We start from the raw sequence: 57,671 nt of genomic DNA on the forward strand, positions 1-57,671 counted from the left end.
TTGGAAAACGAAAAGACGCAAGGTTATTTTTAATTATAACTTTTTAAGGCGCAAAGATTTTATCTACGATAAAATTGGATACGGTATATTCTAAACAAAAAAATATCTCAATTCTCTTGCTGAAATCCTTCGATTTTCTTGCGTCTTAAAATATAAAAATTGTATAAAAACCTTTGCGTCTTTGCGTTTACCCAACAACACACCTAAATAAAATATTTTAAGGTATAATATCCTTTCATTAACAATTCATATATTTAAACTTAACAAAACACCACAAATGACAGAAAATGAAATTTCAAAAATTGTTTTTGAAGCAGGCTTAAAGATTCATAAAAAGCTTGGAGCAGGACTTTTTGAACATGTATATGAAGAATGTATGTTCTATGAATTAACAAAGTCAGGATTTCTTGTAGAAAAACAAAAATTACTTCCTATTATTTATGAAGATTTGAGAATAGAAAACGCTTTCAGACTTGATATGATAATTGAAAACAAAGTGATTCTGGAAATAAAAGCAGTTGACTACATAAATCCTACTCATAAAGCTCAATTACTAACCTATTTAAAAATGTCAAATTGCAAATTGGGTATGCTGCTCAACTTTCAATCTGATGTCTTCAAAAACGGAGTAACAAGAATTGTAAACAATTTGTAGAATAAAAGTTAGGCAAAGACAAATTCCTTGCACCTTAAAACATTATTTTTGTAAAACAATTTTGCGCCTTCGCGTATAACCAATAAAAACATGCACCTACAGATCAAACAGGCTAATATCGGCTACAATACAACATTAATCTCCAATGCTAATGCAGATTTAAAGCTTGGCGATGTATGCCTCCTGATTGGTAATAACGGTGTAGGGAAAACAACATTGATCAAATCTATTCTGCATCAAATGCCTTTACTGCATGGAGAGATTGCTATTAACGGAAAAAATGTGAAAAATCTTTCCGTAAAAGAAATTGCGGAAAATATTGCTATTGTCTTTTCAAAGTCGGTTATTCCACAGCATTATACGGTTGAAGATCTTATTTCTCTGGGAAAATACATCTACTACCCTTTTTATTTTGAACTAAAAAAAGAAGACCGTGAAGAAGTGGCTCATATTATTGAAGAACTGGACCTGAATCAGTACAGATATACTCTTTTGAAAAACCTGTCAGATGGAAATCTTCAGAAGGCATTTATCGGGCGTGCTATTACTCAAAATTCATCTATCATTATTCTGGATGAACCGACTACCCATCTGGATGAAAAAAACAAAATTATTATTCTAAAAACCCTAAGAAAGCTGGCCAAGGAACAAAACAAACTTATCCTGTTTTCGTCCCACGACTGGAGACTCGCCAAAGAGTTTGCAGACAAAATATGGTATATAAAGGAAAATCACCTGTATTCAGGGATTGTGGAGGATATTTTGCTTCAGCACGATGAACTTACTAATGCTTCGTTATTTCAAATCAACGAGACCTTTATTCCACCTTTTATCTCGGCACCGCAATTTCACAAGGAAATGCTGTATTCTTTACTTCAAAAAAACTTCCAAAAAGACCTGTCTGAGCTAAATTTTGAATTTCAGAACAGTTTTTGGGTAATTAATAAAGATTCCCACACTTACCAATGTGAATCTTTTGAAGAAATCGTTAATTTGATTCAAAACATTCATTAATACTGAATTTTCTTTAATTTATTCACATATTATGCATGCATAGTATTATGCAAGTCATACAATTTAATCCGTTTATTTACAGCCTATTAACAAAATTTAACGTTAATAAATATTATGCATGCATAATATTTATTAAATTTGGGTAAAACCATTGGCGCAAAAATGATGGATAATAATAAGGAAAAAATAGAAAACGTAGATTTAATTTTAAAACAGACCTGGTTGGCTGTTTCTAAAATGTACACAGAACTGGCTCAGGAACATGATTCCACTGCAGTACAGGCACTCACTCTTCTTAAAATAGATCCCAAAGAAGGAACCAGAAGTACGAATCTTGGTCCGAAGATGGCTATTGAACCCACTTCATTAACAAGAATCATCAAACTTCTTGAAGATAACGGATACATCTATAAAGAAAAGACCACCACTGATAAAAGAGAGGTGATCATTAAACTTACAGACAAAGGATTAAATTCCAGAAACATGTCTAAGGAAGTCGTTGTCAACTTCAACAAGAAGGTGATGGAGAAAATAGCTCCGGAGAAACTGGATGCTTTTAAAGACGTGATGACTGAGATCATGAAAATCGCAAACGAATTATTGAATAACAGAAAATAAATTATGATGCAACCTTAGGGCTCATATAATCTTATACAAATAAAAATTTACATATGAAAAGAAGAATCAAACATGTAACGGTTCTTGGTTCAGGAATTATGGGAAGCGGAATCGCTGCTCACTTCGCCAATATCGGCGTTGAAGTATCACTTTTGGATATTGTTCCTTTTGAACTTACTGAAGCTGAACAAAAAAAAGGTTTGACCAAAGATGACAAGGTAGTAAGAAACAGAATTGCTTCCGAAAACTTTGAAAAACTTAAAAAAGCAAGTCCTGCACTTCTTTATTCACCAAAGTTTGCAGACAGAATCAAAATCGGAAATTTCGATGACGATTTGCCGAAAATAAAAAACACTGACTGGATCATTGAAGTAGTAGTAGAAAGACTTGATATCAAGAAGTCTGTATACGAAAAAATTGAACAGTTCAGAAAACCGGGAACATTGATTTCTTCTAATACATCCGGTATTCCTATTCATTTCCTTACAGAAGGAAGAAGCGAGGATTTCAAAAAATACTTCGCGGGAACACACTTCTTTAACCCTGTAAGATATCTTCCTCTATTAGAGATTATCCCAACTAACGATACAGATCCTGAGATCATCGATTTCTATATGAATTATGGGGCAAAATTCTTGGGTAAAACAACCGTTTTAGCTAAAGATACCCCAGCTTTCATCGCCAACAGAATCGGTGTATTCTCTATGATGGATCTTCTTCACAATGTACAGAAATTAGGACTTACCGTTTCTGATGTTGATAAATTAACCGGTCCTGTCATCGGGCGTCCAAAATCGGCTACGTTCAGAACAGCTGACGTTGTAGGTCTTGATACTCTGGTAATGGTAGCCAACGGAGTTCGTCAAAGCGGTGCAGAAGCGAATGACTTCAATGATGTATTTGCTCTTCCTCCTTATATCCAGAAAATGATGGATAATAAATGGTTAGGTTCAAAAACAGAACAAGGTTTCTATAAAAAAGTGAAAAACGCAGAAGGAAAATCTGAAATTCACGGATTAAACCTTGATACTTTAGAGTATGAACTTCAAGGAAAATCATCATTCCCTACTTTAGAATTAACAAAAGCTATTGATAAACCGATTGACAGATTCAAAGTATTAATCGGTGGTAAAGATAAAGCTGGTGAATTGTACAGAAAGTCTTTAGGAGCATTATTCGCTTATGTTTCTCACAAAGTTCCTGAAATCTCTGACGAAGTTTATAAAATAGATGACGCTATGAGAGCTGGTTTCGGATGGGAAAACGGACCATTTGAAATCTGGGATGCTGTAGGTGTTCAGAAAGGTATTGAACTGGCAAAAGATGCCGGATACGAGGTTTCTGATTGGGTAAAAAATGTGGAAACGTTCTATAAAGTTAACGACGAAGGACAAAGCATTTACGTTGATAAAAACTCAGGAGAATACAACAAAATTCCTGGCCAGGATGCATTCATCATCTTAGATAATATCAGAAAAAATAAAACACTTTGGAGCAATTCAGGTGCTGCGATTGAAGATTTAGGAGATGGTATCATCAACTTCGAGATCCGTTCAAAAATGAACTCTCTTGGAGGCGAAGTTCTTGACGGATTAAACAGAGCCATTGATTTAGCTGAAAAAGAATATGACGGATTAGTGGTTGGAAACCAGGGAGCTAATTTCTCTGTAGGAGCTAACCTTGCCATGATCCTTATGATGGCTATTGAGCAGGATTGGGATGATTTGAACATGGCAATTGCTTACTTCCAGAAATCAATGATGAGAGTACGCTACTCTTCTATTCCTGTAGTAGTTGCTCCTCACGGAATGACTTTAGGTGGAGGATGCGAAATGACCATGCATGCAGACCGAGTGGTTGCAGCGGCAGAAACGTATATCGGACTTGTAGAAACCGGAGTTGGAGTAATTCCTGGTGGTGGTGGTACTAAAGAGCTTACTTTAAGAACTTCCAGAGAATTCCACAACGATGATGTTAAAAATAACAGACTTCGTGATGCTTTCATGAACATCGCCATGGGTAAAGTAGCTACTTCTGCTTATGAAGCTTACGATATGGGAATCCTTGAAAAAGGGAAAGACATCGTTTCTGTAAGCAAAAACAGACAGATTGCTGAAGCTAAAAAAGTAGCGAAACTATTAGCAGAACAAGGATATACTCAGCCTATCGAGCAAAAAGTAAAAGTTCTTGGTAAAGATGCATTAGGAATGTTCTACGTAGGAACAGACCAGATGTTAACCGGAAACTTCATTTCAGCACACGATAAGAAAATTGCTGATAAACTGGCCAACGTAATGGTAGGTGGAAACTTATCTGAACCAACAGTGGTAACAGAACAGTATCTATTGAACCTTGAAAGAGAAACGTTCCTTCAGCTTTGTGGAGAAAGAAAAACTTTAGAGAGAATTCAGTACATGTTGCAAAATGGGAAACCTTTGAGAAACTAACGGAAGCTCCGTAGGAGCGACCTGTTAATAGCATGAATAATTTAAAATTGGAAAGCCTCGTAGAGGCGACCTGTTAATGTATGGCAAATACCTACACTAAGATTTATATTCAAATTGTTTTCGCTGTAAAAGGAAGACAAAATCTGATTTCAAAAGAAAACAGAGAAGAATTACATCAGTTTATAACAGGTATTATTTCCAATAGAAACCAAAAATTATTCGCAGTTTTTGCAATGCCTGACCATGTACATATTCTTGTAAGTATGAATCCAACACTTGCGGTTTCAGACTTAGTAAGAGATATTAAAGCGGGTTCTTCAAAATTCATCAATGAAAAAGGATGGGTAAATGGAAAATTCAATTGGCAGGAAGGATACGGAGCTTTTTCTTATTCTAAAAGCAGTGTTGATTCTGTTGTAAAATATATTTTAAATCAGGAAGAACATCATAAAAAGAAAACTTTTAGAGAAGAATACCTGGATTTTATGTCAAAATTTGAGATAGAATATGATCCAAAATATTTATTCGAATGGATTAATGATTAACAGATCGCTCCTACGGAGCTCCTCAAAAAGCAAAAACAAAAATCTATGAACAGTTTACCTCTACGAGGCAAAAAATTCTTAAAACAATTTAATTAAACAAAAAAAATGAAAACAGCATACATAGTAAAAGGTTTCAGAACTGCCGTTGGAAAAGCTCCAAAAGGAAGTTTAAGATTTACAAGACCTGATGTAATGGCGGCTACCGTTATTGAAAAATTAATGGCTGAGCTACCACAATTAGATAAAAACAGAATTGATGACCTTATCGTAGGAAATGCAATGCCGGAAGCTGAACAAGGGCTGAACGTTGCACGTCTGATCTCTTTGATGGGGTTAAATACCGATAAAGTTCCGGGAGTAACCGTGAACAGATACTGTGCATCAGGAAGTGAGGCAATTGCTATTGCTTCTGCAAAAATCCAGGCTGGTATGGCAGATTGTATTATCGCTGGAGGTACAGAATCTATGTCATACATTCCAATGGGAGGTTATAAGCCGGTTCCAGAAACGGATATCGCAAAAACAAACCCTGATTACTACTGGGGAATGGGCTACACAGCAGAAGAAGTTGCTAAACAATATAATATTACGAGAGAAGAACAGGACCAGTTTGCTTTTGAATCTCACATGAAGGCTTTAAAAGCTAATCAGGAAGGAAAATTTGCCAACCAGATTGTTTCGATTCCTGTAGAATATAATTTCCTTGACGAAAATCAGAAGCTTCAGTCTAAAAAGTTTGATTTCTCAGTAGACGAAGGGCCTAGAGCTGATACTTCATTAGCTGGATTAGCCAAACTAAGACCTGTATTTGCCAACGGAGGAAGCGTAACTGCCGGAAACTCTTCTCAGATGAGTGACGGAGCGGCTTTCGTAATGGTAATGAGTGAGGAAATGGTAAAAGAATTAGGACTGGAGCCTGAAGCTAGATTAGTGGCTTATGCTGCAGCCGGATTAGAACCAAGAATCATGGGAATGGGGCCTATTTATGCTATTCCAAAAGCATTGAAACAGGCTGGTTTAGAATTAAAAGACATCGATTTGATCGAGCTTAACGAAGCTTTCGCCTCTCAATCTGTTGCTATTAAAAAAGAATTAGGTTTAAATCCTGATATTTTAAACGTCAACGGAGGAGCTATCGCCCTTGGACACCCGCTTGGATGTACAGGAACAAAACTAACGGTACAACTTCTTGATGAAATGAGAAGACGCGGTAATAAATACGGAATGGTTTCTATGTGCGTGGGAACAGGACAAGGAGCAGCTTCTATTTTTGAACTGCTTTAGATAGACAAATAGATGATAGACGGATAGATAATAGAAGGTAAAAATATAAGGAATGCATGAATGATTTTAAAAGGCACAATTTTAAGAAGCTTAAAATTTGGCAAATGGGTATGGAATTATCAAAGTTGACTTTAGATATTACAGATACTTTTCCAACTTATGAAAAATATGGGTTGAAAAGTCAAATGGACAGATGTTCAATTTCAATTCCATCAAACATAGCCGAAGGTTCAAGCAGAACAAATAAGTCTTTTAGTCATTTTTTAGATATTTCTTTAGGTTCTTCCTTTGAATTGCAAACACAGATATTATTGGCAAATCATAGAAAATATTTATCTGATGAAAAAACCGAAATCTTTGAAATTAAGATTGAAGAATTTCAAAAAGCGACAATGGTATTTCAGAATACTTTAAATAGAGATTAATAAAAAAGACAGAGAGATAATAGACAAAAAGATAATAGACAGAGAGATAATAGACAGATAGAAAATAGACCACGCTAAATCATCTATCATCTATCCGTCTATTATCTCAATATCTCAAAAAAATTTAAAAAACAAAATAATATATGGCTACATTAAAAGGCGGGGAATTCCTGATCAAACAAATTCCTGCAAACGAAATTTTCAGTATTGAAGAACTGAATGAAGAACAAAAGATGCTTCGTGATTCTGCGAAGGAATTTATAGATAGAGAAGTAGTTCCTCAAAGAGAACGTTTTGAGAAGAAAGATTATGCATTTACTGAGGAGACAATGCGTAAACTGGGCGAAATGGGAATGTTGGGAATCGCTGTTCCTGAAGAATACGGAGGTCTTGGAATGGGCTTTGTGACTACAATGCTTGCTTGTGATTATCTATCAGGAACTACAGGTTCATTAGCTACAGCGTATGGAGCACACACCGGAATTGGAACGTTGCCAATCGTTCTTTACGGAACTGAAGAACAAAAGAAAAAATACCTTCCGGATTTAGCAACGGGAACAAAATTCGGAGCTTACTGTTTGACAGAGCCAGATGCCGGTTCTGATGCCAATTCAGGAAAAACAAAAGCAAAACTTTCCGAAGACGGAAAACATTATATCATCAACGGACAGAAAATGTGGATCTCTAATGCAGGATTTGCAGATACATTTACACTATTCGCTAAAATTGATGATGATAAAAATATCACAGGATTTGTAATCAACAGATCTGAACTTGAAAACCCTGGAAGCTTAACTTTCGGAGAGGAAGAGCACAAATTAGGTATCCGTGCTTCTTCTACCCGTCAGGTTTTCTTCAATGATATGAAGATCCCTGTGGAAAATCTTTTAGGAGAGAGAAACAATGGTTTCAAAATCGCTTTGAATGCATTGAACGTAGGCCGTATCAAATTGGCTGCAGCATGTCTTGATGCACAGAGAAGAATCTTAAACCACTCTATCCAATATTCTAACGAAAGAAAACAGTTTGGTGTTTCTATCGCTACTTTCGGAGCGATCAGAAAGAAAATTGCTGAAATGGCAACCGGAGTTTTCGTAAGTGAAGCAGGTTCTTACAGAGCAGCTAAAAACGTTCAGGATAAAATTGACGAATTGGTAGCAGGTGGATTAAGCCATCAGGAAGCCGAACTGAAAGGTGTGGAAGAATTTGCAGTAGAATGTTCAATCCTTAAAGTATTCGTTTCTGATCTTGCTCAACACACAGCAGACGAAGGAATCCAGGTATACGGAGGGATGGGATTCTCTGAAGATACTCCTATGGAAGCTGCATGGAGAGATTCAAGAATTTCAAGAATCTATGAGGGAACCAACGAAATCAACAGATTGCTTGCAGTAGGAATGCTTATTAAGAGAGCAATGAAAGGTGAATTAGATCTTTTATCTCCTGCTATGGCAATCAGCAAAGAATTGATGGGTATTCCTTCATTTGAAGTTCCTGACTATTCAGAATTCATGAGCGAAGAAAAAGCAATTATCGCCAACCTTAAGAAAGTATTCTTAATGGTTTCCGGTGCTGCCCTTCAGAAATATATGATGGATATTGAAAAACAACAGCATTTATTATTGAATGCTTCTGAAATCCTTAACCAGATTTATATGGCAGAATCTGCAGTATTAAGAGCAGAGAAACACTTCTCTCCTGAATCTGTAGAAGCAGCTATGGCTCAATTAAACCTTTACAAAGCGGTTGAGAAAATCATCACTGCCGCTAAAGAAGGAATCGTTTCTTTCGCTGAAGGAGATGAGCAGAGAATGATGCTTTCAGGATTAAGAAGATTCACTAAATATACCAACCATCCGAATGTAGTAGCGCTTACTGAAAAAGTAGCAGCACACTATATCGAGAAAGGAGCTTATTAGTCTTTAATAACATAAATTTGATTCAGCGTCTCAATTTTTGAGGCGCTTTTTTTATATGTGCTGATAATAACAACCACCGAATTTACTGGCATTCAGTGTTTTTATTCAAAAAAAATCATTATTTTTATTTTAAAAAAATAACACATGAAAATTTTATTATTTCCAATACTCCTTATTTCCGTTACTTTTTCAGCACAAAAAAAAGACAATTTACTTCCTGTTCCCAAGATGGATACCACAAAAATGGTTACTAAAGGGAAATTCCCGGGATATTTTGCTCTGAAACCAGATCAACCTCAAAAAGAACTTTACAAAATATTAACGGTTAAGCCCAATGATACCACTCTATATCTGGCTTTAAAAGAACCTTCAAAGGATTATTCACAATATAAAATTTTAAATACGATTACTCCTGATAAGCTTCAGACCAATCGGAAAAAAATACTATCATCCAAATAAATACAACACAAACTCAAAAACTATTACCATGGGAAAATTTATCATCTCTAAAAAAACAAACGGAGACTTTCAGTTCAACCTCAAAGCGGGAAACGGACAGGTTATTTTGACCAGTCAGGGATACAGCACCAAACCATCCTGCGAAAGCGGAATCGGATCTGTAAAGACCAATGCACAGGAAGATGCAAAATTTGAAAGAAATACGGCCAATGACGGCAGATGCTATTTTAATCTAAAGGCAGGAAACGGACAAATCATAGGAACCAGCCAGATGTATGAATCTGACAATGGCATGGAAAACGGAATAGAATCCGTAAAAAACAATGCTCCACATGCTCATATAGAGGATGAAACAAACTTTTAAAATCATATAAAATATTCTTCATAAAATGCCTTATTTTTTTAAGGCATTTTTTATTTTTGTACTCTATTTTTCATTAGAAATGACAAAAGAAGAATTACTTAATAAAGCAATCAAAATCGCCGATAAGGCTCATAAAGGACAAACCGATAAATACCATGCTCCATACATTGCCCATGTAATGCGTGTAATGAATTATGGTAAAACACTGGACGAAAAGATTGTAGGGGTTCTGCACGATGTTGTGGAGGATCACCCACTGGAATTCAGCCTGGATTATTTAAGATCGGAAGGATTCCCTGAATATATTATTTTTGCCATCAGCTGCCTTACAAAGCTTGATCCGGAAGAAGACTATGATGAATTCATCAAAAGAACAGAACGCTCTCTCCTTTCTGTTGCAGTGAAGCTGAATGATCTTCGTGATAATATGGACCTCAGAAGAGTAAACAGAGAGCTTACTCCTAAGGATATTAAAAGATTCAATAAATATCTGAAAGCCTATCGTTATCTGATAGAGAAATATTAATCCGCACCCGGGAAATCGTAAGTTTTCGTGTGATGATCTGTTCCATCGATATTGATGTTTAACGCAAGGTAAACGAAATGTAAATTTTTGTTTCCTTTTGCTTCAAATTCACGCTGCCACAGATATCCGCTCACAATACCGAAATAATCATCAATCTGATAGCCGAAACCGCCATAGACTCTGTTTCTGGCGAAAGTAGGCTTCATCGGAGAGACAAAGAACACCTCGTCATAAGCATTGGCGAAAACAGTTCCTTTCTTAATGGTTTTTGCATTTAAAGGGACACTTACGTTCAGACGGTATCTGTAACGCATTCTCTGGGAAGTCTGATCTGTTTTTGGCTCATAGAACCAGCTCTTTTCAGCACGGAAACGGTTTTCAAACTTTACGATACCTTTCTTGATATCGATAACGTCCTGAAGCCATACCCTGAACTCTTCTCTGCTCAGACTATGTTCTTTATAGTTAACATATCTTCCAAGCCCCACGAAAGGTTTGTGGTTTTTGGTAAGATTATACCCTAATCCTCCTTTTATTTCATAATAATCGGGGTAGGTATAATCTTCGTTACCACGCATCTGCCCTTCAGCATAAAGGAAAAATTTCGGATGAAACTTATAGGTCAGAGTCACTGCATTGAAGCTGGAAATGTGTTCCTGTGCTTTAAAAAAAGATATTCCAAGTAATAAACCTAAGCCTATAAGACGTTTCATAAAAAATTTTTGCAAATGTATATTTTTTAACAATTTGTTAATATTAACTTTTATTCATGTTCAAATTAACAATTAATTAATATTGATTGTATAAGAAAAACCAATATGGAACCATCTTTGCGGCATTCCCACTCCAAATGCTTCGGTATATTTTGTGTTGGTCAAATTGTTAATCAACACATATACTGAGTAATCTTTTTTAGCAAAGCTCAGCTTCTCATCTACAAGGTTATACGTTCCCAGATTTACTCTTTCATTGTAGCGGTAAACAAGCTCATTGGTAAAGTTTTTCAGGAATTTCACCTCTAACTTGGAAACAAACTGATGTTTCAGATTGTCCAGAATATATCTTGAAACCACACCAGCTTTTTCCTCATATTTGCTGTCAATATATGTGTAGCCAACTGTATATTTTAACCATTCTGTCGGTCTATGACTCCACTCTGCTTCAATTCCTTTGGTTTTGATATCTCCTACATTCTGAGCATACCATACTTTATCACTCAGGTCTTTTTTTATCCAGTCAATAGAGTTGCTGGAATTTCTTAAAAACCCGCTGATTTTTGCCAAAATTCTGTTATTCTGATATTGATATCCTACTTCTGATGACAGAGCATTTTCAGGCTGTAAATCAGGATTTCCCTGTTCCGTTTTACTTACATAATAAAGCTCGGTAAAAGTGGGTACACGGTGTACTTTTGCGATGTTTCCGTAGATTTTAGAATTAGCATTAAAGTTATAGCCTACATCAAGCCCCGGATAGAAGAAATTTCCTTCCTTAGAATAATTAGCCCATGAAATTCCCGGACTGATGTTTAATTTCTTATCCAGTAATGAAAAATGATGTTCAAAGAAAACCTGAGACACAAAACGGTTTCGGTCACCCAAATTACTGCTTACTAAAAATTCTTTTCTCAGTTCAACCCCAATTCCGGTTGTTCCCAATCCCCACTGATAGCTGGAATTCACTTCTCCACCCACATTATTTCCGATGTGCATATTTCGGTAAAAATCCGGATTCCATCGGTCATAAAGGTACATATCCTGTCCTCTTCTCCAGTATACATTAGAGCTAAGCTTTAGCTTTCCAAAAGTCTGCTGATGAGCCACACTTACAATAGAAGCCTGTGTTTCCTCATACTGCTTTGTAGCAGCGCTGGAAGCATAAAAGCCATTGGCCCCGAATTTCTTTTCTGAAAACCCGGCCTGTACTCTCACATCTCCGTTTTTAATATTCAGCTTTCCCTGATAAAATACATTTCTGATTTCATAATCTGTATTGAACATATACCCTTCTGAAGAAGCAGAATTCGCCTGAAGGGAGTTCGTGAACTTTTCATTTCCAATCTGAGCGTTAAATCCAAGACCATAAGAACCATAATCACCTCCTTCCGCACTGATTTTCACTTTCTTCCCTGGAGTAGTTTTGGTAACAATATTGATAACACCGGCATAAGCATTCTGTCCGAAACGTCTTGCTGCAGGGCCTTTTATAATTTCAATCTTTTCTACTTCATCCAGATCTACCGGAATATTCATATTGTTGTGTCCGGTCTGGGAATCATTCATCCTGATTCCGTTCAGAAGCAGCAAAACCTGCTCAAAAGAACTTCCACGAAAACCGATATCACTCTGCACTGCATTAGCTCCTCTCCTTCTGATATCCATTCCCGGTACCTGTTGAAGGATTTCGTCTATACTTTTAGCCGGAGAATTTACAATGTCTTCTCTGGTGATAACACTGATGTTTTGATTGGCACTTTTATAAGGTGTAGAGATAAATTTTCCCTGAAATTCGATGCTTTCAATATCTGTTGTCTTTTCCTGTGCATTTACCCAAAGTAAAGATCCCAGAAAAAAAGCACTTCCTATCTTTTTGATCATAATCGTTTTCGTAGTTTTTTTAACAGAGTCCAAAAGTAAGGGAGTTCACCAAGACAGGCAAATGATAGTTGTCATAAAAAAAGATGCAACGTAATGCTGCATCTGTGTGAGGGAGTAATTCTATCTTTTTCTCATTAAATGTATAACTAGATCTCTGAATAATTTTCTCATTTCTATATTACATATTTACGGCTACAATTTTAAATAATTTTACAACATAAAACAATAGTTAAATAAAAAAACACAATATATTTTTAAAAATTATATAAAACACTGTAAAATAAACCGTAAAACAACATTAAGTCCACAAAAAATATTCATTTTTATCATTCATCAACAGATCTATTTCCTTTTTTGTCTTCTTATTTCATGCAGATAATAACAATTTTTAACAATAAGATAAGCGTAAATTTTTCGCTAAAATTTCGTAATTTTGTGGGTCTTAATTTTACGATGAAATTATTCTTTTTTCAATGGTATTTCTGTCAGCAATCTAAAAAAATATAGCTGCGAATATCAGATGAATCTGGGAATACAGGTAAGAGTTCAATTGATGACAGCCTAGGAAAATTCCAAGGCAAAACACCATTACTGGCAGCCTTAATGCTGTACAGTCTTTTTATGAATAAACAAAATATGGCTAACACAACAGAAATAGACATAAAAAAACAGATTTTCGTTAAGAATGCACATCTTAACAATCTGAAACATATAGACGTCCTGATTCCGAAAAATAAACTTATTGTTATTACAGGAGTTTCAGGAAGTGGAAAATCCTCTTTGGCCTTTGATACTATTTATGCAGAAGGACAGAGAAGATATGTAGAAAGTTTAAGTTCTTATGCCCGTCAGTTTTTGGGAAAATTAGAAAAACCAAAAGTGGATGATATCAAAGGACTTGCGCCTTCTATTGCCATTCAGCAGAAAGTAATTTCTTCCAATCCGCGTTCTACGGTGGGAACTTCTACGGAGATCTACGATTATATGAAGCTTTTATTTGCAAGGATCGGGAAAACCTTTTCACCGGTTTCCGGAGAAGAAGTGAAAAAAGATTCGGTGTCTGATGTGGTAGACTTCATTAAAGCTTCTAAAAAGGATACTTCTTTTCTATTGACCGCTCCTTTGGAATATGATGTTGATAATTTTAAAGAAACCTTAAATATTTTAAAACTGGCAGGTTTCACAAGGCTTGAAATCAATGGAAATGTTGCCGGAATTGAAGACCTGGAAAGCTTTGGATTCGCTCCTGAGAAAGGAATGACCATCAATCTTGTAATCGACCGTTTCTCGTACGAAGAAGACGAAAGTTTTTTACAGAGACTTGCGGACTCTATTCAAATGGCATTCTATGAAGGACGCGGCTATTGTTCACTAAAGAACACAGAAACGGAAAAAGTAAAGGAATTCTCTAATAAATTTGAGCTGGACGGCATGGAGTTCCTTGAACCCAATGTTCATTTTTTCAGTTTTAATAACCCATACGGAGCATGTCCGGCATGTGAAGGATACGGAAAAGTAATCGGAATTGATGAGGATCTTGTAGTTCCTAACAAAACATTATCCATCTACGAAGATGCTGTTGTCTGCTGGAGAGGAGAAACGATGAGCGAATGGAAAAAAGATTTCATCAAAAAAGCAGGTGACTTCCCTATCCACAAACCTTACCATCAATTAACAAAAGAACAGAAAAACTTCCTTTGGAAAGGTGACGGAAAGAGTAATTTCCCATGCATCAATAATTTCTTCAAAATGCTTGAAGAAAATCTATACAAAATCCAGTACAGAGTAATGCTTTCCCGTTACAGAGGAAAAACCCTTTGTCCTACGTGTGAAGGCTTGAGACTTCGTGAAGAAACGAGCTGGGTAAAAGTAGACGGACACAATATTCAATCAATGATTGAACTGCCTTTGGATGAGCTGGCTCCGGTCATTAATGGATTAAAGCTTTCAGATCACGACAAAGAAGTAGCTAAAAGACTGATCTACGAAATCACCACCCGTCTTGAGTTTTTATTAAAGGTAGGTTTAGGCTATTTAACATTAAACAGAACGTCCAATACCCTTTCAGGAGGAGAAAGTCAGAGAATTAACCTGGCAACCAGTTTAGGAAGTTCTTTGGTAGGTTCTATTTATATTCTGGATGAGCCTTCTATCGGACTTCATTCTAAAGACACCGAAAACCTGATCGAAGTATTGAAAAACCTTCGTGATCTTGGAAATACCGTCATTGTAGTAGAACATGACGAGGATGTGATGAGAGCTGCAGACTATATTATTGATATCGGTCCGGAAGCAGGTTATCTTGGTGGTGAACTGGTATTTGCCGGGGATTATAAAGACCTGAAAAAAGCCAATACTCTTACTTCAGAATATCTTACCGGAAGGCTTGAAATTGAAGTTCCGAAGAAAAGAAGAAAAGGAAAAGAATGGATTCATATTAAAGGAGCCCGCCAGAATAACCTTAAAAATATAGATGTAGATGTTCCTTTGGAAAGTCTGGTCGTGATTTCCGGAGTTTCAGGAAGCGGAAAGTCTACTTTGATGAAAGAGATCCTTACCAATGACATCCAGATCCAGCTTGGAATGGGTGGTAAAAAAGGAGATTATGATTCTGTAGAATTCCCTAAGAAACTGATCAAAAATATTGAATTGATTGACCAAAACCCAATTGGAAAATCATCCCGTTCAAACCCTGTAACGTACTTAAAAGCTTACGATGATATCCGTGATCTTTTTGCCAAGCAGAAAGTGGCCAAAATGATGGGCTATAAACCTAAACATTTCTCTTTCAACGTGGATGGCGGAAGATGTGATGAATGTAAAGGAGAAGGGGTGATCAATGTTTCCATGCAGTTTATGGCAGACATTGAGCTTGAATGTGAGGTTTGTAAAGGAACACGATTCAAGAATGAGATTCTTGAAGTAAGATTTGATGAGAAAAACATCTCTGATATCCTTCATATGACAGTAGATGAAGCATTGGCGTTCTTTAAAGATAATAATGAAGAAAAGATTGTAACGAAGCTGAGACCTTTGCAGGAAGTAGGTTTAGGTTACCTCCAGCTGGGACAAAGCTCTTCTACCCTTTCCGGTGGTGAGGCACAGCGTGTAAAACTGGCTTCATTCCTTGTAAAAGGCGTAACCACGGATAAAACATTATTCATCTTTGATGAACCTTCCACAGGGCTTCACTTCCATGATATTCAGAAATTACTGAAATCATTGCAGGCATTGATTGATCTGGGACATTCGGTGATTGTTATTGAACACCAGCCTGATATTATCAAATGTGCCGATTATATTATCGATATCGGTCCGGAAGCCGGAAAACATGGTGGCGAAGTTGTATTTGCAGGAACACCTGAAGATCTGACTAAAAATAAAAAGTCCTATACGGCAAAATACATCAAAGAAAAATTGGAACAATAAATACAATCGGCTGTTTTAAAACAGCCGATTTTTATGGAGGTTTAGAAGAGTCTGAGAGTCATATAAATGTCTTGAATCAACCTTAGATCTGACACTTTATATAAAAAAACATTCTTGCTCGATAAAATTTAAATAGAATTAACAGGTCGCTCCTCCGGAGCTCTAATTTAAAAACAAATACGTTCTATTAACAGTCAGCTCCCATAGGAGCTAAATTTGATCCCGTCGGGATCTACTGTTAGTAGAAAAAATGAAATCCCCATAAATTAGAGCTCCGGAGGAGCGACCTGTTAATTCATAGCGTAAATATTAGTATTTTTATATTATTAATCTGTAACGATTAGTTAGGACTAGTCAATTATTTATCTTTATTCAACTTATTAACCCATTACAAAATTATTTTTTATGCCTTGGAATCCCGAATTATACGATCAATACAAAGATGTACGTTACAAACCCTTTTATGATTTAGCAGCATTAATTAAGCCCGAAAATAATATAAAAGCCATTGATTTAGGTTGTGGAACCGGAGAACAAACCTCTATTCTTACGGAAAAACTCACAGGTTCTACATTCTTAGGAATAGATTCATCAGCAGAAATGCTTGAAAAATCTAAGAAATTTGAAAATAATAATCTTCATTTTAAGCTTCAGACTATTGAAGAGGTAGCACAATCTGACCAGAAATGGGATCTTGTCTTCAGTAATGCCGCTTTACAGTGGGCTGATGATCATGAAACTTTATTTCCTAAAATCATTGGACTGCTTTCGCAAAATGGACAATTAGCCATACAAATGCCCGTTCAGAAAGAAAATATTCTGAACCAGATTCTAGCGGAAATGGCAGATGAGGAGCCTTATTCATCCCAATTAAATCATTTTAACCGTGATTCTCCGGTGCTTTCAATGGATGATTATGCCCAGATATTATTTGATAACGGAATTCAGGATATTGAAATATTTCAGAAGGTCTATCCTATCATTGCAGATGATCACGAAGCCTTATATGAGTTTATTTCAGGAACTGCATTATTGCCTTATTTAGAGCGTCTTGAAGGAGAACAGAAAAAAAAATTCATCTCTGAATTTAAATCGCGTATTGCAAAAAGGTTTACAAAATATCCTGCTATCTATGCATTTAAACGCATTTTGATGTATGGCCGCAAAAAATAGAAAATCTTAATACTCAATTAAAAAACTGCCACAATTGTCATTCTGACGAAGGAATAATCCCATTAATAACCAATGATATGAGATTCTTCATTACACTCGTTTCATTCAGAATGACAAAATTGTAGCAGCTTCTTCTTTATAGGTTCTTTACTCTTTCAGATTATACAGGAACGGACTTTCCCTGATATACTCTGAGTCTTCAATCTGAGACACCAAAAACTCAGCCAGATCAGCAGCACTGATTCCTTCTCCTTTACAGTCTGTAAGGTTTGCTTCCGTTAGAAAATTGTCCTGTGTAAGATGAATCAGAGGTAGTCTTACCAATGTCCAATCCAGGTTGCTATCCAGAAGAACTTCATATTCTTTCTGTTTATCTGCTGTAGTCTCAGGATAGTTCTGGTACATCCAGTCTGTCGCCATTTTTACGTTTTCATTTTTATGATCGAACGGTGTATTTACACTTAGACCAGTGGTTACAATATACCGCCTTATTCCATGATGATTCATTGCAGAGATGATATTTTTTGCAGCATCACTGAATATAGCCTTCTCTCCTTTTGGCTGTCCTAAAGTACTTATGACAAGATCAGTTCCTTCAATCAAAGTATGAATAGCTACTTCATCCCTTGCATCTCCTTTTACCACTTCAATTAATGGATTTTGGAGAGTAAAATTCTCGGGATATCTTAATAAAAGTTTAAGAGAATATCCTTTTTCAAGAAGGTTTTGTACCAGATATTGTCCGGATTTTCCGGTTCCGCCAATGATGGCAATTTTATAGGTTTTCATAATGATTTTTTTTAATATTAAATATCAATAATCAACAGCTGATTCATCGCTAATGACCATTAATATTACAAAAGACGAATTGTCTTTACTTTAGATAAGATATAACAGATGTATTGGGTTCAGAAAATTGAACCTAAGATGTTCAGGTCAAAACCTGACTCACAGTAATATGTATTACGAGATTTTAATGAATTAAAGTTACCTATTTTCCTTATTAAAAAAATTTAAAATTTATGATTTTGACAACATTTATTAAAAGAGAAAGTTTTTAACTTTGATAACAAGCTTACTATCAATATATTCCACTAAATCCACTTTACACCAATAAAATATAATAATATGGAACCCTTTACAGTAAACATTCCCGAATCAGTGATAACCGATCTTAAAAACCGTTTACAAAATACCCGCTGGCCGGGAGAACCCGAAGGCTCAGGATGGAACTACGGAACCAGCGAAGCTTACCTGAAAGAACTTACCCACTATTGGATCAACACCTATAACTGGAGAATGCACGAACAGCAATTGAATCAACATCCTCAGTATATCGCCCTGATAGACGGAATTCTTATCCATTTTCAATATATAAGAGGAAAAGGTCCCAACCCTAAGCCATTAATCCTGACCCATGGCTGGCCGGACAGCTATTACCGTTTTCATAAAATTATTCCGTTACTTACAGAAGGTGAAAAGAGCTTTGATCTTGTTATTCCTTCCATTCCGGGATTTGGCTTTTCTGATAAAACAGCAGTCAGCAGCGAAAAAGTGGCAGATCTTTGGAAAAAACTGATGACTGAAGTACTTGGCTATGAAAAATTCTGTGCTGCCGGAGGAGATATAGGAATGGGCGTCGTAAAAGCATTGACTTCAAAATATCCTGAAGTACTGGAAGCTGTTCACCTTACCGACGTAGGCTATCCTACCGGTCAGGAAGATTTCACTACAATGAGTAAAGAAGAACAGGAATTCGCACAGTTTGTCCAGCAATGGTGGTACAGCGAAGGCGCTTACGCAATGGTACAGTCTACCAAGCCACAATCGCTGGCCTATGGTCTCAATGACTCTCCTGTAGGGCTGGCTGCCTGGATCATTAGCTTTACCAATGCAGGAGCTTCTCCGGAACTGATTGAAGCAGCATTCGGAGGGAAAGATGAAATGCTTACTAATATTATGATCTATTGGGTAACACAAACTATAGGATCTTCCGCCAGAATGTACAAGGAAGATGCAGCGGCTTTATGGAGCGGTACGCAAGTACATCAAAAAAGCAATGTTCCTGCAGGAGTACTTGTATTTCCCCGTGAGGCCCAGTTTCCGAAAGAATGGGCAGAACGTTTTATAAATGTAACCAGCTTTAAAAAGATGAATGAAGGAGGACACTTTGCTGCATTGGAATTGCCTTATCTATTTGCAGATGAGTTAAGATCATTCTTTTATTCTGTCAGATAAACGATTCATGAAGTACGATCGATCCTGCCTTTTAGCAGCTTCCTCTTGATGATAAACTGTTAATCCTTCTAAACCATTACTAAAATTTGTTAACAAAGCATGATTTTTTTGGCGAGTTCTTTTATTTTAGCTGAAATTAATAACTTATGAAAAAATTGACCTACACCATTGTAGCAGCATTTTTATTCTGTTCAGTGGAAGCTCAAATACAAAATGCCGGTTTTGAAAACATGACCGATAGATTACCTAACCATTGGAATATAAAAAAAACAGATTCATACGAGGGTAAAATAGATTACACCCAATATTTCGGAGGAAAAGCCTCTATGCAAATCGCAGGAAAATCTGATAATTACAAAGATTTTCAATCTTTTTCTCAAAAAGTTCCTCTTAATATTGAGCAATTACAGAAAATAGAAATCAGTGCTTATATAAAATCCAAGAACACCAAGGGGAAAATCCTTCTATGGACTCAGGTGAAGGACGAAAGTGGAAAAATGATTGACTTTGGAAATTCAGACTCACAGCAAAAGGTTATAGCTGTCAATAAAGACTGGACGAGATATTCTTTGATTTTCACTGTTGATAAAAATGTAAAAAGTCTTCTTCTTGGAGGAGTATTCTCAGGAAGCGGAACTGTTTGGTTCGATCATTTTGAGCTGAAAACAATTTCATTATCAGATGAAGAACCTTCAAAAGTATCTTCAAAATACATTCGGGATTTTAAAAATATTGTAAAAAAGAATTCAATTTTTTCAGATCAACTAGATTGGAAAAATATTGATAGCAATCTTGAACATCTTTCAAAAGGAATGAAAACTATTGATGATACCGATCCTGCATTGGGTTATATTATACAAAATCTAAGACAGGCTGGTGATAATCATTCATTTATTTCCGGAAAAGAGCGTTCTGAAAAGCAAAAGAAAAGCAATACCAATGAAGCAAAACCCGATTCCAGACTGATAGATCAGCATATTGGCTATATTTCAGTTCCCGGTTTTGGTTCCTTAAACACAGAAGTTGGAAATGATTTCGCCTTACAGATCCACAATATGATTAAAAAACTGGACTCTGAAAATACGATTAAAGGCTGGATTGTAGATCTGAGAGGCAATACGGGAGGAAATATGTACCCTATGATTTCAGGTCTCGGAAGCCTGATTGGAGAAGGAACATTGGGATATTTTGTTTACAAAGACAAAAAATCTCCATGGGTTTATAAGAACAGAAAGTTTGGTGATAACAAAATTACAGAACCTTATGACCTTAAAAGCGGGCAGTCTAAAATTGCAGTTCTGATAGGCCCGAGCACGGCCAGCTCCGGAGAAGCTACAACGATTGCATTTATTGGAAAAAGCAATGTAAAACTCTTTGGAAAACCATCGGCAGGTTATACTTCAGCCAACAGTGTTTATCCGCTAAGTGACGGTAAAAGCTTTGCGCTGGCTTCTTCTTATGAAATGGACCGAAACGGGAAAGTGTATTACGGAAAAATTGATCCGGACGTTCCAGTAGAATCTAAAGAGGGTCAGGATATGGATATTGAGACCGCAAAAAACTGGATTTTAAATTAGTTCCAGACTTATCCACAAAAAAATGTGGATAACTTGTGAATTTTAACATTAAATTCATATTTCGTATTAAAATTATTACTACATTTACTATGTAATAAACATCGAAGTGGAAACTTTATTTGCTTTTCTTACTACTCTTGAAATTGCAATTAAATTTGAAATAAAAATTTAAGCACAGCATTGTCGGCTGTGCTTTTTATTGTTGTCTAATTAAAAAAATGAGATGTATTTATCTACTGGATCTACCCCTAAAGGGTAGATTCTTTTATCCATATATCCCTTCAAATAAGGTTTTTAGAGTTTTTTAATCCCTGAACACCTATTCATTCTAAGCTGTATCAATGAGCCGGGCAGAAAGCCCTTCATCAATGCAAAATTCATTTTAATCAGATTGTTCTTTATGATGTTGTAATCTCCTCTGTTTTTTCCCCTGTACGGTATAACATTTGTATTTTACAATTTAATTATCAACATTATGGACGAAACGAAAATAGAATCTTTAGACCTGATTAATGATAAGTATTTAATAGATGAATATTTTAAACTTAAAGTGAATAAGGAATTAAATATTGACATTGATCTTAGCTCTGAATATATCACTGCACATAATATAGTTTCAAAAAAATTAATTCTTGTGCAGACATTTTCTCATGTCATTATGGAAAATCCCCAGCTCTATCTTTTATTACGTTCTTTACTTCATAACATCAACAGTTATCACATAACGAAAAGTCAAATGATTTCTGCTCTGAACAATAAATAAAAAAGAGACTATCTCAAAAGTGTCATTCTGACAAAGGAAGAATCTCATTCATAATTGATAATATAAGATTCTTCACTACATTTCTGAACTACGTTCGCAGACTTTCAGTCTGTGTTCAGAATGACAGCGTCAAATTGTTTGACTTTCGAGACAGCCTATTTTACTTTGAAAAGTCAAAAGATTTACACCTGTTCTTTTATATGTTTTGCCACCATTTCTTCAAGATCATCCAGATTAAAAGGTTTTGAAACATAATCATCTGCCTGTGCTTCGGAAGCTAAGGCAGCAATATCATTGTTTGCCGTAACATAAATGACAGGAATGTGATTAAATTCTTCGCTGTTTTTCAAAAGTTTTGTAGCTTCCACTCCTCCAATTTTCGGAATCCAGTTATCCATCAGAATAACATCGGGATGATATTCAGCCACTTTCTCCAGAATATCATGTGAAGTTTCTGAGATTCTGACCTCGTAGCCATTCTCTTCAAATATGATGGTAATCACTTCCAAAATAGCAGCGTCATCATCAAAAATTAAAATTTTCTTTTTGTTCATATTATTTAGGTTATTCTATTACAACTGATTGATATAATCTGCCAGATTATCCGGTTTGATAATTTGGTCATAATCTATCTCTTCTACGGCATGTTTGGGCATATATTCCACTTCTGCCGTTTCAGGATCCTGAATCCATACCTGTCCGTTATTTTTTTTAATATAAGACAGCCCTTCTACTCCATCAGCATTGGCTCCGGAGAGAAGAATTCCAATCATATTCTCTCCATAAATTTCTGCTGCAGACCTGAAGGTGACATCTATTGAAGGACGAGAGTAATTCATTTTTTCTGAGCTGTCCAGTGACATATTTTTCTTATTTTCAAACAGCAAATGATAATCTGCCGGAACAATATAAATGGCATTATTGTCCATTTCAGTTTTATCTTCTACTTCTATCACCGGTATCTTCGTAAATTGCTGCAATAAGGTTCTCAGAATGTCTCCTGATTGGGCTTTACGGTGAACCACCACTACAATTGGGATTTTTAGAATATCATTCAGGTTTTTGATCATTTCAATAATGACCTGTAAACTGCCTGCTGATCCTCCTATAACAATTAATTCAATGTTTTTCTGTGATTCCATAGCATTGGTTATTAATGATGATCAAGCTTTTTCCAGATTTTCTGGTCTTCAATCTGATGATAATTCTTTTCAATAGTGGAAAACCTGAGTGTCTCTTTTGCTCCCAAAGCCAGAAAACCTAAATTTTCCAGACTATTATCAAAAAGTTTGAATACCCTTTCCTGCAGTTCTCTATCAAAATAAATCAGAACATTCCTGCATATAATCAGCTGAAAGCTATTGAAAGAACTGTCTGAAACCAGATTGTGGGTAGATAAAATAAGTTTTTCCTGTAAGCTTTCATCAAACTTTACACTATCATAATTGGCCGTATAGTAATCTGAAAAATCACGTTTCCCTCCTGAAAGCATATAGTTTTCAGAATATAATTTCATTTGGTATAACGGGAAAACACCGGCTCTGGCTGTCTCAAGAACTGCGGGATTTAAATCTGTACCATAAATCAGGGATTTATCATACAGCCCTGCTTCTTTCAATAAAATAGCGATAGAATAAGCTTCTTCTCCCGTAGAACAACCAGCAATCCAGATCCTGATCAGGGGATAAGTGCCTAATTGCGGCAGAACTTTCTCCCGTAATGCTTTGAAAAAAGAAGGATCACGAAACATTTCTGTGACGTTTACCGTAACTTCTTCCACAAAGCGCTTTAGATATTCTGCATCATTCATGAGGGTATACCTGAGTTCTGCGAAGCTGGTAAACCTGTCCAAAAGGCATATCCTGTTTACTCTTCTTTTAAACGAAGCCCTGCTATAACCGGAAAAGTCATAGCCATACATTTCATAGACATCGTTGATCAGATATTCTATTTCTTCATCTTTTACGATACTTGGTTCCAGCATCTATGAAAGTTTTTCTATTGCCATTAGTAAAAGGTCTACATCAATGGGCTTTGAAACATAATCATTAGCGCCTACCTCAATGCATTTCTGACGGTCTTCAGGCATAGCCTGTGCGGTTACAGCAATAACTGGAATATCTTTGATTTCAGGCGTGTTTCTTATGATTCTTACTGCTTCATAGCCGTCTATTCCAGGCATCATCATATCCATAAGTACCATTGAAAAATCAGGGTCAGCTTTTAGCATATCCAGAGCTTCCTGAGCCATTGTACAGGTTTCTACTGCATATCCACGGGCCTTAAGGGTGAGTTTCAATGCGAATATATTGCGTGGATCATCATCCACAATTAAAATTTTCTTTTTCATCAGAATTTTATCTGTTTAACTTTCATATAACCAAACGCGAAGCAGCGACAACAGCTGATCAATATCTACAGGTTTTGAGATATAATCCGATGCTCCTGCCGTAATGCATTTCTCACGGTCTCCAATCATTGATTTTGCAGTTACCGCTATAATAGGCAGCCTTTTAAATGCCGGCATTTTTCTGATCTGCTTTATGGTTTCATAGCCATCCATTTCCGGCATCATCATATCCATTAAGATCACGTCTATATCAGGATTGTGTTGAATTTGTTCCAGGGCATGCTTTCCGTCCATGGCTACGATAACCTCCACTTTATATTTTTCCAGAGCTTTGGTTAAAGAAAAAATATTGCGTACATCATCATCGGTAATCAGGACTTTTTTGCCACTCAGAACCTCCGTTAGAGATCCCAGCATTCTGCCTGCAGTACTTTCTGCGGAATTGTTTTTTTCTTCCACCAGATGCAGGAACAATCCTACTTCATCCAAAATTCTTTGGTACGAATGTGCTGTTTTTACAACAATTGAATCTGCGTATTGCTTTATTTTAAGTTCTTCTTCTTTAGATAAATGGTGTTCTGTAAAGATGATGATAGGAAGGTTTTCCAGCCCTTCATGGCTTTTGATGGATTCTATTACATGATAGTCATTTCCTTTTGCGCTTCCAATATCCAGAATAACGCAGTCTACAAGATCAGAAGTCAGGGCTTTTACGCTATCTTCCACGGTATGTTCTACAGATAAAGAAATATTAAAATTGCTCAGAAAATAGGATAATGCACTGGCATGTTTGGCATTTTCTTCTACAATCAGCACTTTTTGAGATCCTTTTTCTAAAGCTTCTTCAATCTTTCTGAAAACATCAGTCATTTTATCCAGTGCTACCGGCTTGTTAATAAAGTCTACAGCACCTTTCATCAGACTTTCTTTTTTAAGATGAAGAACAGACATCATATGCACCGGAATCTGTTTGATATAAGGATCAGATTTCAGTTCATCCATGACCTCCCAGCCATCTTTTACAGGAAGCTGAACGTCCAGTAAAATGGCATGCGGATGGTACTTCTGAGCCGCTGAAAGAGCATAATCTCCTCTTACCACAACCACACCTTTATAGCTCTGCATGTGGGCATATTTCAATAAAGCTTTTGCAAAATTGATATCATCTTCAATGATCAGAATTACTTTATCTCCTTCCTGAATATTTTCCCGGTCGTCTGTTACATCTTCAGGAATTTCAAGGGTATTTACGGGAATTACTTTAGTTTCTCCTTCGTCAAGAATATTCTGAATTTCTTCCACATCTTCACGAATCACCTCTACAAGATCCTGATCTGTCTCAGAATGGATAATCTCTGTCGCCGCATGTACAGGAATGATAAAACTGAATTCACTTCCTTTGTCTATCTCACTTTTCAGAACCAGTTCACCTCCAAGAAGCCTTGCAATTTCACGGCTTATGGACAGACCTAAACCTGTTCCTCCGAACTTTCTTTTGGTAGATCCGTCAGCCTGCTGGAATGCTTCAAAGATAATTTTCTGCTTATCCTCGGCTATTCCAACGCCTGTATCTTTCACTGAAAATATGATAAAATCAGGTTTTTCAGAATGTTTTTTGATGTGTAAACCGATGCTTCCTTTTGTGGTAAATTTTAGCGCATTTGATAATAAATTTCTCAATACCTGATCAATTCTTAGGCGGTCACTTTCGATTACTTTCTGCACATTTGCATCAATTTCGATATTAAACGGAAGCGCCTTCTCCTGAAATACCGGATTGAAAAGACTCTTCAGGTCTTTTACCACTTCTTCAAGGTTTACATCCTGATATTCAAGAGTCATTTTACCGGATTCTATTTTGGCAAGATCCAGAATTTCATCAATAAGGGTTAATAAGCTTGTGCCCGAACTATGAATTACTTTGGCAGATTCCATCTGATCTTCGTTAAGATTTTCATCAGGATTTTCCGTCATTAATCGGGATAAAAGAAGAATTGAATTCAGCGGAGTACGCAGTTCGTGAGACATATTGGCTAAAAACTCAGATTTGTATTTGGTGCTTAATGCAAGCTCTTCTACTTTTTTCTGAATTTCATTATTACGTTCAGCAATCAAATGATTTTTTTCTTCCAGCAATCGGGAACGCTCTTCCAGTTCTGCATTAGCCTGCATAAGCTCTTCCTGCTGCACTTTAAGCTCTTCTTCAGATGCCTGAAGCTTCTGGGTTTGTGCTTCCAGTTCAGTATTCAGATTTTCAAGCTCAGAGTGCTGAACCTGCAGTTCTTCAGACTGTGCCTGAGTTTCTTCCAATAATTGCTGCTCTTTTTCTCTGCTTTTTGCAGCACTCAGGGCGATTCCTATATTGGTACAGCATTCTTCAAAATAGTGTATTCTGTCTTCCTCAAAATTAGACGTGGAACCAAGCTCCAACACTCCTATTATATGGCCGTCTGCAAAAAGCGGAAGCAATATAATTCCGTAAATTTTAATCGTACTGCTGGCAAAAGTGACTACAAAGTCTTCTTCATGAAGGTTATTATAAACCTGTGTCTTAGCATTAACAAAAGCCTGTCCCACCATTCCTTCTCCGGGTTCAAAAGCTTTTTTCATATTGGATTCCAGCCCGAATGCTTTATTAAGTTTTAAAATGCCTTCATCATATAAATACAGGGAACCATTAATACATTTTCCGTATTCAATCAACTGCATTAAAGATTTATTGGAAACTTCCTGTACAGTCTTATTCCCTACCAGGGATTCATTCAGTAGCGCAAGCCCTTTCTGACGCCAGTCGCTCTTATTAATGGTATCAAAAGAGATTTTGAGAGATTCCGTCATATGATTAAGAGACTCTACCAAATCTCCAAGATCATCCTGAGCATTATCCACTGCTTTTTCACTGTAATCCCCGTTCGCTACTCTGTTGGCAATCTTTTGAATAGCACTTACACGGCGTGTCATTTCTTCATCTTTTGTCTTAAGCATTTTCTCAAGCTTATCTCTGCGGATAAGATCTGCACGCATTTTTATATAGAAAAACACCGTGACAACCACTGCGGCAATAGCGGAAAAAAGGATAAAAAGAACAGTTGTACCGGACGAACGGTTGAGATCAGTATTTTTAATTTCAACCTGGCTTTCTTCATATTGTACAAAATCATTGACAATTTTCCGGCACTGATCCATATAGGTTTTACCCTCAGTAATCTCCTGTTGTGTCATGATAATGCCTCTTCGTCTGTTCTCAACCAAATGTTTCAGGTTCTGCATTACCTGATCAACTGCTGTTTTTAAACCTGCAAGTCTTTGGATTTGATTCTGATCATTGATATCCAAAGATTCAGCGCGTACCAAAGCTTTAGGGTATTCTCTTAATCCCCGTTTATAAGGTTCTAGAAAATCTTCCCTTCCGGTAAGCTGATACCCTCTGTTTCCTGTTTCTGCATCCAGTAAAGCAACCAGCACGTCTTTCACAGCTGTTACAGATCGTCTGCTTTTGGAAAGACTTTCACGATGGTTCATTTGATTTTGGATACTCCAATAAGAGGCCAGAGAGCTGGTAATTAAAATCAAAAGTGAAAGACCTACTCCAAACTGAAGATTTCTTATTATTTTTTTCGGCATTAAAATTAGTTTAGTGGTAATGTGAAATAAAAAGTAGAGCCTTCATCTACTATACTGGAAACCCCAACGTGTCCATGGTGCTGTTTGATGATCTCGGAGCAGATAAACAATCCGATTCCCATTCCCTGGAACTGCAGTGAAGATTCTTCTACACGGTAGAATTTTTTGAATACAGCATCCTGTTTAAAATCCGGGATACCAATTCCAAAGTCGGTTACGTTCACTCTTACTTCTTCAGCTTCTTCATCTACAAAAGTGGTAACAATAACCTGATTATTATCTGGTGAATATTTTATGGCATTGGTCAGAAAGTTGATGAGAACCTGCTCTATACGGATTTCGTCTAAAGGAATTAAAATATCCGGTTTTGTTCCGTGACGCTCAATTTTCACTTCACGCTGATCATGAGTTTGTATGATTGTTTCAATCGCATTACTGATCAAATTTTCCAGATTCACCGGCTTTTTATTAATTTTTAGCTTGCCATTTTCTATTTTAGAAACATCCAGCAGATCAGTGATCAATGTATTCAGTTTTTCAATCTGTCCCTGAACTTTCGTTACAAATCCTGCTTCAGAGCTTTCTTTGTCGAGTTTCAATTTTCTTTCTAATAACTGAACATAGGCTTTAATACTCGTTAAAGGAGTCTTCAGCTCATGGCTTGCAATGCTTAAAAATTCATCTTTTTCTTTTTCAACTTTCTTCTGATCATCAATATCGGTAAAAGTTCCCACCCAGTTTTTAATACGGCCTTCATCATATACCGGCGTTACTCTAAGCAAATGATAACGGTAATTACCTGAAACCACATTTTTAATTCTAACTTCCAGTTCAAGAGCTTTTCCTTTTTTTCTGCATCTCTCAAACTCCTCTGTGATATCAGGGTCGTCGGGATATATTTCAGGAAAATTCTGCTCTGAAGTTGAATATTCATACCATTTACCATTCACGAAATCCACCGTTCCTGATTCATTAAGGGTAAATGCAATTTGTGGAAGTGACTCCAGCATTAAGTGAAAATGGTCAATCTGAGACTTCATTGTCACTTGTGATTCACGTCTTCCTTTAACTTCCAGCTCAAGATTCTGCTGGGTCTTCTTCATCGCTATATTCTGCTCCTGAAGATTATAGAATGTTTTTACTTTCAGTAAAAGAATTTCAGGATCTACAGGTTTGGTGACATAGTCTTTAGCACCAGAAGCATAGCCTTTCGTTATAAATTTCTTGTCTGTATTAACAGCAGATAAAAATATAATGGGAACTTCTTTTGTTTTACTGTAATCTGCCAGTGTTTCTGCTACTTCAAAGCCATCCATTTCAGGCATCTGAACATCCAGAATAATGAGGGCATAGTCATTCTTAAGGGCTTTACCCAGTGCCTCTTCACCGGAATTGGCTGTTTCCACCTGAAAATCCTTGGACTCTAGTAATTTTTGCAGTGAATAAAGATTACTTTGATTGTCATCAACAATTAAAATCATAGAAGTTAAAATCAATAATTAGTTACAGATATTTAAACCTCAAAAATACTTACAATATTTCAAAACATAGCAATTTTTAAAGTATTATGAATAACTAATTCATACCACATTTTATGCTTTAAATAGGAATAAAATGAGGATTAAGGAAGCTCATCCCTTTCTATCATTTCAGAGAAAGCCGGATTATAAAAGTCCTAAAACCTACTTGAGCATTTGTTGTTAAAGTTTCCCTCATGAATCAACATCCTGATCATTACGCTACTCCGGCGAATAATTTGTAATTTTATGATCTTAGCAAGGCCTCATAGTTCAATGGATAGAATAGAAGTTTCCTAAACTTTAGATCCAGGTTCGATTCCTGGTGAGGCCACAAAACTTGTAGACGAATCCATCAAAATTTATAATGATATAAGACCGCATTTTTCAAATCATTATTTAACTCCAAATCAAATGCACAATCAATCAGAAATCAGGATGAAAACCTATAAAAGTAAAAACCAAAGCAAAAAGAAGTTTGCTCTGGTTTAATTATTTATTTTTGTCCTTTAATCTGTATCGGATTTTCAGGACTAGTCATTGTTTAAAATCTTTTTTGTAAAAGTAATTCCAAGTAAAAAGTAACTTAGTAGAAGAAATCAAGCACCATTTTTTCATAAATTCTAAACACTAATATATTTTTTGAGCACTTCCAGAAGATCTGCTTTTCTTACAGGTTTGGGAAGGAAATCATTCATTCCGGCTTCAAGGCATTTTTCTTTTTCACCCAGCACATTTCCGGCTGTAACGCCTATGATAGGTACATGTTCATACCCCGGCAGCATTCTAATATTTTGTGTTGCCTCAATACCACTCATTATCGGCATCTGTACATCCATCAGGATAATGGAAAACTGCTTTTTCTTGCATTCCTCCACAGCCTGCAGCCCATTGACCGCTTCCGTTAGATGTATACCGGGAGCAAGAGACTTCATCATTCTATTATTCAGGACCATATTCACAACGTTATCATCCACCAAAAGCACTTCTAATTCCGGGGCAATTAAATGCGAAACTTTTTCAGACTGATCCTTATTAATTTCTACGGTATAACTTCGATCTACTTTTTTTAAGGTTTTGTATAGTTCATGTGATTTGATAGGCTTCAACAGTAAATGTGCATTTTGTATTTTCCTAACCGAAGCAAATATGCCCAGTTCTTCAGAAGAAGAAGAAAGTATTATAAATGGAGAAGTCTCATTTCGCTGATTGAACAATCCTGTCATTTTATCTATCGTTTCCAATCCGGACATAAGAGGCATATGATAATCCATCAGGATCACATCGAACCGTTCACCTTTCAACAAGATATCTAATGCTTCCATCCCATTAGAAGCCAGGGTGGATTTGATATTCTTATAGCTAAGCATGTGTTCAAGAATGATCCTGTTGGTTTCATTATCATCAACCACCAGGGCTGTTTTAATAGTTATTTCCTCCTCTTCTCTCAATTGAGAGATCTCGTAAGGAATCTCAATGTCGAAGAAAAATACAGAACCACTTTCCTTTGCACTGCTCAGCGACAAATGGCTTCCCATATATCCCAGGATATTGTTCGAAATAGTAAGCCCTAGACCTGTACCACCATATTGTTTACTGATGGAACTGTTTTCCTGAGTAAAGGCATCAAAAATGTATTTCTGTTTTTCAACAGGGATACCGATCCCAGTATCTCTAACCGAGAAACGCAAAGCAATAGTACTATCATCCATGCGTAATTTCTCTACTTTTAGCTCGATCTCTCCCTTTTCTGTAAATTTCACAGCATTCCCAAGAAGATTGATCAAGATCTGTTTTAACCTTGCCTCATCCATAAAAAGTATTTTTGGAAGACCCGGTTCAATATTGAGAAGAAGTTCGATGTTTTTTTTCTGGGATTGATAAATAATAACATTGATAACCTGGCTCAACATATCATAAACATCACATTTTTCAATCAAAAGCTCCATTTTTCCGGATTCTATTTTAGAAAAATCCAATATATCATTGATAATGCTAAGCAGGTTTTCCCCTGACTCATTGATATAATTCAGATATTGCATCTGTGTTTCATTCAGTGGTGTCGTGAGGAGAAGGTCTGAAAAACCAATAACTCCGTTTAAAGGAGTCCTGATCTCATGACTCATATTGGCAAGAAATTCGGATTTTGCTTTGCTGGCTATATCTGCTGTTTCCTTGGCATTTTTCAGTTCTTCATTTATCTTTGCAGCATTTGTAATATTCTGTATGGAAATAATTACCCCTCCTACTTCATCTTTTGTAAGATACCAAGGTCCGACTTTAAGGTCGTAATGCTGAATTTCTTCTTTTCCTTCTACCTTTAGCGTATAATCACTGTTAATATAGGTTTTTCCCAACAGCGCATTGTCATAAATCTCTTTTCTTTCTTTGGGAATATCAGGTGATATCGTGAAAAGATTATTACCGATAAGATCTACATTATTCATACTAAATTCCTCTTTCCATCTGTTGCTTACAGCAACATAGTTAAGGTCTTTATCAAACATAGCCAAAGGAACAGGAACATCAGTGGCAAAAGACTGCATTATAGCTTCCTTCCGGGTAACCTCCAGAAACATCTTTTTGAAGGCATCAATGTCCTGAATGATTCCGAAAACCCTTTTGCAGCTATCACCTTCAAATTCGGGAATCCCTTTTACTCTTACCCAGATCGTAACTCCATCATTACGCAAAAGCTGAAGCTCCTCATCAAAAGTAATTCCTTGTTGTATTGCCCTGTTAAAAAGGTATTTTATTCTCTCCTTGCTTTTTCCTTTGTAAAATTCAAAGGCAGTTTCAAAAGTAGGCTGGAGACCATCTTGCAGTTTGTGAATTTCTCTTGTACTTTGAGACCAGAAGAGCTTTCCGGTCTTCATATTGGCTTCCCAACCTCCCACTTGGGCTACTAAGCTTGTTTCCTCAAGCATTTCCTTAGTGTTAAACAGATCTTTTTCTAACTTCCCGCGTCGGATAAGGTCAGATTTTAGTTGTATATAAACAAAAATAGTTACCCCAATGGCTGCCATGGCAGAAAAGACGATGAACAAAACAGTCAACTCGGAAGACTTGTTCAGTTCTTCATTTTTTATGGCAAGTTGAACTTCCTCCTTTTTTACAAATTTCTGAGCGAGCATGCGGCATCTGTCCATAGCTTCCTTGTTTTGTACAAGTTCTTCAGGACTCATTAATATCCCTTTTTTACGATTCTCAATAAGCAACACATATTCTTTCATCATTATTTCTGAAGTATGCAGCAATTCATTTAGGATATTAATCTGATCTTTATCTCTAAGATGAAGTCTACCTTTGTTAGAAACAAGCAAAGGATATTCACTCCTGCTTTTATTGAAAGGTTCAAGAAAATCTTCTCTTCCGGTAAGCTGATATCCCCGATTTCCTGTTTCAGCATTTAAAAGAGTATTTAAGATATCTTTTGCTAAGCTTATAGATTCCTTATTTTTTAATAATTCTTTCCTATTCTCCATCTGCTTATGGATGCTTATATAAGATGCTACAGAACTAGTAATCAGAAGTATCAAAGAAATCACTACTCCAATTTGAAGATTTCTTATAATTTTTTTTGGCATTAAATAGTATTTTTGTAATAAAATACTAAAATTAGATCATTTTATAATATTAACAAATTAATTTAGAAATTTGTCAGCAGATATTGGAATATGAGTACAATCTAGGTCGTTTAAATATAGAGTTACCTAATTTGGATGTTTATTTTAAATCATCCGTTGGGGCTACCTGTATCCTGTAAATCAGTATTTCTAATTTTATATTGAAATTTTTCCACAAAAAAACCTCCCGAATCAACGAAAGGTTATACTGTAATTTGTCAGAAATATGAAATTTTCAATGCTCAAATATAATTAACTGCCTACTCCCTCGAATATGATCTGAATCATACTGTCCCCAAAACCGTTTCACATATAATTTAATATAATGATTTACAGCCAGACCACCAGGGAATTTCCCCTCTGATTTACTGACATATATTAGTTTAATATCAATTAAATCACTCGTTATTCAAGATCAATTTTCGTACATTTAAAGTATAAGTTTAAAAATATTAATTTATGAAAGCAGTACGTTTTTTCGGGCACAAAGATGTCCGTATTGTAAATGATATGGAAAAACCAACTCCCAAAGGAGATGAAGTTCTATTGAAAATTGGAGGTGCTGGTGTATGCCACTCTGATCTTCATATTATTGACGAGGGAACTGTAGGAGGTTCAGTATTCACATTAGGCCATGAAAATGCAGGTTGGATCGAAGAAATAGGACCTGATGTGAAAGGCTATAAAAAAGGAGATGCCGTTCTGGTGTATGGGCCATGGGGATGTGGCCATTGTAAACCCTGTCAGCAATCCAAAGAAAATTATTGTGACCATCAGTCAGAAATGGCTTATGGAGGTGGTTTGGGACTGGACGGCGGGATGGCAGATTACATGCTTGTTCCTTCTTCAAGATTATTAGTTCCTATTTATGATCTGGATCCTGTGATTGCCGCTCCGCTTACTGATGCAGCTTTGACTCCTTATTCCGCAATTAAAAGATCATTGTCTAAACTAACACCCGATGAATATGTTGTAGTGATTGGCGTGGGAGGCCTTGGACACGTTGCTCTGCAGATCCTTAGAGAAGTGAGCGGCAGTACGATTATTGCGTGTGATGTAACGGACGAAAAACTGGCCTTCGCTAAAGAACTGGGCGCAACATTCACTGTGAATTCCAAAGATGCAGATGCAGCGGAACAGATTCAGAAAATTACAGGGATCAAAAAAGCAAAAGTGGTTATTGATTTTGTAGGGGCAACATCAACCATTGAACTTGGAACTAAAATTGTGAGTCTGGATGGTGATCTTACCATTGTCGGATTGGGAGGCGGTCATTATCAATACAGCATGTCTGGACTTCCATTTGGGGTAAGTATGACAAATCCTTACTGGGGATCAAGAGTTGAACTTATGGAAGTGGTAGGATTGGCAAGACAGAAAAAAATTCATATTGAAATTGAAAAATATAATCTGGATGAGGCCAATGAAGTTTATGATCGAATGAGAAACGGAAAGATCAAAGGCAGAGCTGTTTTGATCCCATAATAAAATGAAAATAGAATATACAGCCGGAAGTAGTTTTTCTTTCGGTTTTTTGTTATCTATCCCTCATAAAATCAACTGTTTAAACTTGATAAAAATATAATATTCCCGAAATCTGCAGGAAACCCACTTAAAATGTATCTTTTTCCTTTCAAATAGCCATAATTTGATTAAATTTACGTCAATAACGTCTGCTGTTCAGACCTCATAAAAACGCTCAGAAAAAATCAGTATGAATAAGAAAAGTGCCACGATCTATGATATTTCCAATAAGCTCAACGTAAGTGTGGCAACTGTTTCAAGAGCATTGAATGACCACCCGCGAATAAGCGAGGCTACCAAAGAGCTGGTTCGTAAAACGGCCAAGGAAATGAACTACAAGCAAAATAACCTTGCCAAAGCTTTAAAAAGTGGTGAAACCAAAAACGTAGGGATCATTGTTCCATATATCAATACCAATTTCTTTTCATCGGTGATCAGAGGAATTGAGGAAGAACTTTCTCCACTAGGCTATCATGTCATTATCTGCCAGAGCCACGAAGATGTCAATATTGAAAAAAGACAGCTGAACACGTTGCTGAATGCACAGGTAGATGGTATTTTTATGTCAGTTTCTAAAACGACAACGGATATCAGTCATATTCAAAGCATTATAGATACGTCCAATACTCCGGTTATCTTTTTTGACCGTAAAAAAGATATTGCAGGGATCAGCACAGTGACTATTGATGATTATCGTGGCGGTTACATGGCTACAGAACATCTTATTAAAGAAGGTTATAAGAATATCTGCCATTTTGCAGGAGATCTTAACCTTGAAATTTATCAAAACCGTCTTAACGGATATAAACAGGCTTTAGCAGATCATCACCTTCCTGTAAAAGAGGATAATATTATTTTTACAGGCAGTTCTATTGAAGAAGGTACAGAAGCCATCAAAAAACTTTGGAGCAAAAAATCTGTTCCCGATGCTATATTTTCGTCCAGCGATTTTGCCGCATTAGGTGCCTGCCAGGAGTTGAAGAAACGAAACATCAAAATTCCTCAGGAAGTTGCTATCATCGGATTTTCCAATGAGCCTTTTACCCAATTTATGGAACTTCCGATCAGTTCTGTTGACCAGACGCCTGTATTGATGGGAAAAATGGCGGGACAGGTATTTTTAGAAAGCGTCAAAGAAAATGGTTCCGGGGTTTCTATTGAGAAAAAGGTAGTGCTTACACCACAGCTTTATATCAGGAAGTCGTCTAAGAGAAAATAGTTTTTCCCTTGAGATTAATACATTACGCAAATCATCAACAGCCTGTTTGTCATTCTGACGAAGGAAGAATCTAAATTACATTCTATTTATAAGTTTTGGCTAAAGCCAATGATCGTATCTCTTTTCATTAAACGGGCTTCCTTCGACTACGCTCAGGATAGTAACCCATTTCTATTGATTTAAAGTTACTGTGTCAACTATTGTACTCCGTTAAGATATGCCACACCAGCCATCAACAGCCTGTTTGTCATTCTGACGAAGGAAGAATCTAAATTACATTCTATTTGTAGGTTTTGGCTAAAGCCAATGATCGTATCTCTTTTCATTAAACGGGCTTCCTTCGACTACGCTCAGGATAGTAACCCATTTCTATTGATTTAAAGTTACTGTGTCAACTATTGTACTCCGTTAAGATATGCCACACCAGCCATCAACAGCCTGTTTGTCATTCTGACGAAGGAAGAATCTAAATTACATTCTATTTGTAGGTTTTGGCCAATAATGATGTTTTTTTTAATGGGCTTCCTTTGGCTACGCTCAGGATAACAGCCCATTCCTATTGATGTAAATGTTTGTAATTCTAATATTATTATCTAAAAGAAAATGCCTCCTACCATGTAGAAAGCATTTTCAATCCTAATTAATATTTATAATTAAAAAAACATATTTACAAACTAACCCCTCTTCTCCAGGGAATAAAGTCGTTTTGATTTAAAATGGCAGCCTTTGTTTTTACTTCTCCACTGGCTACTTTGATGATATATTCCAGCAGCTCTTCTGCTTTTTCGTCAATTGTTTTTTCACCTGTAATCACATCTCCGGTGTTGAAGTCGATAATATCAGGCATTCTCTCAGAAAGTGAAGTATTGGAAGATATTTTCACTACGGGAACAACAGGATTTCCGGTGGGAGTTCCAAGACCTGTTGTAAATAATACAATATTGGAGCCTGAGCCTACCAGAGCTGTTGTACATTCTACGTCGTTTCCGGGTGTACACAATAAATTCAATCCCGGTTTCTTAATATATTCCGTAAAATCAAGAACATCATTGATAGGTGATGAACCTCCTTTTTTAGCCGCTCCTGCAGATTTCATGGCATCAGTGATCAATCCGTCTTTAATATTCCCCGGTGACGGATTCATATCAAAACCAGATCCTGCAGCAACGACTGATTCTTCAAAGTCTTTCATCAACTGTAAAAATCTTTCTGCATCTTTTTCATTCACACAACGGTTCACCAGCTCCTGCTCTACTCCGCACAATTCCGGAAATTCTGAAAGAATAGTTGCACCGCCAATTCCGGCCATTAAATCTGACAGCTGCCCTAAAACCGGATTGGCAGAAATTCCTGAAAAACCGTCTGAACCACCACATTCCAAGCCTAATACCAGTTTTGAAATAGATGCTGGTTTTCTTTGAATCTCATTAGCTTTCTTAATCGCTTCGTAAGAATCTTTGATAATTCCGCTCAGCATTTCATCTACTGTTCCGGATTTTTGCTGTTCGTAAACAATAATTGGTTTTTTATTCCCAGGACTGATCTTTTCCAAAGCATCTTTGAAAATCTGTACCTGAAGATTCTGACATCCCAGACTCAAAACAGTGGCTCCGGCTACATTCGGGTTATTGACATATCCCGCCAATAAACGTCCCAAAGCTTCTGCATCCTGACGAATTCCGCCACAGCCGCCCTGATGGGTGATGAATTTAACTTCAATATTTTTTAAAACACGTTCATTCTGATCTTCCTCAGCAATGGTTTCCGTATCTGAATTATTAACCAGAGATCTCAGCAAAAGCTGGTGTTTTGATACTTTTTCGAATAAGAGTTCTTTTTCAAAAACATCTTTTAAAATCTCCACATTTCTGTTTTCACAAAAAACCAAAGGAAAAAACAGCCATACATTTTCTGTTCCTACCTGTCCGTCTTCTCTGTGATATCCCATGAATGTTCTGTCTTTCCACTCTTCTACATTAGGAGCTGTCCAGGCAGTTGTTTCTGTTTTACCTTCTACTTCTGCGCTCTGATGTTTTACGTTTTCAGTGGTGATAACTTCACCTTTCTGAATCGTTTGGCTGGCTTTTCCCACCAAAACACCGTACATGATAATGGCATCACCTTCCGAAAGATCTTCCGTGACAAACTTATGCTTGGCCTTTGTATCTTTTATGATTTCATAGGTAAGATCATCCAAAGTAACCGTTTCGCCCTGATGAAGATCAACCAGAGCTACGGCAACATTATCTTTGGGATTTACCTTCAATACTTTCTTCTGCATGATTTCTAAGAATAGAATTGAACAAAATGGTGATACGCTGCTTCTACATTGTGATGATCAATTTCCCACAAAGCTTTTGCTACAGCGTCTTTCAAGCCTTCAATTTCTGTGAGATCTGTATCCCAGAAAGAAATTTCACTTAATACAAGTTCTGCTACTTTTTCATACTCATTGTTTAACCAGATTTCTTTGAATCGGTCAACAATCGTCTGCTCATCATTTAACGGAAGGGTTTTATCCTGAAAATTCCCATGATAGAATCTGATAAGAGCTGCTAAAGAGAAAGTTAAATTAAGCGGTAATTTTTGGTTAGTTTCCACATATTTCAATAAACTCGGCAGTACTCTTACTTTAAATTTAGACACAAAATATAAAGCGATACTTGCCAGATGATGTTTAATAAAAGGATTTCTAAATCTGTCGAAAACTTCTTCTGCAAAATCTCTCAACTCATTTTCATCCAATCCTAAAGTTGGGTTGACTTCATTGAAAATGGTGTCTTTTAAAAACTTCCCGATGAACGGATTATCAATGGATTCTTTTACCGTTTCTTTTCCTGATAAAATGGCTGGAGCCAGCATCAAAGTATGTCCACCATTCAGAATTCTTACTTTTCTGAGACGGTACGGCTGAATATCATCTACCACCAGAATCTGCTCATTAATCTGGTCAAAAGGAATTCTTTCTTTTAAATTCTTAACATCCTGAATGACAAACAGTAAAAATACTTCAGAAACAACCATCATCCGATCTTCATAATCCAACTGCTCTTCATAGGTTTCTGCATCGTCTTTTGGATAACCGGGAACAATCCTGTCTACCAATGTATTATGAAAACAGTTAAATTGTTCAATCCATCGCACAAAACCTTCTTCTAAATTCCAGAGTTCAGCATATTGAAGGATGATATTTTTTAAAGCCAAAGCATTATCTTCAATCAGTTCACAAGGAATGATTCTCACTCCTTTTTCCGGTGAACCATTGAAATATTTAAATCTTTCATACATTAAAACCGTCAGTTTTGCAGGAAAGTTTTTGTGTGGTCCTGCCTGATAGTCTTCGGTTTCATCATATGCAATCCCGGTTTCTGTGGTATTTGAAAAGATAAATTCAAGCTCTTCTTCCTTTGCTAAAGCGAGAAATTCGCCATATTGTGTATAAGGATTGATGGACTTCTGAATGGAAGAAATCACCTGTTTTTCATCAATAATTTCACCTTTTTTTATTCCTCTCGTAAAAAGGGTGTACAGATTATCCTGCTCTTCAAGCTTGTGAACAGAACCTCCCGGTGTAGGCTGAACATTTACAATTCCTGCGTTGAAATCTGTCTTTTTATTTAACTGATCTATAATATAATCTGTAAATCCTCTCATGAAATTCCCACCTCCAAACTGTATTATTTTAATAGGAAGCTTTTCCTGAGAACCATAGAATTCACGATTGAGTTTTTGTTTTATCTGATTTTCCATTTTTTCTAATCTTACTATATTTTTGAGTTGTAACGCAATGTCTGCAAAGACCTGTAAAATTGCGCTTACTTTCGTTCGCAAAGACGTTTACTCAGCAAAGAAGCTTTTTGCCTTTTGTTCATCTTTATTTTATCACTTTATATTTCGGAACCAGTGTTTTCATCACACTCCATGCAATAAGGTAAGCGACTGCACACACAGAGAAAATGATCATGTATCCTTTATCAATTCCATCAGAAATAATAGCGCCCGATTTTTCCAGATCGTGAAGAAAATTCTCCGGTAAACGTTCATTGATGTATTGTGGATATTTCTCAAGCAAAGGCATTCCGTCAATAGTAGTCCAGGTTTTATGAGCATGATCGAATAACACTCCTGATGATTTATTGATTAAAAAAGAACCGATTCCGCCTGCCATTCCGCCAATTCCTGTAATAGTCGCAATCGCTTTTTTGGGAAACATATCGCCTACTGTGGAGAATATATTCGCTGACCAAGCCTGATGAGCTGCTCCCGCTACTCCAATGATTAATACCGGAATCCAATATGAAACAGAGCCTAAAGGTTGTGCTAAAAGAGCCAACAAAGGGAAAAAAGCAAAGATCAACATCGCTTTCATCCTTCCGGAATATGCATCCATTCCTTTCTTCTCCACGAAATACTTCGGAAGCCATCCTCCAATAATGGAAAATAATGTAATCATATAGAGAACAAATAACGGTAAGGCACTTTGTGTAGAATCCATTTTATAAACAGAACTCAGATAAGCGGGTGTCCAGAACAGGAAAAACCACCAGATTCCGTCTGTCATAAACTTTCCGAAAGCAAAAGCCCAGGTCTGTCTGTAACTGAAACATTCTTTGAAGGAAAATTTCTTTTCTGATCCTGCTGAACCTTCTCCAACCCAATCATCCTGATCCTGCTGAATATAAGTAAGCTCATGTTCATTGACTTTATGATGTTCGTGAGGTTTTTTATAATAAAATACCCAAAGCCCCATCCACACAAAACCTAAAGCACCAATAATGATAAATGCCCATTCCCAACCCATCGATTTTGCAATAAAAGGAATGGTAACCGGTGCAGCCAAAGCTCCTACTGTTGCTCCGGCATTAAAAATACTTGTAGCCAGTGCTCTGTCTTTCTTTGGAAAATATTCTGCAGTAGTCTTTATCGCTGCTGGAAAATTTCCTGCTTCCCCGACCGCCAAAACAAAACGGGCGAAAATAAACAAGGTAACACTTGTACTGATAATAGCGCCCACATTATCTACTCTTCCGATAATCTCTTTAGATTCCTGAAAACCTACCAGCCAGTTTCCCGTAAGAACTCCTGAAGTGGCAATTCCACAAAAAGCATGAATAACAGCTCCTATAGACCAGATTCCTATAGCCCAGAGAAAACCTTTTTTGGTATCCATCCAGTCTACAAACTTTCCGGCAAAAAGCATACTTACAGCATAGAAAATAGAAAATAATGCCGTGATATTTCCATAGTCATTATTATTCCAGTGAAACTCCGGAGCGATGAAATCTTTCCAGGTAAGTGACAGCACCTGCCGATCCATATAATTGATGGTCGTTGCAATAAAAAGAAGCACGCAGATCGTCCATCTGAACTGAGTCGGTTTCGGGGATATTTCTTTATTCATATCAATCGTTAATAGTATTGATTTTTATTGATTTTAACAACAAAATGGGACAAAAAACTCCTTATCCATACTAATTTAGCACGGAAATAATTGATTTTTTAAACCATTTGAATTTAATTAGGGATTGATATTAATTAGATTGAATGTTTTATCTTATTTGACCTCTAATTAACCTGTCTGATTTCCCTTTATGGTTTTATTAAAGTGATAAAAAAATTATCTTAGTTCTTTAATGATCTGTATAGAATGAGCTACAGCTTCTGTGATTTTTACATAGTCGTATTCCCCGGTTTCATTTTTCACAAACAGCTGCGAACCTAGTCCTACGCAGTAAGCCCCTGCAGAAATCCATTCACTGATGTTTTCTTTTGTTGGAATGACTCCGCCTGTAGGCATTATGTTTGACCATGGCATCGGGCCTTTCACAGCTTTGATAAATTCCGGACCGCCTACTTGCGTTGCCGGAAAGATCTTCACAATTTCTGCTCCTAATTCTTCAGCATAAGAAATTTCAGAAACAGAGCCACAGCCGGGCATCCACGCAACTTTTCTTCGGTTGCAGACCTTGGCCACTTCAGGATTTAAAACAGGAGCTACAATAAAGTTCGCCCCATTCTGAATATATAAAGAAGCAGTTGCCGGATCAAGGATGGATCCAATTCCCAGGATCATTTCAGGGATTTCATTGGCAACGTATTTCACCAGTTCAGCAAAAACCTCGTGAGCAAAATCACCTCTGTTGGTAAATTCAAAAACACGGGCACCACCATCGAAACAAGCTTTTACAATTTTCTTGCAAACATCAATATCTGCATAATAAAATACAGGCACAATCCCTGTTTGCTTTGCCATTAAGGCTACTTCTATCCTATTAAATCTTGCCATAATTATCTTTTTATTCTTCCTCCTGAATTTCCTTTCATTACTTCCAGAATATCCTCTACACTTGCATAGTTGATATCTCCGGGAATGGTATGTTTGATTGCACAGGCTGCATTGGCAAAACTCAGCGCTTTTTTAGGATCAAAATGCTTTAAACCATAGATCAACCCTGCAGCAAAAGCATCTCCCGTTCCTATTCTGTCAACAACAGGATTAATTTCCAGAAGTTCCGTTTCAAAATAGGCTTCATCTACCCAAGCTCTTCCCTGTGTTTGCTGCGTACTTGCTGTAACCCCAATTCTTATTTTATCAAAAATCCTTTGAACAGAAGGAATTTGTTGTTTTAATTCTTTACAGGCTTCAATGAAACCTTCTTTATCGGAAGAAAACTGAGTTCCGAGAATTTCATTGATTTCGTTTACTCCTCCGATAAAAATGGTGGAATAAGAAACCAGTTCTTTCAGTACTTCATGCCCTTTTTTTCCATATTTCCAGAGATTGGAACGGTAAGCAGGATCTGTGGAAATCTCAATTCCTTTATTCTGTGCAGTTTTCAGACCTTCTTTCAATGCTTCATAAGCAGATTCTGAAATACCAGGACTGATGCCTGTCCAGTGAAAATATTCACAATCTTCAAGCGCCTTTTCCCAGTTGATATGTTCAGGGTTGATATTGGCAAAAGAACCGTTCAGTCTGTTGTAAGCAATTCTGCTGGCACGGACAGATGAACCAACTTCAAGAAAATACAGTCCTAAAGGATGCTCATTTTTATGAATGAAATTGGTATCAATTCCAAAACTTTGGATGAAAGAAACAGCAGATTCTCCTACAAAATCATCTGAAACACAGCTGATGTGTTTTACTTCACAACCCATTGTTGCCAATGAAGAAGCAACGTTTAGTTCTGTTCCTCCAAAAAAGAATTCCATTTCGTGGCTTTGCTTCATCATTCTGTTTCCGGGTGGGGAAAGCCTCATGATCACTTCACCGAATGTGACTATTTTGTTACTCATAATTTTAATTAGCTTTTTTTAACCACAAAAGACACAAGCGTTTTATTCACACTTTATTAATTTTGAAGTTGAATACATTGAAAATAAAAGATCATATCATTTAAAAATCTTTGATTTTCTTCTTAACAATTCTTCACCTTTTAAATTCTCTTAATGGTTAAAAATATTTTTTCACGCAGATTTAGCGGATTACGCGGATCATTTTAAATCAACAAAATTTGCTCAATCTGCGAAAGGATATTATTTCTTCTGAAAACTAAAAATCAAAATAATTTTTTGCGTTATGGTAGCAGATATCTGAAATGGTTTTCCCGATCAGTTCTATATCATTCGGCAGTTCGCCGTTTTTCATTTCTTCCCCGAAAAGATTACACAACACTCTTCTGAAATACTCATGTCTCGGGTAAGAAAGGAAACTTCTGGAATCCGTCAGCATTCCCACAAAACAGCTTATTAATCCCATATTGGAAAGGGCATTCATCTGTTTGATCATTCCGTCTTTCTGATCAAGAAACCACCATCCGGAGCCAAACTGTACTTTACCTTTGATGCTTCCATCATTGAAATTCCCGATCATTGTTGCGAAAATTTCGTTATCCGCAGGATTTAAATTGTAAAGAATGGTTTTTGTAAGTTTATCTTTTCCGTCTAAAGTGTTCAAAAATCTGGAAAGCGTTTCTGCCTGTACAAAGTCTCCAATAGAATCCCAGCCGGTATCCGGTCCTAAAATTCTGTGCATTCTTTCATTATTATTTCTCAAAGCTCCTAAATGGAACTGCTGAACCCATCCGTATTGATGATAAGCTTCCCCTAAGAATAATAAAATGGCTGTTTTGAATTGATTCACCTGCTTTTCAGCAATCACTTTTCCGGCTAATTTATCATTGAAAATAGCATTCACTTCCGCTTCTGTAGCTTCTTCAAAAGAAATATTATTTAAGCCGTGATCACACAGTCTGCATCCATTTTCGTGGAAATATTCGATCCTTTTAAGCAAAGCATCACATAAAGTCTGGTAAGAATTAATTTCAATCCCTGCTGATGTTCCCAGTTTTGCAATGTAATCTGCGAAGTTGTGGTTTTCAATCAGAATCGCCTTATCCGGACGGAATGCAGTGCTTACTTTGATACTGAAATCACTTTTCGCCAGATCCTGATGGTAATTCAAGGTGTCTGTAGGGTCTTCTGTAGTACATAGAGATTCCACATTCATCATTTTCAAAAGACCTCTGGTAGATTTTTCAGGGGTTTGAAGCTGAGTGGTGATGTTTTCATAGATTTCCGATGCATTGTCTCCATTCAACAGTTCATCAATTCCGAAATATCTTTTCAATTCCAGATGAGTCCAGTGATACAAAGGGTTTCTCAAAGTATACGGAACTGTTTTTGCCCATGCTTCGAATTTTTCTTTGTCTGAAGCATCTCCCGTGATGAATTTTTCATTGACTCCCATCGTTCTCATAGCTCTCCATTTGTAGTGGTCACCAGCAATCCAGACTTTGGAAATATTGTCAAAAACAGTGTCTTCTGCAATATCTTTAGGAATCAAATGATTATGATAATCGATGATCGGCTGTTTTTCTGCGAATCTGAAGTAAAGTTCTTCAGCGTATTTATTTTGTAATAAGAATTGGTCTGTTATAAAAGGTTTCATTTTTTGTCTAATCTGTTGTTATTCATTAGCAGGTTTTCCAATAGTCGCCAGGATTCCTCCATCTACGTAAATAATCTGTCCGTTGATGAATCTGCTTGCATCAGAAGCAAGGAAAATAGCGGTTCCTGCAAGGTCTTCCGGGTTTCCCCATCTCCCTTCCGGCGTTCTGCTGATGATAAAATCATTGAAAGGATTTCCATCCACACGGATGGGTTCTGTCTGGGAGGTTGCAAAATATCCGGGACCGATTCCGTTCACCTGAATATTGTGTTTTGCCCATTCTGTTGCCAGATTTTTGGTAAGCATTTTAAGGCCGCCTTTTGCTGAAGCATAGGCTACTACATTGTCACGTCCCAGCTCACTCATCATCGAGCAGATGTTGATAATTTTCCCCGATTTCCTTTTAATCATATATTTCCCGATTAATTTCGACATGATAAAAGGTCCGGTAAGATCTACATCAATTACTTTTCTAAAGTCATCCACTTCCATATCAATAGCCGGAATACGTTTGATGATTCCCGCATTATTGACAAGGATGTCTATTTTTCCATGAGTGGCTTCCATTAAAGCTACTTTTTGGGCAGCTTCCAGCTCATCCGTCACATCAAAAATATAGCCTGTTGCTTTATACCCTTTTTCATGGTAATAATTCAACGCTTCTTCCAGCTTTGATGGCGTTGTACTGGTAATGGCCAGCTCAGCACCAGCTGCAGCAAGTCCTTCTGCCATTGCCATTCCTAATCCGTGAGTACCTCCGGTAACCACAGCTACCTTACCGGATAAATCAAATAAATTCATTGGAAAAATTACTTTAGTTCGTTTGTTTTAATACCGTCCATATCACCATAGTCCATATTTTCTCCGGCCATACCCCAGATAAAAGTATAATTGGCAGTTCCTACGCCAGAGTGGATGGACCATTCCGGAGACAACACTGCCTGCCTGTTCTTCATAAACAGGTGACGGGTTTCATGGGGCTGGCCCATAAAATGACTTACTGTCTGCCCTTCTTCCAGATCAAAATAGAAATAGGCTTCCATTCTTCTGGTGTGGGTATGCGCAGGCATTGTGTTCCAGACATTTCCGGGATGCAGCTCAGTCATACCCATTTGGAGCTGGCAGGTTTCTACCACAGAATTAACAATCAGTTTGTTGATAGTACGTTTATTCGCATATTTCTCGTCGCCCAGTTCCACAATTTCAGCTTCGTTTTTGGTGATTTTCTTTGTGGGACATGCATGATGCGCCGGAGCTGAATTGATGTAGAAATAAGGCTGTTCTTTACCTGTCTTTTCAAAGATCACTTCCTGAGATCCTTTTCCGATGTATAAAGCTTCTTTATTTCCAAGCTCATATACATTTCCGTCAACAGTTACTTTTCCTGCTCCTCCTACATTGATGATTCCCAGCTCTCTTCTGTCAAGAAAATTTTCAGCTTTCAGATCATCAGTGGGCTCCAGTTTCAACGCTTTGGAGGAAGGCATTACTCCTCCTACAATAAGCCTGTCATACATAGAATACACCAGTTTTATCTTATCCTCATTGAATAAATCATCGATTAGAAACTCCCTCCTGAGATCTTCTGTGGTATATTTTTTCACATCTTCAGGATGATGGGCGTAACGAAATTCTGATTGTGCCATACTACTATTTTTACTTTTTCTTTTTTACGGTTTTCGCAAACCTGTTAAACTCAATGTAATCGATTGCATAAAATTACACTAAAATTGCAGAAATACTTGTGGGGTTAAATATATAATTATTCTTTAAGTAGTTAACAAAAAATTAATTTTATTTTAAAATAAGCTGATTATCAAATAAATAAAATTAAAAATAGATTTAAAAAGAGTTGGAAAAGAGAAAAAAAATATAGAATAAATTTCCCAAAATAAGAAACTAACCGGACTTAAAATATAAAATCATGCCAAAATAACACAGAAAACAAGCAATGAAATATTGATTAAAATATCATCAAATTAATACACATATGATATATACTCGTAAATATTAATAAAAAGTACAAAATACAGAAGTACTGATAATTTCAAAAAGATGACAAAAATCAGAAAATGATTAAAATTTTTCTTCCCAGGCATCAATTTCGGGATTTTTTATATCCGAAAACAGACATAGTTTTAATCAAAATTTAAGTTTTATAAACATTAAACACTTCCTTAACACATTTTTATTGTTAAGATTTAGAACAAAATGAAAACAATTATATACAATTGATTAACAATAAATTAAATTCATAAAACAAACATTTGTAAGGCTAAACACATTGTATTAAACACATAAATTAATGAAAAAATAACATTTTTTTCTTTGCGTATTGAAAAATAATATTAGTTTAGGAGCCAGATTAATTTATTATAAATAATTACGCAATCGATTGCACAAAAGCGTAAGAAAATGATTAAAGTACATAATGGCCACTAAAATCTGCAGAATACTTAAAAATCCTAATCAAAAACGATTGAAAAAACTTTCAACCAAGAATTAAAACTATAAGGATACATAATGGATAAAAGAGTACAATCAATAAAGTGGTTATATTTAACTGTTTTTCTGCTTCCTGTCCTTTCCATGGCTCAGGAAAAAGAAACGAAAAAAGATAAAGAAACCAAACTGGATGATGTGGTTTTGGTAGGCTATACAAAAGTTTCCAAAAAAGACGTTACCAACGCTGTTTCTTCTGTGAAAGGCGAAGCTCTTAAAGATATGCCTTCTACCAATGCTGCTGAAGCTATCCAGGGAAGACTGGCCGGTGTACAGGTTTCTCTGAGTGAAGGATCTCCCGGAGCAGATGTGGACATTGTAATCCGCGGTGGAAACTCCATTACCCAAAGCAATGCCCCACTCTATATTGTAGATGGTGTGCAGATGGATAATGCCCTGACCATCTTATCTCCCAAAGAAATAGAATCAATTGAAGTATTAAAAGATGCCTCTTCCACTTCTATTTTCGGATCAAGAGGAGCTAACGGTGTAGTTCTGATCACTACAAAAGGCGGCCGCAAAAAAGGAAAAACAACAATTAACTATAATGGTTTTGTAGGGGTAAGAAGCATTCAGAATAAGATCAGTGTACTTGATCCTTACCAGTATGTTCTTTATCAGTATGAACAATATTATAAGAATGGAGATGCAAAAGATATTGAAACTTTTAACACACGCTACGGAACTTTTGATCAGCTTGACAAATATAAGTCTGTAAAAAATGTAAACTGGCAGGATAAGCTTTTCGGAAGAGAAGCATTCAATTTTACGCACAATGTATCTTTATCCGGAGGATCTGAAAACTCTGCATTTTCATTGACACTTAATAATGTGGAGGAAGACGGAGTGATGATTGGATCCGGATTCAAACGTAATATGGCCAACTTCAGATATGATTATGATATTTCAAAAAAGCTGAGTATTGGTCTGAACGCCCGCTACAGCCGTCAGATGATCTACGGAGCGGGAACTTCTGCCTCAGGTTCACAAACCACCAACCGGTTGAGAAATGCCATCAGATATCAGCCTTTTGAAGGTGGTTCTACGGTAGATGTTGATGATTTTGATCCTTTATTTGCAGATCAGACGAATCTTGTCAATCCTGTTTTACTGGCCAATGATGAAGTAAAGGAAAGCGGAAGAAATGACTTATTACTGAACGGAACAATTGAATATAAGATCAGTAAAGATTTTACGTTCCGAAGTGTGATCGGTTATGTACAGAGAGATCAGATCGTCAATCAGTTTTCAGGTCCGGTTACCAGCCTTGCCAGACAGAACAATGATCAGCCAGTGGTGTTTATGAGTAATTCTCAAACCAGAAGAATTACCAATACCAACACATTGAATTATAGAAGAACATTCGGTAATCATAAGTTTGATCTTTTAGCAGGTCAGGAAACCGTGAGAACCGATGGTGAATCTACCTCCATCAATATCAAATGGTTCCCTAAATCTTCTTCGGCACAGGAAGCCTTTGCTAATTCACAGCTGGCATCACCACCTTCAGGAATGGTTCAGGATGCTCCTAAAACGGCAAGAGAGGTAGACCGTTTAGCATCTTTCTTTGGAAGGGTAAATTATATCTACAACAACAAATATATTGCAACAGTTTCCATGAGAGCCGATGGTTCCAGTGTTTTCAAACCTGGTCCCAATCAGTGGGGATACTTTCCTGCAGCTTCTTTAGCCTGGAAAATCAAGGAAGAAAATTTCTTGAAGCAGAGCAATTTTGTGAATGAACTGAAACTTCGTTTAGGATATGGAAAATCAGGAAATAACAGAATCGGAGCTTTTTTATATGATACCTTCTTTACATCATCGTCAGATTACGGCTACGCTTTCGGAACCAGTGTTACCCCAGGGGCTACCACCGGAAATATTATGGCCAACCCTAATGTAAAATGGGAAACAGCCACTTCATACAATGCCGGAATTGATTTTGGGTTGTTTAAAGGAAGGCTTTATGGAACTCTGGATGTTTATAAAACAGATACCAAAGACCTTTTATTATTAGCCAAAATACCACAGACTTCCGGATACGAGTATCAATACCAAAACTCAGGAAGCAGCGAAAATAAAGGGATAGAACTATCAATGGGAAGTACCATCATCAGCAAAGAAAACTTTTCGTGGAAAATTGATGCCAATATTTCTTCCAACAGAAATACCATCAAAAGCTTGGGAAGCAATGCCTCTGCCAGTGCCAATTCTTACTACTACCCTTCCGGATGGCAGAATAACCTGTTTGATTTCCTTGTACAGGTAGGTAAACCGGTAGGTACTTATTGGGGATATGTTACAGCAGGAAGATATGAAGTAAGTGATTTTAATTATGACGCAGCTACCCAACTTTATACACTAAAGGCAGGAATTGCAAGTTCTGCTGCTGTTGCTAACGGTGCAAAAGCCGTACAACCAGGAGACCTTAAACTTCAGGACCTGAATGGAGACGGAGTAATTGATAACAAAGATATGACTGATCTTGGGAGTGCACAGCCTAAATTCTACGGAGGTTTTACCCAAACATTCCGCTATAAGAACTGGGATATGAGTTTGCTTTTCAATTTCTCCATAGGAAATAAAGTGTACAATGCCAACAAATTAGAATACACCACTCAATATCTTTATAAGGATAATAATATGCTTGCTGAAGTAGCAGACCGCTGGAGATGGTTTGATAATGCCGGAAATAAAGTAACAGATCCTACTGCTCTTGCCGCTCTTAATGCCAATACAACGATGTGGACTCCTCCCGCAGGAGCTTATTTCCTTCATTCTTATGCTATTGAAGACGGTTCTTTCTTGAGACTGAATAACCTTACCATTGGATATAGTCTTCCAAAAGGATCTCTTGATGCTATTGGAGTGAAAAACCTGAGGCTGTATGCTACCGTTAATAATTTATTTACGATTACGGGTTATTCAGGATTTGATCCGGAAGCCAATACAAGAAGAAATCCATTAACTCCGGGAGTAGATTATTCTGCTTATCCAAGAAGCCGATTTATTTTATCAGGAGTAGATATTACTTTCTAAAACGAACGCTATGAACAAAAATAAATTTTCAAGTTTTTTCTTATCTCTTGCCTGCGTGGTTACTCTTAATTCCTGCAGTGATTATTTAGAGGTAGAAAATCTTTCCAATACTGCTGAGAAGCAACAATTTGACTCAGCACCAGACACCTTTGCTGCACTTGTAGGGGTTTATAACAGTGCTATGGGTGACAATACGTATGGACAGAGAATGAATCTCATCCTTTCCCAGTCCGGGGACGATCTCAGAACCTCCGGAGATTATAATGCCAACGACAGAAGAGGAATAAGCTGTTTCGGAGCAGTTCCCACCAATACGGAATTATTAAGACCTTTCCTGGATACTTACACAGGCATCGAAAGAGCGAATCTTGTAATCAAAAACATTCCTCTTTCTCCAGTTTATCAAACCGGATCTGCAGCTGATAAAAAACTGATGGACCGCTATCTGGGCGAAGCATTAACACTAAGAGCATTGTTTTATTATGATCTTATTAAAAACTGGGGTGATGTCCCTTTTCAGGATGTCCCTTCTGCAGATCTGCCATCCGTTTATATTCCGAAAACAGACCGTGATATCATCTATGAAAAACTTCTTGATGATCTGGCAAAAGCATCTGCTCTGGTGCCATGGAAATCTGAAGGAGGAACTACTGCACAAAGACTTTCCAAAGCAGCAGTAAAAGGATTAAGAGCCAGAATAGCCTTGGCAAGAGCCGGATATTCTTTGAGAAGAAGTCCGCAACTCATGACGCAAGGAACAAATCCTCAGAAATATTATCAGATTGCGTATGATGAATGCAAAGATATCATCACTTCCGGGCAGCACAAGCTGAACCCTAGCTATGAAGGGCTTTTCAGATCTTTGCATACCAACACTCCGGATACAACGAGTGAAATTATTTTTGCTGTCGGAGCTTTTGGCGGAAACTCTAGAACAGATTCAAAAATCGGATATTATAATGGGTTAAGGCATGATGATTCTGACTGGAAATCAGCCGGAGGAATCAGTGCTATTCCTACCTATTTCTATGAGTTCAGTAAATATGATTTGAGAAGAGATGTTAATATTGCCATTTTCAGGGTGAGCACATCAAAACAGGAGGATCTTCAGACTTCCATCAACTGGAATGACGGAAAATTCAGAAAGTCGTGGACGAGCATTACGGGAACTTCCCAGAACTTAGGAATCGACTGGCCGTTGCTACGATATGCCGATATTTTATTAATGTTTGCTGAAGCAGACAATGAACTTCACAGTGCTCCTTCTCAGGAAGCCATTGATGCTGTAATGGCTGTAAGACAAAGAGCTTATACAGGTAATTTGGGTCAGATAGGAACCATTCCTACTTCCAAGAATGACTTCTTTAAATATATTGTTCAGGAAAGATTATTGGAATTCGGAGGTGAAGGATTGAGAAAATATGATCTGATCCGCTGGAACCTTCTGGAAACAAAGATCAATGAAACCCGACAGAAACTTACAGATTTCATGAACGGCACAGGAGCTTATGCGAATGTTCCCGAGTATATTTTTTACAAAAAACCGGCTTCCACTGTTGCCAATTATGTTCCCACAAAAACAGCACAGCAAAACGTTCTGGATATGGACATTTATGTGAACGGAATCAACAAGGCTGATGTTTTCTACAATCCAAATCAAAGTGTGGCTACTCCTACAGGATACACAAAAGTGAACTGGAGACTGGCTATGACACAGCCTTACATCAGTGGAGATCCGGTGAAAAGTTATGCGTATTATTTCCAGCCTAACAAAAAGGAACTTCTTCCTATTGCGCTGGATGTGATCAATTCAAATTATAACCTTACCCAGGATTACGGATACTAGATAGTTCAACATTCATATCAAAATACAGGCTGTCTTCCACCAAGATCAGTCTGTATTTTACCTCAAAACTGCTTTATGAAATTTTCCATCTTTTTTAAAAACACGGCTCTGTTTTCTGTTGCTCTGATGGCTTTAGTCAGTCTTCTTTCTTTCAAAATCAAGGATAAAACCATCGTGGTTTCGAAAGATGGGAAAGGTAATTTCACAACCGTTCAGCAGGCAATTAACGCTATTGAAAACAATTCTTCAACAAGAACAAAAGTTTTTATTAAAAACGGAACTTATAAAGAAAAGATTACCATTCAGGAAACAAAAGGAGTCATACTTCTGGTAGGTGAAAATCCAGAAAAAACAATCATTACTTACAATGATTATGCCTCAAAAAAGAATGCTGAAGGAAAAGAGATCGGGACGACAGGTTCATCCACAATATTTATTTATTCAAATGATTTTACAGCAAAAAATATTTCATTTGAAAACAGTTCCGGAAGAGTCGGACAGGCAGTTGCTGTATTAACTTCCGGTGACAGAATCGCCTTTGAAAACTGCAGATTTTTAGGAAATCAGGATACTTTATATTTAAAAGGAGTTCAGGATCTCGAGGACAAGACAAAACCATCAAGAAACTACTTCAAAAACTGTTATATCGAAGGAACAACGGATTATATTTTTGGGGCTGGAACAGCTGTTTTTGAAAATTGTATTATTTACTCCAAAGAAACGGCAAGCTATGTTACAGCCGCTTCTACTCCACAGGGAAATGAATTTGGGTTCGTTTTTATCAATTCAAAGATTATTGGAAATGCAAAAGACCATTCCGTCTATCTGGGAAGACCATGGAGACCTTTTGCAAGAACCGTTTATATCGACTGTGAGCTTAACTCAACGATAAAGCCTGAAGGATGGCACAACTGGAACAAAACGGAAGCAGAAAAGACCACATTGTACGCAGAAAGCAACTCAAAAGGAGCCGGAGCCAATATGACTCAAAGAGTTCCTTGGTCGCATCAATTAAATAAAGAAGAAAGAAAAAAATACACTCCGGAAAATATTCTTAAAGGAAATGATCAGTGGAATATAAAAAAGAGCTTACAATAATTCATACAAGCATCTTCAATCATGACAAAAAACTTCATTAAACTATTCACCACGGGACTTTTATGCAGTATTTCTACGCTGGTTGATGCGCAGGAAATATTGAGCTTTCCCGGAGCTGAAGGTTTTGGAAGATTCACAAAAGGCGGACGTGGCGGAAAGGTCTATTTCGTCACCCATCTGAAAGACGATAACTCTGCAGGAAGTTTAAGATTCGCTTTGAATCAAAAAGGTCCGAGATATATTGTATTTAGAACCAGTGGAACTATTTACCTGCAGTCTCCTTTGAAAATGAAAGAGGGCGATGTCACCATTGCCGGACAAACCGCTCCCGGAGACGGAATTACGATTGCCAATTATGAAACATTTGTAGCTGCAGATAATGTTATCATCCGTTTCCTAAGATTCAGAATGGGTGATCAGAAAAAATTTGAGGGCGATGCTTTGGGAGCAAGATTTATCAAAAATCTGATGGTAGATCATTGTTCTATGAGCTGGTCTACAGACGAAACAGTCTCGATTTACGCCAATGAAAAAACAACTCTTCAATGGTGTCTCATTGCTGAAAGTCTCAGAAATTCTGTTCATCAGAAAGGCGCACATGGCTATGGTGGAATTGCAGGAGGTAAATTCGCATCCTTTCATCATAATATCTACGCGCATCATGACAGCAGAAATCCAAGATTAGGCGAATATGCAGGAAGTAAATTTGCGCTGACAGACCTTACTGATTTCAGAAATAATCTGATCTACAACTGGGGACACAACAGTATTTATGGAGGTGAAGGAATGAACGTGAATATCGTTAATAATTATTACAAACCCGGACCGGCAACACTTACAAGACAAAGAATTGTCGCCATCGATAAAAATGAAAACCCGAAAACCGAAGTCTATAATATCTGGGGGAAATACTACATCAACGGAAATGTGATGGAAGGAAGTCCGGAAGTTACCAAAGATAACTGGACAGAAGGTGTTTTTAGTCAGATGAAACCATCCTATAACTTAACAGAAAAGGATAAAAATTCCATTAAAATCAATCAACCTCATAATATTGAGAATAACATTAAAACCCATTCTGCAGACGAAGCTTACAGGAAAGTGCTCAAATTCAGCGGAGCAAGCCTGGTAAGAGATGCTGTTGATCTTCATGTTTTAAAAGACATTGAAACCGGAAGCTTTACTTACACAGGCTCAAAAGGAAGTAAAAACGGAATCATTGATTCTCAAAATGACACAGGCGGATTTCCTCATTTAAAACAGGTAAAGCCTCTCCCCGATTCCGACAACGACGGAATGCCGGATGAATGGGAAATCAAACATCATTTGAACCCAAAATCAGCCAATGCCAACGGCAGAGATCTTGATAAAAACTATGACAATATAGAAGTGTATATAAATGATATTGTCCGTACAATAACCGATGACCAAAACTAATAACCATGAAAACTCATCAACAGAAATCGGTAACCCAACAGGAAAAAGTATGAAACTCAGTTTATTTAAAATAGTCATAGCAGGCGCTTTTATCAGCACCCATCTTTCAGCGCAGACTTCTGTGATTGAAGCCATTAAGAAAAACCCAAAAGCACCATTTTCTTACGCTGAACTTTCTGTAAAAGAAGGCGGAAAATGGGAAGGTAATCAATACATTGGAGGAACTTTCAAAAACGTTCAGGAACTCACGCTTCCCGAAGCCCACACAAATCATTCTTCTTATATCAGATACGAAGGAATTGGTCTTGAAAACAATCAGATTGGCTACAGACTTTATCTGGACTGGAGAAATGCTACAGATATTTTCGGTAAAAAAGTAACAGGACTCGTATTGCCGGAAGTAGGCCAAGACGGCTTTGAATCTTATCATCACGATGCTCCGTGGGGACAGGATATTCTGAAATCCGGACGTACCATAGGAGTTGGTTCTTACGGAAGATATGATGAGCAGAATGATTATGTTGAAACCTTTAAAATTGTAAAAAGCACGAATGCAAAAGTAGTGAATGCAAAAGATCAGTCTTATGCCCTTATCACTTACAAAGATTGGAAAACCTGGGGTGATGCTGTAGACCTGCAATCAAAACTGACCATTTTCCCCAAAGACCGTTTCGTAAAAGTAGATCTCAATCTGAGTAACAGTCTTTCAGGTCTTTGCACCGGAATCGTTGCTTTCAAAGACATCCCTATGAAACAGGGAATCAGTAAAAATAAAAAATGGGCTTATATTGCCACTTACGGACAACAAACTCTGGCTAAAAAAGAAGACAATCTGGGAATGGCAGTCTTCTATCCGCTGGAAAGCTTTGATAAATATGTGAAAACAAAATCTACCCATACCATCGTTTTCAAAAAGACGAAAAATGTATCCTATTACTTTCTGGGAGCCTGGTCTCAGGAATCCAACGGCTTAACAACCGAAGAATCTTTTTACCAGGATCTGGATCAAAAACTGGATATTCTCGATAAAACTCATCAACTTTAAAGTTTAACATCATGAACTTTATCAATAACACTATTAAAATCTACGCTGTGGCAGCTGCCTGTTCCGGATTATTTTTTTCCTGTGCACAAAAGCCATTGCAAAACACTTCATCAGAAATACATTCAGAAGCAAATGTCAAAATTTCAGCTAAGCTTCCATGGTCTCAAAGGATGCTCCTTTCTGAAATAAAAAGATTTCCGCAAGCCTGGATGCTGGATTATAATAAAGCCCCGAAATGGAGCTATCCAACGGCAATTGTCCTGGAAGGCGCAGAAAGATTATACGAAAAAACCGGGAACAAAGAATATTATCAGTATATCACAACCTTCGGTGATACCATGGTAAAAGAAGATGGAAGCATTGTTTCTTACGATCTTTCCAAATACAATATCGACATGCTGAATTGTGGGAACGTTCTTCTTTACCTGTATCAACAGGAGAAAAAAGATAAATATTTAAAAGCTTTACAAACCCTGCGTTCTCAGATAGATGGTCAGCCAAGAACATCAGAAGGTGGATTCTGGCACAAGAAAATTTATCCCAACCAGATGTGGCTGGACGGCTTATACATGGGCGAACCTTTTTATGCGCACTACACTCACTATTTTTCAAAAGGAGAAGATGCTGAAAAAGCCTACAATGATATCATCAACCAGTTTAACCTGATTCAAAAGCATCTTTTAGACAAAAAAACAGGGCTACTCTATCACGCATGGGACGAAAGCCGTCAACAACAATGGGCCGACAAAGAAACAGGACTTTCTCCCAATTTCTGGTCCAGAGCAATGGGCTGGTACGGAATGGCTATGGTAGATGTTTTGGATTATTTACCTCAGAACCATCCCGGAAGAGCAAAATTACTTTCCTATTTAAAATCGTATTGTGATGCCGTCATCAAAGTACAGGATTCCAAAACAGGACTTTGGTACCAGGTACTGGATAAAGGCGGAGAAAAAGGGAACTACCTGGAAGCTACGGGCTCATCTATGTTTGTATATACCATGATAAAATCTGTAAACAAAGGATATTTACCCCAATCCTATAAAGGTTACGCAAAAAAGGGATATGAAGGAATTATCAAAAACCTGATCACAGTAGATGAAAATGGTGTCGTAAGCTTAAATAAATGCTGTGCAGTAGCCGGACTAGGCGGAACACCCTACAGAAGCGGTTCTTATGAATATTACGTGAATGAAGAAGTACGCTCCAATGATCCGAAAGGAACAGGTCCTTTTATCCTGGCAAGTTTAGAATTTGAAAAATAAAAAAAGATTGAGAAATCCTCATCCTTGACAAGGATTGGTAAGTCAGGAAAAGTATAATTGATTGTATGAAGACAAAAAATATTGTAAATATCATTGCCATTACAGCATGTTCTGTGGCTTCTACCTATCTTCAGGCACAGGAAAAGAACTATGTTTCCGAGGTCTGGACGGCCGATCAGGGAAAAAATTATAAAAACCCCATTTTGTATGCCGATTATTCCGATCCGGACGTTATCCGCGTGGGCAGCGATTACTATATGACAGCATCCAGCTTCAATGAAACACCTGGACTTCCCATCCTTCATTCTAAAGATATGATCAATTGGAAACTGGTCAATTATGCCATTCAGGATATTCTTCCTCTGGAACATTTCTCTACTCCCAAAAGAGGTGATGGAGTCTGGGCACCAAGCATAAGATTTCACAAAGGAGAATTCTACATTTATTGGGGAGATCCTGATTTTGGAATTTATATGGTGAAAACCAAAGATCCATTGGGAACCTGGGAAAAGCCGGTCTTGGTAATGGAAGGAAAAGGATTAATAGATTCCTGTCCGTTCTGGGATGAAGACGGAAACGCTTATCTTATTCATGGT

43 protein-coding genes and 1 tRNA gene (1 of these 44 running past the window's edge) are annotated in these 57,671 nt (G+C 37.0%); 26 read left to right on the forward strand and 18 right to left on the reverse strand.

Annotated elements, in window-relative coordinates:
* Positions 1-277 precede the first annotated feature (277 nt).
* The 11 genes from NK356_RS12630 (at position 278) to NK356_RS12680 (ending at position 10,256) form a co-directional block, all read left to right on the forward strand.
* Entirely contained in the window at positions 278-655 is a 378-nt protein-coding gene (locus NK356_RS12630; protein WP_034694311.1) for a GxxExxY protein, read from the forward strand.
* Positions 656-745: 90 nt separating this feature from the next.
* On the forward strand, positions 746-1,669 hold the full coding sequence (locus tag NK356_RS12635; RefSeq protein WP_253317132.1) for an ABC transporter ATP-binding protein: 924 nt from the start codon (positions 746-748) through the stop codon (positions 1,667-1,669).
* 165 nt (positions 1,670-1,834) lie between these two features.
* Positions 1,835-2,287: a MarR family winged helix-turn-helix transcriptional regulator gene (locus NK356_RS12640; protein WP_034694513.1), complete on the forward strand. Its 453-nt coding sequence runs from the start codon at positions 1,835-1,837 to the stop codon at positions 2,285-2,287.
* A gap of 53 nt (positions 2,288-2,340) precedes the next feature.
* Positions 2,341-4,734, forward strand: coding sequence for a 3-hydroxyacyl-CoA dehydrogenase/enoyl-CoA hydratase family protein (locus NK356_RS12645; protein WP_114822154.1), 2,394 nt, complete (start codon positions 2,341-2,343; stop codon positions 4,732-4,734).
* Between the two features lie 80 nt (positions 4,735-4,814).
* Positions 4,815-5,279 carry an IS200/IS605 family transposase gene (gene tnpA / locus NK356_RS12650; protein WP_253317133.1) on the forward strand — a complete coding sequence of 155 codons (465 nt, stop codon included), beginning with the start codon at positions 4,815-4,817 and terminating at the stop codon, positions 5,277-5,279.
* A gap of 105 nt (positions 5,280-5,384) precedes the next feature.
* Positions 5,385-6,563 carry an acetyl-CoA C-acyltransferase gene (locus NK356_RS12655; protein WP_253317134.1) on the forward strand — a complete coding sequence of 393 codons (1,179 nt, stop codon included), beginning with the start codon at positions 5,385-5,387 and terminating at the stop codon, positions 6,561-6,563.
* 56 nt (positions 6,564-6,619) lie between these two features.
* Positions 6,620-6,988, forward strand: coding sequence for a four helix bundle protein (locus tag NK356_RS12660; RefSeq protein ID WP_253317135.1), 369 nt, complete (start codon positions 6,620-6,622; stop codon positions 6,986-6,988).
* 143 nt (positions 6,989-7,131) lie between these two features.
* Positions 7,132-8,907 (forward strand): acyl-CoA dehydrogenase family protein, encoded by a 1,776-nt coding sequence (locus tag NK356_RS12665; RefSeq protein WP_034694302.1) that lies wholly within the window; start codon positions 7,132-7,134, stop codon positions 8,905-8,907.
* A gap of 144 nt (positions 8,908-9,051) precedes the next feature.
* Entirely contained in the window at positions 9,052-9,366 is a 315-nt protein-coding gene (locus NK356_RS12670) for a hypothetical protein (RefSeq protein WP_034694300.1), read from the forward strand.
* A gap of 28 nt (positions 9,367-9,394) precedes the next feature.
* Positions 9,395-9,730 carry a YegP family protein gene (locus NK356_RS12675; RefSeq protein WP_034694298.1) on the forward strand — a complete coding sequence of 112 codons (336 nt, stop codon included), beginning with the start codon at positions 9,395-9,397 and terminating at the stop codon, positions 9,728-9,730.
* A 79-nt stretch (positions 9,731-9,809) separates the two neighbouring features.
* Entirely contained in the window at positions 9,810-10,256 is a 447-nt protein-coding gene (locus NK356_RS12680) for a phosphohydrolase (protein WP_034694511.1), read from the forward strand.
* Here the strand turns inward: NK356_RS12680 and NK356_RS12685 are convergent.
* Positions 10,253-10,969, reverse strand: a complete 717-nt coding sequence (locus tag NK356_RS12685) for a DUF2490 domain-containing protein (protein WP_034694295.1) — start codon at positions 10,967-10,969, stop codon at positions 10,253-10,255. The two genes, NK356_RS12680 and NK356_RS12685, sit on opposite strands and share 4 nt — an antisense overlap.
* 72 nt (positions 10,970-11,041) lie before the next feature.
* Positions 11,042-12,853, reverse strand: coding sequence for a TonB-dependent siderophore receptor (locus NK356_RS12690; protein WP_253317136.1), 1,812 nt, complete (start codon positions 12,851-12,853; stop codon positions 11,042-11,044).
* A gap of 636 nt (positions 12,854-13,489) precedes the next feature.
* Here NK356_RS12690 and uvrA point away from each other — a divergent pair.
* Both uvrA and NK356_RS12700 read left to right on the forward strand, forming a co-directional pair.
* Positions 13,490-16,282, forward strand: a complete 2,793-nt coding sequence (gene uvrA, locus NK356_RS12695) for an excinuclease ABC subunit UvrA (protein WP_034694509.1) — start codon at positions 13,490-13,492, stop codon at positions 16,280-16,282.
* A 405-nt stretch (positions 16,283-16,687) separates the two neighbouring features.
* Positions 16,688-17,455: a methyltransferase domain-containing protein gene (locus NK356_RS12700; RefSeq protein WP_034694292.1), complete on the forward strand. Its 768-nt coding sequence runs from the start codon at positions 16,688-16,690 to the stop codon at positions 17,453-17,455.
* 147 nt (positions 17,456-17,602) lie between these two features.
* Here the strand turns inward: NK356_RS12700 and NK356_RS12705 are convergent, their stop codons facing one another.
* Positions 17,603-18,244: an NAD(P)-dependent oxidoreductase gene (locus NK356_RS12705; RefSeq protein ID WP_253317137.1), complete on the reverse strand. Its 642-nt coding sequence runs from the start codon at positions 18,242-18,244 to the stop codon at positions 17,603-17,605.
* A gap of 339 nt (positions 18,245-18,583) precedes the next feature.
* Between NK356_RS12705 and NK356_RS12710 the strand changes: the two genes are divergently transcribed.
* The 3 genes from NK356_RS12710 to NK356_RS12720 all read left to right on the forward strand — a co-directional run bounded on the left by NK356_RS12710 (position 18,584) and on the right by NK356_RS12720 (position 22,033).
* A complete protein-coding gene (locus NK356_RS12710) occupies positions 18,584-19,693 on the forward strand; it encodes an epoxide hydrolase family protein (protein WP_034694288.1) in 1,110 nt (369 codons plus the stop codon).
* Between the two features lie 146 nt (positions 19,694-19,839).
* Positions 19,840-21,270: a S41 family peptidase gene (locus NK356_RS12715; protein WP_253317138.1), complete on the forward strand. Its 1,431-nt coding sequence runs from the start codon at positions 19,840-19,842 to the stop codon at positions 21,268-21,270.
* A gap of 475 nt (positions 21,271-21,745) precedes the next feature.
* Positions 21,746-22,033, forward strand: coding sequence for a hypothetical protein (locus NK356_RS12720; RefSeq protein ID WP_253317139.1), 288 nt, complete (start codon positions 21,746-21,748; stop codon positions 22,031-22,033).
* 182 nt (positions 22,034-22,215) lie between these two features.
* Here NK356_RS12720 and NK356_RS12725 read toward each other — a convergent pair whose 3' ends face one another.
* The 6 genes from NK356_RS12725 to NK356_RS12750 are packed head-to-tail and all read right to left on the reverse strand — an operon-like array spanning position 22,216 to position 29,488.
* The gene (locus NK356_RS12725; RefSeq protein ID WP_034694282.1) at positions 22,216-22,587 is read right to left on the reverse strand and encodes a response regulator; all 372 of its coding nucleotides are present in this window, start codon (positions 22,585-22,587) and stop codon (positions 22,216-22,218) included.
* Positions 22,588-22,605: 18 nt separating this feature from the next.
* The gene (locus tag NK356_RS12730) at positions 22,606-23,175 is read right to left on the reverse strand and encodes a chemotaxis protein CheB (RefSeq protein ID WP_034694281.1); all 570 of its coding nucleotides are present in this window, start codon (positions 23,173-23,175) and stop codon (positions 22,606-22,608) included.
* Positions 23,176-23,186: 11 nt separating this feature from the next.
* Positions 23,187-24,017 carry a protein-glutamate O-methyltransferase CheR gene (locus tag NK356_RS12735; RefSeq protein WP_253317140.1) on the reverse strand — a complete coding sequence of 277 codons (831 nt, stop codon included), beginning with the start codon at positions 24,015-24,017 and terminating at the stop codon, positions 23,187-23,189.
* Positions 24,018-24,383 (reverse strand): response regulator, encoded by a 366-nt coding sequence (locus tag NK356_RS12740; RefSeq protein WP_253317141.1) that lies wholly within the window; start codon positions 24,381-24,383, stop codon positions 24,018-24,020.
* A 15-nt stretch (positions 24,384-24,398) separates the two neighbouring features.
* Positions 24,399-28,007 carry a response regulator gene (locus NK356_RS12745; protein WP_253317142.1) on the reverse strand — a complete coding sequence of 1,203 codons (3,609 nt, stop codon included), beginning with the start codon at positions 28,005-28,007 and terminating at the stop codon, positions 24,399-24,401.
* Positions 28,008-28,012: 5 nt separating this feature from the next.
* Positions 28,013-29,488, reverse strand: a complete 1,476-nt coding sequence (locus NK356_RS12750; protein ID WP_253317143.1) for a response regulator — start codon at positions 29,486-29,488, stop codon at positions 28,013-28,015.
* Positions 29,489-29,786: 298 nt separating this feature from the next.
* Here NK356_RS12750 and NK356_RS12755 point away from each other — a divergent pair.
* Positions 29,787-29,858 (forward strand) — tRNA-Arg (locus tag NK356_RS12755).
* A 289-nt stretch (positions 29,859-30,147) separates the two neighbouring features.
* Here the strand turns inward: NK356_RS12755 and NK356_RS12760 are convergent.
* Entirely contained in the window at positions 30,148-33,111 is a 2,964-nt protein-coding gene (locus NK356_RS12760) for a response regulator (protein WP_253317144.1), read from the reverse strand.
* A 498-nt stretch (positions 33,112-33,609) separates the two neighbouring features.
* On the opposite strand from NK356_RS12760, the gene NK356_RS12765 reads away from it, so the two are divergent.
* Both NK356_RS12765 and NK356_RS12770 read left to right on the forward strand, forming a co-directional pair.
* Positions 33,610-34,635, forward strand: a complete 1,026-nt coding sequence (locus tag NK356_RS12765; RefSeq protein ID WP_253317145.1) for an NAD(P)-dependent alcohol dehydrogenase — start codon at positions 33,610-33,612, stop codon at positions 34,633-34,635.
* A gap of 229 nt (positions 34,636-34,864) precedes the next feature.
* Positions 34,865-35,893 (forward strand): LacI family DNA-binding transcriptional regulator, encoded by a 1,029-nt coding sequence (locus tag NK356_RS12770; RefSeq protein ID WP_253317146.1) that lies wholly within the window; start codon positions 34,865-34,867, stop codon positions 35,891-35,893.
* Positions 35,894-36,560: 667 nt separating this feature from the next.
* Here the strand turns inward: NK356_RS12770 and NK356_RS12775 are convergent.
* The 8 genes from NK356_RS12775 to kduI form a co-directional block, all read right to left on the reverse strand.
* On the reverse strand, positions 36,561-38,174 hold the full coding sequence (locus NK356_RS12775) for a UxaA family hydrolase (RefSeq protein ID WP_253317147.1): 1,614 nt from the start codon (positions 38,172-38,174) through the stop codon (positions 36,561-36,563).
* A gap of 5 nt (positions 38,175-38,179) precedes the next feature.
* The gene (locus NK356_RS12780) at positions 38,180-39,643 is read right to left on the reverse strand and encodes a tagaturonate reductase (RefSeq protein WP_253317148.1); all 1,464 of its coding nucleotides are present in this window, start codon (positions 39,641-39,643) and stop codon (positions 38,180-38,182) included.
* A 124-nt stretch (positions 39,644-39,767) separates the two neighbouring features.
* Positions 39,768-41,294, reverse strand: a complete 1,527-nt coding sequence (locus NK356_RS12785; protein ID WP_253317149.1) for an MFS transporter — start codon at positions 41,292-41,294, stop codon at positions 39,768-39,770.
* Between the two features lie 216 nt (positions 41,295-41,510).
* The gene (locus NK356_RS12790) at positions 41,511-42,179 is read right to left on the reverse strand and encodes a bifunctional 4-hydroxy-2-oxoglutarate aldolase/2-dehydro-3-deoxy-phosphogluconate aldolase (RefSeq protein ID WP_034694258.1); all 669 of its coding nucleotides are present in this window, start codon (positions 42,177-42,179) and stop codon (positions 41,511-41,513) included.
* A gap of 2 nt (positions 42,180-42,181) precedes the next feature.
* Positions 42,182-43,189, reverse strand: coding sequence for a sugar kinase (locus tag NK356_RS12795; protein WP_034694256.1), 1,008 nt, complete (start codon positions 43,187-43,189; stop codon positions 42,182-42,184).
* A gap of 256 nt (positions 43,190-43,445) precedes the next feature.
* The gene (gene uxaC, locus NK356_RS12800) at positions 43,446-44,843 is read right to left on the reverse strand and encodes a glucuronate isomerase (RefSeq protein WP_253317150.1); all 1,398 of its coding nucleotides are present in this window, start codon (positions 44,841-44,843) and stop codon (positions 43,446-43,448) included.
* A gap of 18 nt (positions 44,844-44,861) precedes the next feature.
* Entirely contained in the window at positions 44,862-45,644 is a 783-nt protein-coding gene (locus NK356_RS12805) for a gluconate 5-dehydrogenase (RefSeq protein WP_034694252.1), read from the reverse strand.
* A gap of 8 nt (positions 45,645-45,652) precedes the next feature.
* Positions 45,653-46,489 carry a 5-dehydro-4-deoxy-D-glucuronate isomerase gene (gene kduI, locus NK356_RS12810; protein ID WP_253317151.1) on the reverse strand — a complete coding sequence of 279 codons (837 nt, stop codon included), beginning with the start codon at positions 46,487-46,489 and terminating at the stop codon, positions 45,653-45,655.
* Between the two features lie 877 nt (positions 46,490-47,366).
* Between kduI and NK356_RS12815 the strand changes: the two genes are divergently transcribed.
* The 7 genes from NK356_RS12815 to NK356_RS12845 all read left to right on the forward strand — a co-directional run.
* Complete coding sequence (locus tag NK356_RS12815) at positions 47,367-50,384, forward strand: TonB-dependent receptor (protein ID WP_253317152.1); 3,018 nt, start codon at positions 47,367-47,369, stop codon at positions 50,382-50,384.
* Positions 50,385-50,394: 10 nt separating this feature from the next.
* Complete coding sequence (locus NK356_RS12820) at positions 50,395-52,230, forward strand: RagB/SusD family nutrient uptake outer membrane protein (protein WP_253317153.1); 1,836 nt, start codon at positions 50,395-50,397, stop codon at positions 52,228-52,230.
* Positions 52,231-52,305: 75 nt separating this feature from the next.
* The gene (locus NK356_RS12825) at positions 52,306-53,328 is read left to right on the forward strand and encodes a pectinesterase family protein (RefSeq protein WP_253317154.1); all 1,023 of its coding nucleotides are present in this window, start codon (positions 52,306-52,308) and stop codon (positions 53,326-53,328) included.
* A 21-nt stretch (positions 53,329-53,349) separates the two neighbouring features.
* Positions 53,350-54,765, forward strand: coding sequence for a polysaccharide lyase family 1 protein (locus NK356_RS12830; protein ID WP_253317155.1), 1,416 nt, complete (start codon positions 53,350-53,352; stop codon positions 54,763-54,765).
* The gene (locus tag NK356_RS12835; protein ID WP_253317156.1) at positions 54,752-55,810 is read left to right on the forward strand and encodes a DUF4861 family protein; all 1,059 of its coding nucleotides are present in this window, start codon (positions 54,752-54,754) and stop codon (positions 55,808-55,810) included. The genes NK356_RS12830 and NK356_RS12835 overlap by 14 nt, the downstream gene beginning before the upstream one ends.
* Before the next feature lie 11 nt (positions 55,811-55,821).
* Positions 55,822-57,075, forward strand: coding sequence for a glycoside hydrolase family 105 protein (locus NK356_RS12840; protein ID WP_253317157.1), 1,254 nt, complete (start codon positions 55,822-55,824; stop codon positions 57,073-57,075).
* A 65-nt stretch (positions 57,076-57,140) separates the two neighbouring features.
* On the forward strand, positions 57,141-57,671 hold the start of the coding sequence (locus tag NK356_RS12845; RefSeq protein ID WP_253317158.1) for a glycoside hydrolase 43 family protein. 1,113 nt of this gene lie beyond the right edge of the window; the window shows 531 of its 1,644 coding nt (coding positions 1-531); it begins with the start codon at positions 57,141-57,143; the stop codon falls past the right edge of the window.

Origin of the sequence: Chryseobacterium sp. S0630, from assembly GCF_024158915.1 — a bacterium.
GTDB lineage: Bacteria > Bacteroidota > Bacteroidia > Flavobacteriales > Weeksellaceae > Chryseobacterium.

Coding starts and splice junctions, on each gene's coding strand:
- NK356_RS12630 (WP_034694311.1), top strand. CDS start 278: ATGACAGAAAATGAAATTTCAAAAATTGTTTTTGAAGCAGGCTTAAAG.
- NK356_RS12635 (WP_253317132.1), top strand. CDS start 746: ATGCACCTACAGATCAAACAGGCTAATATCGGCTACAATACAACATTA.
- NK356_RS12640 (WP_034694513.1), top strand. CDS start 1,835: ATGGATAATAATAAGGAAAAAATAGAAAACGTAGATTTAATTTTAAAA.
- NK356_RS12645 (WP_114822154.1), top strand. CDS start 2,341: ATGAAAAGAAGAATCAAACATGTAACGGTTCTTGGTTCAGGAATTATG.
- tnpA (WP_253317133.1), top strand. CDS start 4,815: ATGGCAAATACCTACACTAAGATTTATATTCAAATTGTTTTCGCTGTA.
- NK356_RS12655 (WP_253317134.1), top strand. CDS start 5,385: ATGAAAACAGCATACATAGTAAAAGGTTTCAGAACTGCCGTTGGAAAA.
- NK356_RS12660 (WP_253317135.1), top strand. CDS start 6,620: ATGAATGATTTTAAAAGGCACAATTTTAAGAAGCTTAAAATTTGGCAA.
- NK356_RS12665 (WP_034694302.1), top strand. CDS start 7,132: ATGGCTACATTAAAAGGCGGGGAATTCCTGATCAAACAAATTCCTGCA.
- NK356_RS12670 (WP_034694300.1), top strand. CDS start 9,052: ATGAAAATTTTATTATTTCCAATACTCCTTATTTCCGTTACTTTTTCA.
- NK356_RS12675 (WP_034694298.1), top strand. CDS start 9,395: ATGGGAAAATTTATCATCTCTAAAAAAACAAACGGAGACTTTCAGTTC.
- NK356_RS12680 (WP_034694511.1), top strand. CDS start 9,810: ATGACAAAAGAAGAATTACTTAATAAAGCAATCAAAATCGCCGATAAG.
- NK356_RS12685 (WP_034694295.1), bottom strand. CDS start 10,969: ATGAAACGTCTTATAGGCTTAGGTTTATTACTTGGAATATCTTTTTTT.
- NK356_RS12690 (WP_253317136.1), bottom strand. CDS start 12,853: ATGATCAAAAAGATAGGAAGTGCTTTTTTTCTGGGATCTTTACTTTGG.
- uvrA (WP_034694509.1), top strand. CDS start 13,490: ATGGCTAACACAACAGAAATAGACATAAAAAAACAGATTTTCGTTAAG.
- NK356_RS12700 (WP_034694292.1), top strand. CDS start 16,688: ATGCCTTGGAATCCCGAATTATACGATCAATACAAAGATGTACGTTAC.
- NK356_RS12705 (WP_253317137.1), bottom strand. CDS start 18,244: ATGAAAACCTATAAAATTGCCATCATTGGCGGAACCGGAAAATCCGGA.
- NK356_RS12710 (WP_034694288.1), top strand. CDS start 18,584: ATGGAACCCTTTACAGTAAACATTCCCGAATCAGTGATAACCGATCTT.
- NK356_RS12715 (WP_253317138.1), top strand. CDS start 19,840: ATGAAAAAATTGACCTACACCATTGTAGCAGCATTTTTATTCTGTTCA.
- NK356_RS12720 (WP_253317139.1), top strand. CDS start 21,746: ATGGACGAAACGAAAATAGAATCTTTAGACCTGATTAATGATAAGTAT.
- NK356_RS12725 (WP_034694282.1), bottom strand. CDS start 22,587: ATGAACAAAAAGAAAATTTTAATTTTTGATGATGACGCTGCTATTTTG.
- NK356_RS12730 (WP_034694281.1), bottom strand. CDS start 23,175: ATGGAATCACAGAAAAACATTGAATTAATTGTTATAGGAGGATCAGCA.
- NK356_RS12735 (WP_253317140.1), bottom strand. CDS start 24,017: ATGCTGGAACCAAGTATCGTAAAAGATGAAGAAATAGAATATCTGATC.
- NK356_RS12740 (WP_253317141.1), bottom strand. CDS start 24,383: ATGAAAAAGAAAATTTTAATTGTGGATGATGATCCACGCAATATATTC.
- NK356_RS12745 (WP_253317142.1), bottom strand. CDS start 28,007: ATGCCGAAAAAAATAATAAGAAATCTTCAGTTTGGAGTAGGTCTTTCA.
- NK356_RS12750 (WP_253317143.1), bottom strand. CDS start 29,488: ATGATTTTAATTGTTGATGACAATCAAAGTAATCTTTATTCACTGCAA.
- NK356_RS12760 (WP_253317144.1), bottom strand. CDS start 33,111: ATGCCAAAAAAAATTATAAGAAATCTTCAAATTGGAGTAGTGATTTCT.
- NK356_RS12765 (WP_253317145.1), top strand. CDS start 33,610: ATGAAAGCAGTACGTTTTTTCGGGCACAAAGATGTCCGTATTGTAAAT.
- NK356_RS12770 (WP_253317146.1), top strand. CDS start 34,865: ATGAATAAGAAAAGTGCCACGATCTATGATATTTCCAATAAGCTCAAC.
- NK356_RS12775 (WP_253317147.1), bottom strand. CDS start 38,174: ATGCAGAAGAAAGTATTGAAGGTAAATCCCAAAGATAATGTTGCCGTA.
- NK356_RS12780 (WP_253317148.1), bottom strand. CDS start 39,643: ATGGAAAATCAGATAAAACAAAAACTCAATCGTGAATTCTATGGTTCT.
- NK356_RS12785 (WP_253317149.1), bottom strand. CDS start 41,294: ATGAATAAAGAAATATCCCCGAAACCGACTCAGTTCAGATGGACGATC.
- NK356_RS12790 (WP_034694258.1), bottom strand. CDS start 42,179: ATGGCAAGATTTAATAGGATAGAAGTAGCCTTAATGGCAAAGCAAACA.
- NK356_RS12795 (WP_034694256.1), bottom strand. CDS start 43,189: ATGAGTAACAAAATAGTCACATTCGGTGAAGTGATCATGAGGCTTTCC.
- uxaC (WP_253317150.1), bottom strand. CDS start 44,843: ATGAAACCTTTTATAACAGACCAATTCTTATTACAAAATAAATACGCT.
- NK356_RS12805 (WP_034694252.1), bottom strand. CDS start 45,644: ATGAATTTATTTGATTTATCCGGTAAGGTAGCTGTGGTTACCGGAGGT.
- kduI (WP_253317151.1), bottom strand. CDS start 46,489: ATGGCACAATCAGAATTTCGTTACGCCCATCATCCTGAAGATGTGAAA.
- NK356_RS12815 (WP_253317152.1), top strand. CDS start 47,367: ATGGATAAAAGAGTACAATCAATAAAGTGGTTATATTTAACTGTTTTT.
- NK356_RS12820 (WP_253317153.1), top strand. CDS start 50,395: ATGAACAAAAATAAATTTTCAAGTTTTTTCTTATCTCTTGCCTGCGTG.
- NK356_RS12825 (WP_253317154.1), top strand. CDS start 52,306: ATGAAATTTTCCATCTTTTTTAAAAACACGGCTCTGTTTTCTGTTGCT.
- NK356_RS12830 (WP_253317155.1), top strand. CDS start 53,350: ATGACAAAAAACTTCATTAAACTATTCACCACGGGACTTTTATGCAGT.
- NK356_RS12835 (WP_253317156.1), top strand. CDS start 54,752: ATGACCAAAACTAATAACCATGAAAACTCATCAACAGAAATCGGTAAC.
- NK356_RS12840 (WP_253317157.1), top strand. CDS start 55,822: ATGAACTTTATCAATAACACTATTAAAATCTACGCTGTGGCAGCTGCC.